This window comes from Paenibacillus hebaui, assembly GCF_051934385.1.
In the GTDB taxonomy this organism is placed as follows: Bacteria; Bacillota; Bacilli; order Paenibacillales; family Paenibacillaceae; genus Paenibacillus.
The window spans coordinates 3,748,646-3,806,316 of record NZ_CP196836.1 but is presented as its reverse complement, the minus strand read 5'-3'; the positions used below and the strand labels follow the sequence as shown (position 1 = coordinate 3,806,316).

Below are 57,671 nucleotides of genomic sequence, written 5' to 3'. Positions count from 1 at the left end.
TAATCAGAACGGATGCTTGTTGATTAATGTGAGTTTAGAACGACCACAAGACCAAATGGTAGAAGGTTTCGTAAGCAAACATGTAGAAAAGCTCAGAGAAGGTCTCGTTAGCGTAATGGAAGAAGGCCTTCAAACGAAGGAAATTTCTAAAGGCAGTTCAGCTGAGGAACTGGCAAGCCTTTTTTTGAGCAGTTATTATGGATTGCGTGTGCTGAATACTTCTATGAAAAATCGAGACCTTTCGAATCAAATAACCACTGGAGTAATTGAGACTATCTTTAGCACTTAGTGTGCTTTTTTTTAACTTATTTCTGTACCGAACATTACAAAATTAGGAGTGATTATATGCCATCAGTTATATATGTATTGGCTTTTGCAATTTTTTCAATGACAACATCTGAGTTTATGGTGGCTGGTATGATGCCTGAGTTAGCAGAGGCTTTTAGTGTATCCATATCCAGCATTGGTTTTCTAATAACTGCGTTTGCAGCGTCTATGGTTCTAGGAGGACCGATTTTAACAGCTATATTGCTTAAAATCCGTAGCAAACAAGCGATTCTCGTTCTTATAATTGTTTTTTTTATTGGTCAGACACTTGGCGCGCTTGCTTGGAACTACGAAATGATGATGGTTGCTCGGATTATTACAGGGACCGCATCTTCCGCAACCTTTGGCATTGCCATTTCGCTTTCTGCCTCGTTAGTTGGTTCTGAATTAAGAGGAAGAGCCGTATCAGTGGTTCTTGCAGGGCTAATGATTTCCATGGTTGTAGGGTTGCCCGTAACGACCTTCATTTCCCAAGAATTGGGATGGCGCGTCAGTTTTTGGGCGGTTGCATTGCTAGTATTTGTAGCAGGTATTATTATTTTATCGAAATTGCCTTCCTCTCCAGCACCTGGCGCTATCCAGTTTAAGAAAGAGTTGGAGCCATTTCGCAATCGCCATCTATGGGCGGCATATGCAACTAGTACACTTATCATCGGCGGTACTTTCGCTGGCTTTAGTTTTTTCACTCCCATATTTACGGACATATCTGGATTTTCTGAATCAAGCGTCCCTCTTTTACTTTCCCTATATGGCGGCGCTACTGTGATTGGAAATATTCTTATTGGACGCTATGCCGATCGTTTTACAATGAGGATACTTTTTGTGGGACTCATGATTTTATTCGCGGCTATGATGTTATTTGCAATTGGTGCCGAAACCAAATGGATTGCCATTATTGCTATTCTATTGATTGGCTTGACAGGGGTTTCATTGAATCCAGCCATGGCCACACGAGTGATGAAGACCGCAGGTAGCGGGACAATGATTAACACCGTCCATTCATCTTTTATTACTCTTGGGGTAGTCATTGGTTCCTCACTAGGAGGAGTAGCCATCAGTGGGGGTTATGGCCTTCACTCCCCTTTATGGATTGGCGCAATATTAGCCGCATTAGGCCTGCTATCCTTACTGCCCTATTTTAATTTACAGGTTACTGAAACGAAAAGGCAAAATTAGACTGTATTGTTGTAGATTTGTAAAAAAGATTGATTATTTGTATTAAAGTTTGATTATTTATTATAAAGATTTATTAAAATCACCTCTTATTACATAGAGGTGATTTTCTATTGGTTATTTATGTTAATGTCACTTTAGATTGTGAAAAGATGTACTTAAACTAACGAGGGCTTTACTTGAAGAAGAAGTCAAATAAAAAAGTCGGTTCCTTAATAAACTGTACCCTATGTAAAGGACATTTCTAAAAAAGACCTACATGGCCCGAAGAAGGTGATCTCTGTATTCTACAGGGGTCATCCTTTTTAAGTTCCATTGGTATCTGTAGTGGTTGTAGTAGGTCATATATGATTTAATTTCTCGTTTGACTTCTTCCAGTGTGGTGCAGTCCTTCAGCAATACTTCATCCTTAAAATGACCAAAGAACGACTCCTGCGGAGCGTTATCCCAGCAGTTCCCTCGTCTGGACATGGATTGTCCAAAGCCCATACGTTTCACTTTCTTCTGAAAATCCGGATGGGTATAGTGGGTACCTTGATCCGAATGAATGAACGCGTCTTTGGTCTTCTTCCATCTTCGATTCTTCTGTAAGTGAAGCAACGTATTTGTCGCGAGATCCATGGTAATTCGTTCCGACACATGGTAAGCCAGAATTTCATTGGTGGAGCTGTCCTTGATGGTGGACAGGTAGGCTCGTTTCCCTTTTCCATAAGTTAAGTAGGTAATATCGGTTAGAAGCACTTTGCCCGGCACGCCCTGTTTGAAGTTACGTTGTAACAAGTTAGGCACGGTCCGATGTTCGTGGGTCGCCTTCATCATTCGCTTGTACGGATTGGCCTTTCGAATAGGACATACGATACTATATTTCTTCATGATTCTTCGGATTCGCTTGAGGTTCCAGACGATTTGAAACTTTCCCTCCAGTGTCATCTTGATGGAGCGTGCACCTTTGTAGCGCTTTTTAAAATGGAAGGCCCGGCTGACGTGAACGCGCAACTCTTCATCGGCCTGTTCGCTCCGATGGCGTCTGTGGATGGCTGGAGCGCTAAAGTAGCGGTAGTAGCCGCTTTTAGAGACACCTGCGACCTCGCACAAAACACTCACCATCCGCCTTAGATGGTATTTCTGAATCACGAATCGAATCAATCTGTATCGAAGACCAGGCACTAGTTTTACTCGTGGTTCCACCCCCGTTCGGCCATCCGAATCTTTTTTAAGAGTTCATTCTCTGCTTGGAGCAAACGAATCTGCGCTTCGAGTCTCGCGTTCTTCTCATCCAAGGTTAATTCTCGCTTTAAAGGTCTTCCTGAATGCTTGCCTCTTGCATCGTGTAAACCTAAATCGCCCTGCTCTCTGTATCTGGCTCTCCACCGTTTGGCAGCGGCTTCGATGCGAGTCATTCCAACGATCTCCGCATCCAACCCACAGGACTCAAAAATGTCTCTGGGCGGCTTTCCTTGCTGATTCGATGCAATAAAGAGTTGCTTGAACTCGTCTGTATACGTAATCCCTTTGGTCGATACGGACTTTACATATGGGTTTTTTGAAAGTTGTTTCATTTCTCGATCTGTAAACATTTTTTTACTCATCAGCTTATCTCCATCCTCGTCTCGTTCGTGGCATACAACAAAAATACCCCATAGAGAGACTTTTTTCAAAGTGTCTACTCTATAGGGTACAGTTTATAACGTACAGGGAATTCGACTTTTTTATGTTTGAATTTGCTTAGCGTACAAAATTTCCGAAATGTTGGCGATACCCCTAAAATAACTCTCGATTCGTTGGTTTTCTTTCTATCCCTGGGAATACTGAATGGTGGATCGGCTACACTTAGTTGGACAATAAAAATAGGGGCTTGTAGAATAGATCTATCATATGAAGGAGCGGATCTCTACCATGTCCAAACTAATGTTTCCCGTTTAATCCTTTTTTGACAATGGGAAGTGACTCTCAATCTGGTCAATATCATCTTTTTCTAATTCCCACCCTAAGGCATCTAGATTATCAACGATGTGTTCCTTGTTCGCAGCTTTAGGGATCGAAACTAATCCTTGCTGTCTTAAAGCCCAGTTTAATGCAACTTGATATGCTGTTTTACCGTATTTGCCCCCTATTGTGTTCAGTATATTTCTTTCTTTTGAGCCCACTTCAGGAAAACCTTTCATACCAAATGTATGTATATGAGGAGCAAATCCAAATGGTGAATATCCCATAATTGTGATCCCATTCTCTTCTGCAAAGGGTAAAATCTGATTCTCTATGCTTCTATCGTTTAAATGGTAAGGTACTTGATTACATATTAAAGGAACAGTTCCTAAATGATATTGAGCTTCTTTCATTAATTGAATGCTAAAGTTACTCACCCCAATATATTTGACTAATCCCTTATTGACTAATTCAATCATAGCCCCCATTGTTTCTGAAACATCATGTTGTTGACTAGGCCAATGCTGTAAATACAAGTCAATGTGGCTTGTTTTTAAGCGTTCTAAACTTGCCTCTGCCGCTCTAAGGACTCCTTTGTAAGAACTATTTTTTGCAGAAACTTTAGTCACAAGAAAAACATCATTTCTAATATCATGGATGGCTTGACCAACAATTTTCTCTGCTCCTCCATTCCCATATTCTTCAGCAGTGTCAATCAGAGTAAGTCCATTCCTAATACCAAAACGCAACGCTTCTACTTCCTCTTTTTCTTCCTGCTTATCTTCACCATATTTCCAAGTTCCTTGGCCTATAACGGGAATGCTTACTTCCGTGTTACCTAGCTTACGATATAGCATCTACAAAACCTCCTGAGAATACTGAAAACTTATTCATATACCAACATTCTTTATTCATGTTAACTGCTTAGCTTAACGAAAAATGGAGCATCTACCGGAAAACTGCTCCTTGCTGTTTTGACTAACGTTTCCCGTTAGTTGAATAAACGAACTAGACACTCCTATGAAGCTTGACATTAAATTCTGTCGTTGTAGCAGTAACGTACTCCATATAATTCACAGAGCCGTTAAAGTTTAAATAAGCTTCATAACGCATGCGGATTCCAGGTAAAGTAATCAAATCCAGAACATTTTCCTTTGGAACCCACCTGCATTCGCTCGTTTCATTAGAAGTAGTTAACTCTCCCCCCACAGCTTTACACGCGAAATCAAACATGACCTTCGTAGGTACATTAGTCACTCCGTCATACCACTTATGGATTGCTGTATTCGAAACAACACTAATTAAATGACTAACCGTGGCGTCTATTCCACTTTCTTCTTTGATTTCACGAATCACGCCATCAATCAGGTTTTCTCCAACTTCAGTTATCCCACCAGGATACACCCAACCATCATCATGAGCTTTTACTAAAAGGATATTTCCATTTCCATCTTCTACAATTCCGCCTGCAGAAACAATATGTGTCGGGAACGACATTTTAAACCTCCAGATAAATAGATTTGTATATTTATTCCACATAATCCTCGTACTTTCCTGCCTCTGTGAATTTCTATGAGGTACTCTCGACACGATCCAACTAACCTGCCCGTTAGCTTAATGAATAGTGGGCGAAAATCGATTAGATACATGGCTAATCGGTAATCGGACTATGTTCTTGTCCATTTCGGCAATCGGTACAAGTTCTTGTCCTCGGCTCGGGACACGAACTTGTACCGATAAAATAAAAAAGCCGCTAAAATAGCGACTTTAGTGGGATTATGTTCTTGTCTCCCGCCATCAAAGTCAGTCAAAGTCAATACATGACAACTCTCTTCGACAAACTTACGCCGAAGATGTGCCCAGCATAGGCAAGATGTCTTCCCTGCTAGATTCGCATAGCCGGAGTAAGCATCGCTATGTAAGTATCCCTTGAACCCTTTCAGGAACGCTTGCGGGTACTTTGCCCCTCGTCTTGGTTGGTACTCAAAGATCCGTATGGGATGCACACTATGCTGCCCGCTGCTGTAGATCCACATGTAGGAGGGGGGCGTGTTCTTCCGTCCCTTCTCATTCATTACCTGCAAGGGTGTCTCATCCGCATGCAGATATCGCTCTTGTACAAGTAGCCGAGATCACCTTTGATAAATTTCACGTCATGAAGCTGGTGAATGAAGCCGTTGATGAAGTCCGGATCGCCGAGCAGAGGCAACCGCCGGCGTCGAAGCACATCAATCTGAAATAAAAAATGCCCAGAATGAACTTAATCAGTCTGGGCAATTGTTTGATACTTTTTTGAAAAAATTCGGATTTATATGCCGTAATTTGTTTTCAATCGGTCATTGATAGCAAAGGTACCTGAGTATGTCGAATAGATAATTTCATTTCCTGCAACGTTATCCTGGTTATAAATACCCCCAAGTGTCCAATTGACAGGCATGGCGTAAGTGTCCCAAGTGCCTGTGATTTCGTGGAAAATTTTAATACCGCCGACGATTCCCATATTCAATGCGATTTCGCTACCGGGTACACCGTCCAAATCGGAAATGCCCCCTGATATGAGAATCCAATTGGCGCCCACGTCATAATCTTTCATGATTCCTGTTTTATCATGCAGAAATCTAAGGTTTCCGTTAACGTTAAACACTAACTCTGCTCCGGCAACGCCGTCTGTATCTGCAATGCCTCCTTTTAAGAGCCACCAATTGCTGTTCATCGGGTAGCTGCTCGTTGTCTGTGACGCGTCGTGTACAATTTTTACGGTACCGCTTACATTAAAGATAAGATCAATCCCTGGAGCTCCATCCGTATCCGCTGCGCCCATTATAAACCAGTTGCTTGCAAGTGGGTATATACGGGAGCTGCCGTCGGATTCTTTAATTGTGATATTGGAGCCGCTATTGTAGACGGTTTCAATAGCTCCGTCGCCATCCGTATCCCAACCACCCATTACAATATCGGCTGCGTAACTCGTGGGCAAATACGCGAAGAACAGTAGTGTGGCCGTTACAAATAGACCCAGTAGCCTTTTTTTCATTTGATAATCCCTCCAATAGTAAATTTGTACCTACGAAGATAATACTTCTATTTATAAGATAGAAACCCCTTCTTTTAATGTAAAGTTTTACAAAAATTTACGACTAGCGTTGCATTAATTTTATCTGGATGTTCATAATCTTCTGTCTTTACATCGTCTCGCACCGGTCAAGGAGCCACAGGGGAAACTGGGTAATGTCGGTTACCCATTTCTGATTCGGTTTTTCCGCACGGAAGTCACGCTTCAAGCGGGTTCTCTGCTACACGCTGAGCAGGTGCATACGAACTGCTAGAGCGTCGTTTACGACGAATTAGGGATTGAATACCGAGCGTTTGCATCAGGCGGAGTACCTTCTTGTGGTTCATCCAAAATCCCTTGATCTTGCCAAAGGAACAACTGGAGCTGTCGATAACCATATTTGCCTTCATATCGTTGATACGTTTGAAGCACCTGTTTCTTCGCCTTTGCATCGCGATCAATTCGTTTACGTTTTGCATAGGCATAAAACCCACTCCGGGACACACCAAACACGCGGCAGAGTTTCTGGATATCACCGTATGCCGCTACCTTTTCCATGATCTGAAATCTCTCTTGTTTGCTTCCTCCTTCCAGGCTACCAAGCACTTTTTTAGCAACTCATTCTCCCGTTTCAGGTTTTGCACATAGCGGTCTTGATCCATGTATTCTTTTCGGCGACCACGCTGATCCATCAGTCCGAACTCGCCTTGTTCCCGATATTTTCGCATCCATCTCTTCATTCGTCCCGGGTCATGAATCCCCAAATGTTCATTAATCTTTCGGTAAGTCCACCCCTCAACAGTATGTAGACGAATGGCCTCTTTTTTAATCTTCTCCGAATACGTTTTAAACGTTTGCCCCTTTATCGCCATAAAAAATGCTCCCCCTAGAATTTTATCGGTTAAACTTAGGGGGTTTTCCAATGTCTATTCTAAGGGGTGCACTTCATCATTCAGAGGTTGTTTTGTATTTATTTATTCTTTGAAAAGTTAAAAATTGTAGACAGAGATTGATTCACTTTCAGAAGAAACGTTTATTTCAGCGTCAACTTTAAAGACATCACGCAACATTTTCTGTGTAATGACATCTCGAGGAATGCCAAAGTCATAAAGTTCTCCAGATTGAAGCACAATGATTTGATCTGAAATCATAGCTGCTTGATTAATATCATGTAGGACTAGGATGATTGTGATGCCTTGTTCGATATTTAGGCGTTTAATCAGTTCAATAATCTCAAGTTGGTGATGGATGTCTAGATAGGACGTAGGTTCATCTAATAACAAGATAGCAGGCTGTTGAGCTAGTGCCATTGCAATCCATGCCCTCTGGCGCTCCCCTCCAGACAAACTATCTACTGTTCTTTCTGCTAAGTCCACTAAGTGGGTAAGTGAGATGGCCTGATCTACTATTGCATGATCTTCTTGATTTAATCGTTTAAATTTCCTTTTATGTGGGAAACGGCCATATTCAATTAACTGTCTAACCGTAACCTCCGGATTGCTCTCATGTACTTGCATTAAAAAGGCTAGCTCTCTAGCAAATGCTTTTCTACTCCATGTATTGATTTCGCTATTCTTAAATAAAATTTCTCCATCCGTAGTCTGAATTTGCTTTCCAAGTGCCTTTAAAAGTGTACTTTTACCACAACCATTTGGTCCAAGAATACTGTGAATCCTTCCTGCTTCAAACTGAAGAGTTAAAGCCGAAATAACCTCATTATCATGATATCCAATATGAACATTTTTTGCTTCAAGTGTCATATCGTTCTCTTCTTTCGTAACAAATATAAGAAAAATGGAGCACCTATAACGCCCATAATTATACCCACTGGCAGCTCAATTGGTGCGAAGGCAACACGGCCAATAGTGTCAGATAAACACAGTACGGTCACTCCGAGCAACGCTGAAGCTGGCAGCAATATTCGATAATCATTTCCAACCATAAGCCTGGCAGCATGAGGAACGATTAATCCAACAAAACCAAGAAGACCGACAATACTTATTGCACTGGCAGCAAGCAGCGCGCTTATAGCAATAAACCATAAACGATAACCCTCCGTGTTTAATCCAAGTGATTTGGATTCAGCATCGCCCAGTAATAACACATTCATTCGTTGGGCACTTAGTAAAGCCAATACTAGCCCAATAATGCTATAAGGAATGATAATTTCTACATGCCCCCAACTCTTTGCAGAAAGGTTACCAACCATAAAGGAAATAGCTCCTTGTATACGATCACTATAAAATGTATACAGTGCTGAGACTCCAGAGTTTAAAAAAGCAGAGGTTGCAATTCCAGCGAGGATTATTCTCATAGGAGAAACTCCCTTGTCCCAAGCTAGCATATATATGAGCAAGGCTGAAGCCAAAGCTCCAATAAATGCAACAGGAACTAACAAATATGAAAAGGCAGGAAACATTAGCAACAGGGTTGTTCCGAATAAACCTGCACCAGAGGAAACACCGATAATATGGGGGTCAGCCATAGGGTTACGCATAACCCCTTGTAACAATGCACCCGAAATAGCTAAATTCATGCCCACAAACACGGCTACAAGTGTACGAGGTAGCCTAATATTCCATATTATTGCGTAATATTCGGAATCTGTGTTCCCCAGTAAAATACTTATAATCGACTGTATGTGCACAGAAACTGCTCCAAAACCTAAACTAATCAGAACACTTAGTATAGCCAAGATAAAAAAGAAACCAATGATGAATAGCTTCCAACTTATCTTTTTTTTAACCCCGTTATTACCATTCATAAAGATTACTTAAAAGTTCTACATACACTTCTAAATAGCTCCCTTCACTATTTTCTTGAGTGCAACAATAACCTAATTTAATTGACTTGAATACACTATGTCAGCCATATATTTATATGAATCGACTACATCCATACCAGGAGCCATTACAAATTTATCTTTGGGAAGAAAGTATATATGGTCGTTTGAGATAGCCGAAAGTGAATTCCAAGCCGGATTCGTTTTAAAATTGCTGTCAATCACCTTTTCAGCCTCCTCATCCGTAGTATGAGAAAGAATAAACAGATAATCGGGATCAATCATGACCATCTCTTCCATACTAAACGGGATATAACCGGCTATAACTTCTCCATCTAATGATTCTGCTACATTACGAAGCTTTAACTGATCAGCAATATCAACCGCTATTGTAGAACCCTGCTCAACAAATACGGCGTCGCCCATCACTGTCACTATGGCATAAGTAGGCATCTCTTTTTCTTCTGGAATCTGATCGATCACTTGATTGATTTCCGAGTTCATCTTTTGTATAAGTTCTTCAGCTTTTCTCTCATTGCCCGTAATTTTCCCCATCAAAGTCATATCCTGTCTCATGTCTTCAATGGATTGGGTGTTAAGGTTTGCGAAAGGAACATTAGCTTCTTTAAAAATTTCTCTTAGTGCACCATGGGTGAAACGCTGGCCAATCACTAAGTCAGGTTTTAATTCCAATACCTTTTCAATATTAGCCTCATGCATAAAGCCTACTTTCGGAACATGGATAGCCTCCTCAGGTGGATCAATGGTAAAAGCATTTGTTATACCGACTGCTTTGCCCCCGACTTGATAAAATGAGTGAAGAACTTGATCATTTAAGACAACAATATTTTGTGGTTTATTTTGGAGTGTGACAAGCTGCCCGTCAAAGTCTTCAAAAGATAGATAAGGTTCAGCTGATTGATTAATAGCAACGTCCTCTCTTTTGCCCTCTTGTTGCTGTGAAGTATTTTGACAACCACTTACAATTACCATCATAATTAAAGTAATAATTATAAATTTAAATCGATGCTTTATCATTTTTGTCCCCTTATTAGATCATTTTTCTTAAAGCCGTATTATCCTTGGTTTACAATTTAACTATGAATGGCTTGTCCGCCACTAGCTGCTTCATCTACGACGAAGCCTTCTTTCTCAAAGTATTTTAAGAAGCGCACGAATTTTATTCACACGTCACCCCTCTATATCAAATGAACTGCAGAAACAAGATTCTACATTTATAAGCATATCCTCAGATTTATAATAGCTGAATGGCTCTGCTGAGCTATTCGAGGGAGACAATATGGTTTAATTGTAAACAATCTGTGAACCTGTTTCTTATACCATTAAATAGCTCCCTCTATACATGATTTGAATAAAAAAGGCCCCCACAATGATGTATTCGATCATTGTGGGGGCATCTTTTAAATATCAGTTTAATTCAGATATGAGTATGAATAATACCGACTCACCTTATAATAGGAAAAGCCGCTATTACAGCGACTTTAATGGTATTTGCTTGTGTTCAAGGTGCTTACATATGCTGTAGACCCCAGTTTTGCAATTGCAATAAAATCGGGGTGAGACTATGTCCTTTATCTGTTAGTGAGTATTCGACACGAGGGGGCATTTCAGCATAAGCAACGCGGTTCACTAGCCCACCTTCTTCAAGCTCACGCAATTGACGCGTAAGTGTACGATGCGTCACCGTGGAGAGCAATTTTTGTAGTTCGTTAAACCGTATAATATCTTTATTCAATAACTGGTACAAAATCAGAATCTTCCACTTCCCGCCGATTGCATTAACTGCAAATTCGACCGGACAAGTACTGCAATTTTCCAGTGGTTCGATCTCCATAAGTTTACCTCCAATAGTATCACGAGAGATACCAGATATCCCAAATGTGCGTACTTACATAAAGTTTGTAAGTTGGTTATTATGAATATAACATTTAGTTCGATACTGAACAAATGAATGTAACTATAAGGAGCTGTTGTATATATGGAAACGATATTAGTCTATGGAGCGTCAGGGGTACAAGGTGGAGCGGTAGCAAGATTGTTAACTTCCAAAGGAGTAGCAGTTCGCACAATTACACGTCATGAGAAGAACGTAACGGCTTTGAAAGAACAAGGCATAGATGCATTTGTTGGCGATCTGTCTGTACTGGAAACTCTGAATGAAGTTAACAACGGTGTTGATAAAGTTTTCTTGAATATGCCAATCGAGTATGACACAGCATTAATGAAGCAACAGATTACGAATGCTGTTGAAGCTGCCCGACAAGCGAACGTAAAATTAATCGTTGTGAATTCCAATGGCTTTCTACCAGAACAGCCAACCGATACCCAAACGTTGGATGTTAAAAGAGAAATGATCGAGTACGTTCAAAACAGTGGTATTCCAACCATTTTGGTAAAACCCACACTCTATATGGAGAACTTCTTGATTCCGGGTCTAATCAATAATGGGATGCTTTTCTACCCTGTTCCAGCAGATAAACCAATCCCATGGATCAGTTCCGAAGACGCAGCGCAATATCATGATTATGCGTTAAGCCATCCTGAGCTGGCAGGACAAGTGCTGTTAGCTCCAGGTCCGGAAGCACTTACTGGTGCAGAACTGGGCGAGCGTTTTACACAAGCGTTGGGAAAAGATATAACCTTCAATTTCCTGAACTATGATGATTTTGAAGCAGCTCTCACGCCAGTAATGGGGGCAAAACAAGCAGCTGGTGTTGCGGGCTTCTATCGTTGGATCGGAGCCAATATTGATTCACTGAACTACTATGACGTGAAAGATCGCGTGGTTGTCCCTGATCTCCAACTGACCTCGCTGAAGGATTGGTTGCAACAACCGCATGTAAATACAATGTTTGGTTCTTAAGAGTAGATTCAGTAGCATCACTCTAGAATTCGTTGAAATAATGCCTTTATCTCTCAGGGGATGTGCTATAGTACATTCCCTGAGAGATTATTTTATCAGCCACCCTACTTTATGTTGTCTCAAGGCTATACTCCACGGCCCTTCCACTTGGCGTTTCCACCCTTAAAAACACTTCTTATCGGAGTGAGGCTTGATTAGATTTTCCTTTCCATAATACTGTAAGTCCTAAACCAATGATCAGAACTATTCCCGCAAAAAGGTAAGGGTAATGAATGTTAATATCAAATAGTATACCACCCAGTGCTGGACCAAAAAAATTCCCCAAGCTAGTGTAAGTAGAGTTCATACCTGCTACAAAACCTTGCTGTTTACCAGCAGTTTTAGATAAGAAGGTAGTTAGGGCGGGTCTTAACAAATCAAACGCTAAAAAAATAAAACAAGTTACAATTAAAACGGATGTGAAGCTAGTTACAACAGTAGATATGAAAGCTAAAACCGAAGCCATGATTAGGCAGAGCTGAATCACCATTTTTTCGCCTAATTTATTTACTAATTTCCCGAACAATAAAATTTGAATAATCACAGCTACAATTGAACTTATTGTGATAATGCTTGCGATATCCTTGGGAGTAAAGCCAAATTTCTCATCAGAAAACAAGCTGAATACCGTTTCGTAGGCAGATAAACCGAAAGCAAGGACAAAGACCATAATAAACGCTATTAAGTAGATTGGTTGAATTGATTTCTTTAAATCCTTAATGAAGCTAGATCCCTTTGTGTTTGACGATAGTTGTTCCATCTCTTCATGTGACAGAGGCTCTTTTAATATAAGTGAAGAGGAAATAGCAGCTAAGAGTGCCATAGCAGCGGCGAAGAAAAATGGCATCCTAATTCCATAATCGGCAATAAACCCACCCACACCTGGCCCAATAATAAATCCGGTGCTGATCGCAGCGGAGACGTATCCCATCGCCTTTGGTCTATCCTCTGTAGTAGTAATATCAGCCACGTATGCTGTTACAGCAGGCATGATAAAGGCAGCACTTATTCCTCCCAGTACCCTGGACAAATAAAGTATTGAAACATGTGTTCCTAGTCCAAAAATCAATTCTGATAAACTGAATACCAGTAAACCGATAACGATCATTTTTTTTCTTCCAAAACGATCAACCCATCTACCAGCAAAAGGCGAAATAACTAACTGGGATAAGGCATAAACTGCAACCAGATAGCCCATTGTACTTCCGGATAAATCCAACATGTCTTTGAAAGAAGGCATTACAGGAACAATTAATCCAATCCCGAGAAAGGCTGTGAAAATATTACTTAGTAAAATCACCATTATCATTTTTTGATCTTTTAGTGGCTTTTTCATCTGAATACTCCTCTTACTACTGAATTCATATGTCGAACAAATTTCCCTTTTTATACTAAAACCAAAGGGAGATGATTACAGTATAGTCGAGGAGATTAATAGACTCTTTTTATAAAGTAATTCACAATTGTGAGCTAACTTCAAATGATTAGATAACGCTAGATATAAGAGTTAAAATTTTTCACTGAGTTATTATTTCATCATAAGATATAGTCTATAAGCTTTTAGTCTATTTTTACATAGATGAAGTAAAGTGTTTCGGGCATTTTAATTGATTGATGAAAGTATTTAATATCAACATCTTATTTCTTGAAAATCCATTAATAAGTACTGTAATAAGGATCAAGTTGGGAGAGCGTAAAATATATTGTGTAAATAGAAAAAGGAAGACCTTTTCTAGTAGAATTGAGTTACCACACAACAATTCAGAGAGAGGTCTTCCCTATGAATCATTTTACAACAGATTTAGTTCAAGCTCTAGTCACCAAACAAGATATTACAGAAGTATTTCGCAATCATTTAGAGTCTGCCATGAACCACTTGCTCGAAACGGAGCTTACAGCGTTTCTGGATTATGAAAAATACGACCGTGCTGGCGTGAATTCAGGCAACTCTCGTAACGGATCGTACACTCGTACGCTTCATACCGAGTATGGCGACTTGCAGCTTAGTATGCCTCGGGATCGGAATGGAGTGTTCAAACAGCAGACGGTAGCGCCGTATAAACGTTCCAATGATTCTTTTCTTCAAAAAAAAGTCGCATATTTAGCGACTTTAAATGGACTATATTCTTGTTTCTCGACAAATCTATTCACTAAAGCAGTTTTCACGTTCTGTCTGACCCAGCCTTTGGAGCTACAAAACGGAATAAATACGATTGTTCATACGCAAATTGTAGTTGATCTTCTACCTGGTTGTACCACTTCTTCCCATGCGACAAATCAACAAAACCTGTTGGTAGCATGCGGCGAACACTCACCTGAAATCCCTCCTGTATGAAAGCTTGGGATATAGTATCCAGTGAATGATTTTGCATGGGTATAACCGCGTTGCTATTAATGCGTTCTCGTATCTTGGGTAGACTGGGATTACTCGTATAGTCCGCAAAGGTTGCATAATAGACTCCACCGGCTTTGAGGCAGGATTTGATCTTTGATGCATGTTCATCCAGATTCGGAATCAAGTATAAAACAGCTAGGCTAAAAGCAAAATCAAATCGATGTTGGAACTGTTCAGGCTGTCCGGTAGCATAAAATTCGAGCGGCAGCTCTCCCTTGCGCTGATTTGCAATCTCAACGGATTTGCGTGCCAGATCTGTTCCAATACCTTCTTTGTAAGGACGAAGTTCATAGAGGAGTCTCAAGAATCCACCCTGGTTACACCCGAAATCAAGAATACTTCTTCCCTCCAGATTCTCTTCCGGTATGAAGTTCAGCACTCTCTTCCAGTGTGGAACATGATCATCCTCCATCCCCTGATCCCCTTCTCCAGGATGATGCCACCATTCGTTATATAGCATGTCTTCGTTCAAAATTATAACCTCCTCATTTAAAATACATTTCCAAGTGTCTATTGAGTTTTGGCTGAACCACTCTGACTAGATAAAGCAATACACCCCACAACAATAATGATGCCACCGATTAGTGTCAGCATATCTGGAATCTCCCGCCAAAACATAAAACCAAAAAATCCATTCAGTACAAGACCGAAATAACTAACAACCTGAACTACGATGGCACTCTCATGCGTAAATGCCCGGGTCAGAAACACTTGTCCTAGCAGTGAAACTACACCAATGGCTACTAGGTACACCAATTGAATGAAGTCAGGAACGACAAATTGCTTCCACATAAAAGGTATCGACACCAGTGCAGATGTTGCCACAAAATAAAATACAATTTCATAGGATGGATGTGTTTTACTTAAATACCGAATGGAAATCCCCGCTGCTGCCGAAAAAACAGCACTTAATATTCCTACCAAAGCATAGACTGAATAGCTTGTATACTCATGAGGCTTAGTAAGCAATATGGCACCCAGAAAAATAAAGGGAAGTATACTTAGCATTCTGTTTGAAGGCCGTTCTTTTAGGAAAATAACGGATAGTACAATTACAAATACAGGAGACATCTGTGCGAGTATACTCGCATCCGTCAATGGAATCTTGGATAAGGTGAAGAAATAGGCCAGCATGTACAACCCGCCCAACACGCCTCTTAATGCCAGCATGGGAATTCCTTTTCTGGAAAAAGAAATCTGTCTGGAACGCATTAACACAAGGATCAGAATCGTTCCGATTAGGCCACGGAAGAATGCAATCTCGGCTGGTGGAATCGTTATACTAACCTTCTTTACAAGAACGTTCGTCACGCTGAATACCAAAGATGAGACCAGAGCTAACCAAACACCGTTTTTCATGAGAACCTCTTTCATCACAGCCTATATAAACACATCTATTGCTCCAGAACATATGCAGCTGACAACATGCACTGTGTATATTCATGTCGTTCAGGGGCACTAATTAACTCACTTGCAAAATGATCTATGATTTCTCCATCTTTCATGACGATAATTCGATTGCTCATCTGATGAACAACTGCAATATCATGGGAAATAAACAGGAAAGACATCTCAAGATCAGTCTGCAGTTGTTTCAACAACTGGAGAATATGAGCTTGTACAGTAACATCCAGACTAGAAGTGGGTTCATCACAGATGAGTAACTGTGGTTGAAGACTGATGCCTCTCGCTATCGCAATTCGCTGACGTTGTCCTCCGCTCAGTTCATGGGGGTAACGATCAAGATATTCCGGGCCGAGACCAACCATATCCATCAGCCTTGCCGCTGTTTCACGTCTGGCATGCCTTACATCTGCAAGAAAGGCGGGTTTAACTTCCGGAAAATTATCCAATGGTTCTAGTACGGAACGCCAGACAGGCAATCGATCATTCAGTGAGGCGTTGCTATCTTGAAATACAATCTGCATATGTTGTCTCATATTTCTGAGCAAACTCTTTTTTGCCTGTATAAGTGAAGTCCCATGCATCCGTATATCGCCATGATCCGGCTTCTCTAACACTAACAGCAGACGTGCAAGTGAGCTTTTGCCACTACCACTTTCACCAACAAGGCCCAGACACTCTCCTTTCTGTATGGTGAAGGAAACCTGCCGAACTGCATAAACAACATCCTTACCTTGTCGATATGTTTTGACCAGATTTTCAGCAATCAGTATAGGCTCCACAATCTGCTACCTCCCAAATTTTCTTTCTTATAGACGCTCGTTCTGCTTGTTAGGGATTGAGGGACAAGCTTTCAGCAAAGCTTGCGTATACAGATGATGGGGATCATCCCGAATCTGATCACGTCTGGCTAATTCCACAATGTTCCCTTTTTGCATAACCGCAATCCGATGCGAACGTTTGACTACCTGCCTCAATTCATGTGAAATTAACAGGATTGCACAGCCGACTTCACTTTGAATATCTTCCATTAAATTCATGATAGTTTGTCCTGTGATGCTATCCAATGCGGTGATCGGCTCATCTGCAATCAGCAATGCAGGCTTCAGCATTAATGCGGCAGCAAGCGCAATCCGCTGCAACTGTCCGCCGCTCAATTGGAAGGGATAGCTTCGAAATGATCGCTCTGCAGGGAGCTTCACACGATGCAGCCAGTCCATAGCCATTTCCTTCGCTTCCCTCCGCGTTGCACGGGTATGTGCTCGAATAACTTCCACCAGTTGATGACCCACTTTTATAAATGGCGTAAAGCTGCCTTGATAATCCTGAAACACGCATCCGATAGCTTTGCCACGGAGCGATTTCACATATTGGTTCGAAGCTTCTAGGAGATTTATTCCTTGAAAATAAATTTGACCATGAGTAACGGTAAGAGGTTTCGTCAAGAGGCCAGCAATGGCACTCGCTGTCACACTTTTACCACTTCCGCTTTCTCCGACAAGGGAAAATGTTTCTCCAGTACGAATATCGAATGAAATGTTTTTCGTAATGCGCTGTAAATTTCCTTTATCCAAGACACTAATTTCCAGCTGATTAACTCTAAGGACGGGCTGCATTTTTTGTAATTCCATCAATACTATACCCTCTCCTGTGTACGTTTTTTGTACGTTGTATTTCATTGACGATTGCGTACGTCCAGATGATCCCGAATTCCATCACTGATCAGATTACAGCTTAATACAACGATCAGAATACACATTCCCGGGTAAATCATCAGTTGTGGAGCAGCCTGAAAATACGATCTTCCCTCATTTAGCATGGCTCCCCACTCGGGAGCAGGAAGCTGTACACCCAGACCAAGAAACGAAAGCATGGATATCAACAGAATAAATCTGCCTATGTCCAGCGCAGCCATCACGGTGAGTGGAGACGTGACCTGTCGTATTAAATGACGGCTTAAAATGGTCCATGTCCCACTGCCTGCTACGATAGCTGCTCTGACATAATCTTTTTCCTTTTCCAGCAGTACAATACTCCGGACCATACGCGCATATGTAATCCATTTCACACATGCAACGGACAGCATGACATGTAGGAGACCAGGGCCGAGGAAACCAGCAACTGCAACGGCGAGGAGAAATTCGGGCACTGCCCCTATTCCGTCAACGAATCTCATAAGGACAGTGTCCAGGCGTCCGCTCCAATATCCGGATAACATCCCTATGGGTACGCCAATTAGGAGGACTGTTAGCAAGACTAGAAAGGATGTACTCATCGTGGTGCTGGTTCCTTCAATAATACGTGATAATATGCATCTTCCGAGGTGATCTGTACCCAGTGGGAACTGCGCACTGGGTGGCAGTAAACGATCCGACATACGGACCATCAAAGGATCGTTCGGCGATATCCAGGGTCCCATCAGAGCGATGACCAGAAAGAAAAGGATAAGTCCTACACCAATCCACATCATTGGATTGAATCGGATTTGCCGACTTACACGAGTTTCTGAAAACTTCTGAGGAGATGTCAATTTCACAAGTTCCTCCTCCTCACCGAGCGGATTCGGGGATCAAGCAGACTGTAACTGAGGTCTACCATTATATTGGCTGTCACAATAAATACACCTGTCAAAAGCACATATCCCTGAATCACTGGATAATTCCTTTGGGTAATCGCCTCCATGACCATGCTTCCCAAGCCCGGCCAGGCAAACAGCGTTTCTGTCACAATAGACCCTGCTAGCAGCGTACTAAGACTCATTCCAAAGATCGTTATGACTGGAAGTAATGCAGCGCGAAGAGCATGCCTGAGAATGACCCGCCACTCCGCGAGGCCCCTTGCTCGTGCGGCACGAACATACTCCTGTGATATAGCATCCAGCAATCCGGATCGAATCAGTCGGATGTATTCTGGAGCCATAACAAACCCTAAAGTGATTGATGGCAGGATCAGATGACGAACGTTACCATTTCCCATTGTAGGCAGCCAATTCAATTTGTAGGAAAAAGCATAGATAAACAACAATCCTAACCAAAAGCTGGGTATAGAAGCCCCAATGAGCGCGAACAAGCGACTAAGATAATCTGGCCATCTTCCTTTATATTTTGCGGCCATTATGCCAAGCGGTACAGATACAAGCAATAATACGATAATCGCACCGATCGTCAGGGAAACGGTAGCAGGAAGTCGATCCATCATCAGGTCCCAGACGGACCGATTGTTAACGAGTGACTTTCCAAGATCAAGTTGTATTACATTCAGAAGCCAGAAGCCATACTGATGCACCAAGGGTAGGTTCAATCCAAGTTGTTCTCGCACCTCCTCCCGATCAGATTGGGAGACTGCACCCTCACTGGCTTTCAGTATCGTGAGCACCGGATCGCCCGGTGCCATCTTCATCAGCAGAAATGTTATTATACTGAGCATCAAGAGCACAAAGATTAACTGAGTCATTCGTGAAAATAACTGCCAAAACATATTACTTCACATCCAGCGTGTGAGTAACAATATAGAACTCCTCTGCTCCAGGGTTCCAGCCCGTTACTCGCTGGTTCATTCCGACCAGAATATTAGGATTGATAATATAAGAATGAGGTATTGCTTTATTAATCACCTTGACGGCCTGTTGCGTGAGAGCGTTTCTCTTCTCCGTCTCTCCTGTTTTGTTCAGTTCAAGTAGAACAGGCTCAAGTCCTTCTATTTCAATATTGGCAGGATTATATGAACCTCCAGGTACATAAGCAGAATTTAGAAATGACCCGCCGTCTCCCCTAGGAGAAGTTAAATAACTAGCCGTGGAAATGTCCCAATCCGCATGATCTGCAATATATACTTCTGGATACTCGACAGAAACGATTTCAATAGTGATGCCCGCTTTAGCCGCTTCGGATTGAACTACCTGCGGGATCAGGGGAAGTTCGGGATTGACACTGGTAAAGGCAATGAGTTTCAATGTCAAAGGTTTACCATCCTTTTGCAATTTTCCATCTGTTCCTTTGGCATATCCAGCGCTTTGCAAGAGCTGAAGTGCGCCCGCTTCGTCCAGTTTCTGATATTCCTCTTTGTTGCCGAAAGGAAGAGACGCATTGAACGGTCCGTTGGCTGGTGACGCATGGCCAAGCATTATATCCTGAACGATTGCCTCCCGATCAATCAGCATATCCAACGCTTGTCGTACACGAATGTCACTAACGTTTGAACTGGCTGGATTATACGTGAAATAGTGTGTCCGCAAGCTCGTGACAGAGTTAACAGCCAGTTCAAGGTCCGATTCAATGGAAGCAAGCATCTCAGGAGCCAAATGAAACACAATGTCTGCTTGTTTGGATTGAAAAGCGAGTGTTCTGACATTGGCATCGGCATTAAACTTGAAAGTAACCTCATTTAATTGGGGCTTCCCATCCCAGTAATCGTCGAAACGTTCCAGTTGAATTTCACTGCCCGGTGTAAAGCGCGTGACCTTGAATGGCCCCGTTCCTACCGGGGCACTGTTAAATGCCTCTTTTCCCATACTTTCCTCCGCATCTACACTGATGATACTGGTGGTTGGATGTACAAGTTCAGTCGGAAAAGCAGGGTACGGTTCTTTAGTTGTAATCTGAAGCTGCTGTCCATTCGCCTCAATTGAATCAATTTTCAGTGCGGCGTCAAGTGCCTTGCTATCGGCAATGCCTCTCTCGAATGATGCTTTTACAGCTTCAGCATTCAGCGGCGTGCCATCCTGAAATTTGATTCCTTCCCGTATCGTGAAGGTCCATGTTCGGTCATCCATGGCTTTCCAGTCACTTGCGAGCCATGGGGAAACCTTCATCTTCTCATCAAGGCGCAGCAATGTTTCTGTTACACCAGCACGTAGCGCAATCCACGTATTGTGCGGATCAAGCGTGTCATTCGGAAGACTATGTATGATGGTGATATTTTTCGATGTAGCTTCCGTGGAAGTTCTTTCTTGGGCGGATGAACCGGCAGAAGTACTCCCCCCATTGCCTTGACCGCATCCGGACAGAACTATGGTCAGGCATAACATCAATATAAGACTGAACAAGACTGTTCTACGCTGAGGTCGAGCCCATAAATTCATAATTCGAAAACATCCTCTCTACTCATTAAATTTTGCGTTTGTATTACTTTAATAATGATTCCTGCTTCATCCAGTGCGTTGTCATTTACAACATCAAGGCGAAAATCGACCGTTTCTTGCTCCTCCATAAATTCTTCTATTTGGTTTTCAAAAGTTAGAATAAACGTCTTGGTTTGGGGCATTTGAATATGCAATGCCTGTCCGACACTGTACATCAACTTTAATTTTCTGTAATCTTCATAAGGAACACGGGGAATAACCCATTTCCTCTCTTGATTCAAGCTCACCTGTTGATAGGGTACAGCTGCGAATGGACGATATTGACCCTGTTCGCTCGGGGTGGAGAATGGGTCGATGAGGAGCGAAGCGTACCTGATATATAACAAGTACTCCTGATGGATTTCTTCGAGTTGAACGAATCCCTCAATTTCTGCTCTCGAGAGCGTTTGCTCTTGGACAGGATAATTGTCATCATTCATAAATTTCAGCAAGTTCACCGGCTTCGTCCCAAGCTTTACAACCACGCTGGAAATTTCCTTCCACAATCGCACCATACTACGTATTGCATCTGGTGTAATGGGCCCTTCCGGGTATAACTTGTACATATACTTGGTGGAGTGAGTAAGACTAAAGATTTCATTTAAAGAAAATGAATTCAAGAAAAACGGCGGATGGACATAAGTCGTAATACTTTTGCTCTCAGCCTCGATTGGATGGGATGTCAGTTCAGCTTCTATGCCCAGGCTCGCCATAAAACCCTGAAGTTCAAATAACATGTTGCTGTTGGCCTGACTGGAACCGATGTATATCTTCCTCTTCATTCCTTTAACAATGGATTTCAGCAGATTGGACACACCGGGGTCAAATTTTGTCGCCGCATAGTATGTGGAGAAGCTAATAACTTCTACACGATCTCGCGCCAAGCCCAGACTCTCCTGCACAAGGATGTTGGAGCCTATTCCCGGCGATATCAAAATGATTTGTTCAACCTGAAGCCGGTTAGCCAGCTTTAATTCACGAATGACCTCAACGTAGCTGTGGCTAGGAACACACAGAATGATAGTTTGCCAATCATCTTCAATGGTTTCGAATCCCGCATAAAAATGGTCCAATCGTGCTGCAGCTGACAGATGCTTAGAACGTTCAACCAGAACTTCTGTGCGTAACCAGAACGATTGATGTTCAAGTTCATTTTTAAGACGATTAGTGTGTATTCCCTTGCGATTGGCCAGGCCTATACGACGAGACCAACCTTGGGAGAGATCCACGGCAACATGAATTCCCGCTGGCCCTGCACCAACTATCAATACATTGCCGAGAGGTGCTGTTCCTTTCAGCTTTTTCACCCTTCTCACCTTCCTTGTACTAAACTGTGCTTCAGTTCAATGATCATCGTTTGATAGAAATCTTCTCCTGTTGAAATGTAAGTCCGTCGCCAGTCATCCGACAAGTCCTCTTCCAGCGGATAATTAAAAAGCGACTTCAGTCCGTTTCCATACCTCATCATGATTTGCGTTCTGGGTTGAATTGTCTCTTTTAGATCATTTAAAATCTCCAATTTGTTACTAACTAACGATGCAATAACAATATGTGTTGCTTCACCCACATAAGATAGTTCCTTTAGCGGCTTCCCAGAAAAAATAATTTTGTTGCCGAGTCCAGAAGTTTCTGCAACTCTTTTTCCCTTTTCAACGGCTTCCAAATCAATATCTAAGCATACTATTTCTGCATTTGTTTCTTGTGCTATGGTAAGTGCCGAAAGAGGAAATGCTCCTGAACCTACGAAAAGAACTTTCGAGGAATCACTAATCCGGAAAATCCGAAGCTCATTCCGGACAGATCTGGAGAGAGTTTCGATGTATTTACTTATATTCAGACGCTGTTCAATGGCAAGTCCTGATTGATACTTTTCCATTTCACACAGGGCCTGTACTGCTGTCTCACGAAGTTGCTTTACGTATAACTGGATCTCATCTTTGTTCCCCCACTTTAGCCACTGTTTATCATTTTCTTCGATCGTTATAAACTGACAAAGCGCATCAAGCTTCAGTTGTAATAGATCGAAACACTCCTCGTTTTCTTTGGCATAAATACTTAATTGTTTGATTTCGTATTCAAGAGATCTCAATGAAAGTAAGAAGGTATATTTGCTTTTCATTCCATTCCTCCGTTCAGAATTAAGCACTCTACCAAGTCTATTGCAGTTGGGCATATACTGAGATGCGCATAAATGATGACTTTGACATTTCTCATATTGTACATAACAAGATATCTTTTCCATATAGCTCAATCTAGCTATAGAGTTCAATGTTTTGTGTCTAAAGTGTGAGGTTACTTTTATGGGGATAAACGGAAAAAAGTGCGAATCCCAATAAACTTTTTTGTATGTAATTAAAGAAAAAGGAAAGCCACTTTAATTAAGTAGCCTTCCTATTTTGAATTAAAAACATCATCAATAATTTTGTCATCCAGCTTGGCATGCATATTTCAACCATTTCTCTTCGTGATCATTGATTTGCTAGGGAAGTCATGCTTCGTATTTGTTAACGTAATTATAGCTTCATTTTTTGAAGACGTAAGGAATTAAGTACAACTGAAACACTACTGAATGCCATCGCTGCACCAGCCAGCCAAGGAGCCAGAAGACCAATGGCAGCAATAGGAATACCTACTACGTTGTAAGCGAGTGCCCAAAAAAGATTTTGTTTAATATTTCGCATCGTTCTTTTACTTAATTCAATAGCGTCCGCAACACCGTTTAGATCTCCGCGCATGAGTGTAACATCTGCAGCCTCTACGGCAACGTCAGTGCCTGTTCCGATGGCCATGCCGATATTAGACACGGCTAGAGCGGGCGCATCGTTAATTCCATCCCCTACCATGGCTACAATCTGACCCATATGCTTTAATCTCTCTACTTCTGCAGCTTTTTCCTCCGGTTGAATGCCTGCGATGACTGTGGAGATTCCAACTTGATTTGCAACAGTACGAGCTGTGTGTACGTTGTCACCAGTCATTAACACCACTTCGATTCCCATCGCTTGAAGCCGGCTAACCGCTTGTGAAGATGTTTCCTTTACGGTATCCGCAACAGCAACCATTCCAGCCCATACATTGTCTACTGCCACGAGCATTACTGTTTTTCCTTGACCCTCCAATTCAGACATATGGGCCAATGCTTCTGGAGGAACCTGCACCTTAGCATCGGCTAGCAGTCGGCGTGTTCCAACGAGAATATCTTGGTTGTAACCACGTGCACGTACGCCAGATCCCGGAATATTCTCAAACTGTTCTGGCGTGAACATGATTTTGATATCTTTCTCTCTGATCCCCTCAATAATCGCTTGGGCGAGAGGATGTTCAGAGCTCGACTCAGCAATTCCAACCCGCTGCAACAGTTCGTTGGTTGACCAAGCCGGTGCAGACATTACATCGGTCATGACTGGTTTTCCGTGAGTGACTGTGCCTGTTTTATCGAGAATAACCGTCTGAATGTGTTGCGCAGTCTCCAGATGCTCCCCGCCTTTGAACAGAATACCGTATTCGGCCGCACGCCCCGAACCAGCCATTATGGATGTCGGTGTGGCTAAGCCCAGTGCGCATGGACAGGCAATCACCAAAACTGCAATCGCTCTCTCCAGAGCAGCGCTGAATCCTTCCGAGTTTCCGAAGATCAATGATAATAGAAAGGTTACAACAGCTATGCCTACGACCACAGGTACAAAAACCCCTGAAATTGAATCAGCAACGCGCTGGATCGGAGCTTTCGATCCTTGTGCCTGTTCCACGATATGGATAATCCGAGATAATGCGCTATCAGCACCTACCTGAGTTGCACGAATAACAAGACGTCCATTTTTGTTCAAGGTCGCGCCGGTTACACGATCGCCAAAATTCTTGTCCACAGGAAGACTTTCTCCAGTTAACATGGACTCGTCTACGGAGGAAGCTCCCTCCTCAACAATTCCATCCACAGGAATTTTTTCGCCAGGCTTTACGATGACGAGATCATTGGCGAGTACATATTCAGGAAGAAGTTCTGTCTCCTCACCGTTTCGGAGAACCCGAGCAGTTCTTGGAGCCAGTTGCATCAAACTTTTAATAGATTGCGCAGATCTTCCTTTAGCTAAAGCCTCCAGCCACTTACCGAGCAATATCAATGTAATCAACACCGCGCTGGTTTCGAAGTACAAATTAACAGGTCCTTGAGTGGTCGTATTAATAACATCCGCCACTGGGGCGCTTCCTCCATGGCTATGACCTGATGTACCGCCAGTACTCGTAAGCGATGTTAGATATAAACTATATAGGTAAGCTGAGCTAGTCCCCAGCGCGACAAGCACATCCATATTGGCACTTCGATTTTTCAAAGCTTTGTAAGCACCTTTATAAAATTGAGCTCCTAAATAGAACTGTATGGGCGTTGCAAGCAACCATTGGAACAGTGGATTCATAAATACATCAGGTACCCATATCCAAGATGTGAACGAGAAATGTGATACCATGGCCCATAACAAGGGAAAAGAAAGCACGGCTGACAAGATCATCTTCCATTTTTTTCGTTGAAGCTCCTGTTCTCTCATGGATAGAGCTTCTGCCTCTGTTGCTTTAATACGTGCTTCAAAACCCAGTTGCCTAATTTTATAGATGAGGTCGGAACCTTTCAACGTTCCTGCTACGAATTCTATATGCCCTGACTCCAGCGCCAGGTTTACATTCACACGCGTCACCCCTGGGAGACGACTGAGGCCTTTTTCGATGCGTGCTGAGCATGCTGCACAGGTCATGCCTGAAATGTTCAGGTCAACGGCAGTCGAAGCCGTTCCGAAGCCCAAGGTCTCTATTTTATTGCGAAGAGACTGAATATCTACTGAGGCGGGGTCATATGCTACTGTTGCTTCCTCTGTAGTTAGATTTACATTCGCCTGTTTCACACCGTTCAAGCGGGATAGTCCTTTCTCAATCCTGTTCGAGCATGCTGCACAGGTCATGCCTGTAATCTGAAGCGTCGTTTGGCGATGTCCTGCATCGTTTGCATTCGCTGGTTGCCGTGACGTGGGGGTGCTATCAATATTGTCCATAAATTTTGCCTCTCCTTATCTGAACGTTAGCCTTATATGAGATTCATATAGTTTTATTCTGGATGTCGTTTGGCCTCCGACACAAGCCCCTGTTCCAATGCGTAACGTGTAAGTTGAACCCGATTTTGTAACTGCAACTTTTGTAATATGTTTTTCAGATGGTTCTTAACTGTGTACTCCGAGATATCGCATTTACCTGCAATCTCTCTATTCGTCCATCCAGCTGCCACTCCGTATAAAATATCCAGCTCCCTAGTTGTAAGTTTTACAATGGGCTGCTTGTGTTCTATCACGTTGACTTCCTTCAGAATTTGATAAGCCACGTCCCTTGACAAGGGAGCTTCCTCGTTAATAATTGAATGCAAGTACTCTAGCCATGTCGAGGGCTCCAGATTTTTAAGCAAATAGCCTTGGGCTCCGCGTTTTAGAGCTTCCAGCAAATGAAGCATATCGTCCGACACGGTTATCATAACAATTTTCACATAAGGAAACGTAAGCTTGATTCTGCGAGTTGCCTCCAGTCCATCCAAGACGGGCATTTGAATATCCATTAAAATAAGGTCTGGAAGCCACTTTTCCATGAATTCGATTGCTTCTTGACCGTTGGAGACGATACCGATGACGTTAAAGTGATCATCCATTTCCAAAATCTCACGGATGGCTTCCCTTGCATGTGCGTGATCATCAACAACCAATACTCTTGTTGTTGTGGTTAATGTCATGTTAGAGCCCCCTTGTGAATCTCAACGACCGTCTCTCTATCCTCTCGATACATGTTCATGATCCATCCCATCTCATTGCAGCGTTCTTTCATAATGCGTAGACCGAACTTTCCTTTTTTAGCAAATGGATCGCCATCGAACCCTTTTCCGTTATCCTTTACAGTAACCTTCCAGCTATGGCTCATTCCTATCGCTGTAATTGATCCTGCTGTGGCAGAAGCATACTTGTTCATGTTGATGAGTGCCTCTCGAATGCAGGCTAGCAGTTCAACCTTTTCCTTTTCATCTAGCTGGTGGTCTTTTAATTCCCACTGAATATTGATTTGCGCACGGACGTCCTTGGCCATGACATGAACTTGCTCCACAAGTGGTGATGACATTGGCGCGGAGGATCGACTTACATCCCGATCGAGACGAAGATTTGTGATCGCTTGCCTTACATAGCGATTCACTTCATGAATCGTTTTGCGAATGGACAAAATGTTCTGTTCCTGCTGTTTCTCGTTGCTTCCCTTTTCGAGCTTTTCGGCCTTGACTGACAGTAGGAAAAGGGATTGGGCAATCCCGTCGTGAAGCTCACGTGCTAGCTGTTCGCGTGCTTCAAGCGCAGCTTTTTCGGAGCGTTCAGTTTCCAATTCTTTCTGTATTTTTTCTAAGATGCGAAATAATTGGGTTAACAATGTGATACTGACGACATACACTAGAACCGGCGTTAGCCAATTGCCTAAATCCATTGAGATGTAAGGCAAAAGGAATTGATGCCTGACATATTCCCATATGGCTACAGTGAAAGTTGGAATGAAAAGAATCATCCATTTGATTTGTTTATAGTACATAGGTTACTCCTCACAATCTATAATCCAATTTAACATAGCGGTTACTCGGGACTGCGGAACCTATAGCCGTATCCCCATAAAGTCTGAATGAACTCGTTTCCTTTCGAGTATTGGGCAAATAGCTTTTCGCGCAATCGTTTGATGTGAGTATCGATAGTACGTTGATCATAAATTTCTTTGTAAGATGACTTCCATACTTCGATAAGCAATTCTTCTCGGGAAAACGCTTTTTCCTGGTGTGTAGCGAGAAAATAGAGTAAATCGTATTCTTTTGGCGTCAGATGTACTTCATTATCTTGAACCAAAACACGCCGAGCGGAAGGTTGGATCAGAATCTCGTCAATAAGAAGCTCGTTGCTAGATGTGCTTTTAAAGTCATGCAAGCTGATTCCTTGTGTGCGAGCCACAATGCTTTGAATACGTAGCACAACTTCTCTAGGGCTGAACGGTTTGGAAACATAATCATCGGCGCCTGCCTTGAAACCTTCGATTCGATCTTTTTCTTTGGAATACTCAGACAACATGATGATCGGAATTTCATGATAGTTGTGCTTCATATATTTGCAGATCTCAACTCCACTCATATCGGGCAACGATAAATCAAGCAACATCAAATCGTAATTTCCATTGTTTAAATAACATCTCTGAATGGCTTGGCCTCCACTGGAGGCTTCGTCCACAACGAAACCCTCTTTCTCCAAATACCTTCTCATGAGCACTCGGATTCTAGTCTCATGGTCTACCATTAAAATGTTTTTGTGAATATTGGTCACGTGCTTCCCCTCCATTGCATGAACCACAGAACTTGATGTCACAGGTTTACAGAAAATCATAACTGCAGCTGTCCATTAACTGAATGGCTCTGTAGGGCTATCCGAAACATGTAATATCGTTCAAATGTAAACAAATCATGAACGTACCCTCATAACCAGCTCACAACAAGTCCTAAATATCTAAATGAAGAATAATTTAGGATCTGGTACAAAACTCTACGCATCTATCGTTGTTCTCGTGTATTGATTGTTCTTATTGATCAAAAAAAGGCCGAAAAGCGGCTTTCTGTGGATAACAGAAACCGTTTTTCGGCCTTTTACAAGTAATATAGATAATGCGATTAATTAGAGCATATCTCTACTCTTACCCTCTAACTTCTCTAGTTAAGTGTCACTTGATTTTCTTTGTCTGTTAATAACGTTTTTATTCATTAACTCAAAGTAGGAATTGACTTTAAATAAATAGGTTATGATTCGCTTGGGATGCTTGTCCAAGATAGTAACCGACACCACCAATTGTAACTTGATCTATTAATTCTTCACGCTGAATGCCCATTAAATCCATGGACATTTGGCAGGCTACCAACTCAGCCCCTTGTGCAATGACGGACTCTATCAATTCTTCTAAAGACGGAACGTTATTATTTTTCATCAGACCACGGATAATCTTTGGACCAACACCAAGCATATTCATTTTGGACATGCCAAGCTTCTTGCTGCCACGTGGCAGCATCATATCAAACATCCGGCCAATCATGGTTTTGGATACAGGCTGCGTCTGATGCTTCCGAATAACATTCAATCCCCAAAATGTGAAAAACATCGTTACCTTACGTCCACTTGCTGCAGCTCCATTTGCAATAATAAGAGAGGCAATGGCTTTATCCAGATCGCCGCTGAAGACAACCATCGTGCTAGCGGGATCATGGTGGCTAGGCGAATCGGAAATGGGTTGCACTGAATTCTTGGCAATGACAGCTTCAATAATTCCGCCTTTGATTCGTTCCAGGTGTAAGAGTGCGGATCCAGACATGGTTGCCCATGCTTTCACATCTTCATAGAATCCTGGATCGGAAGCTTTGACTCTCAGAGTCTCTCCATTCGATAGTTGATCCATCTTTTGCTTAACTTGTATAAGCGGACCAGGACAACTTAAACCGCATACGTTCAATTCATTATCGATGCGTTGTGGCTGTTCGGAAGTTGGTTTGATCGGCTCCGATTTAGGTGCTTCGATCATTGGTTTAATATCTTTCTTACCGCCATGATTATCTTGATTTGCTGAAGAAATTGGGGCAGGCTTAAACTGGGCTTGACGGTATGTTTTGTAGCCTCCACTCAAGTTTTTCACGTTGAAGCCATGCTGACGCAAAATTTGTGAAGCTGTATACCCACGCAGACCTACCTGGCAGTATACCCAGATGTCTTTTGAGATGTCTAATTCATTTAACCGCTGACGAAGCTCATCCACTGAAATATTGATCGAGCCTGGAATATTCCCATTGCGGTGCTCCAGCTCACTGCGTACATCCAGCAGTATTGACTGCTCCGGCTGACGCTCGGACAACTGATCGTAGGTGAATGTTTCAACACGCCCTGCCGTAATATTCTCTGCTGCATAGCCAGCCATATTCACAGGATCTTTTGCAGAAGAATAAGGTGGGGCGTAACTCAGTTCAAGCTCTGTTAGATCTCGGATGTGACCCCCAAAATGAATGGCTACGGCAATGTCATCAATCCGTTTATCCACTCCGTCATAACCAACGGCTTGCGCACCAAGAATTTTACCTTCCGGTGTAAACAGTAGTTTAAGAGTAATCGCGCTGGAACCAGGATAATACGATGCATGAGAGGCAGGATGTACGATTACAGTTCGATATTCCACGCCGAGACGCTTTAGTGTTTTCTCATTACTTCCTGTAGTAGCTCCTGTCATTCCAAATACTTTAATAATGGATGTCCCTTGTGTTCCTTTATAGATCGAACTTAGTCCGGCAATTCGATCAGCAACAATTCTTCCTTGTTTGTTGGCAGGTCCGGCAAGTGGAATAGCTGTCTTAGTACCATGAATGGTTTCAGTTACTTCGATAGCATCGCCAACAGCATAGATATGTGGCTCACTGCTTTCCAGGGCTTCATTTACAATGATATGTCCACGTGTGCCCAAGGAAACGCCACTACTTTTCAGAAAAGATGTATCCGGGGTTACCCCTATAGCAAGAATAACCAGGTCAGCTGTCAGAACATGACCATCAGCAAGCTCTACTCCAATGCCCTGCTCAAGGGAATGAAATCCCTGAACACGTTGGGAGAACAACAGGTTTACACCATTCTGTTCCATTTCCTGGGCCAAAGCTGCTGCCAGTTCAGTATCAAACGGCGTGAGTAGCTGCCCATTACCCTCGATTAACGTTACATCCAATCCGGCTTCTTTTAAGTTTTCTGCCATTTCAACACCAATAAATCCACCACCTATAACGATTGATGATTGGTTGTTAGATGAACTTACTTGTTCTTTGATACGATCAATATCAGGAATGCTACGTACCGTGTAAATCAGTGGATTGTCCTTACCCGGTAGATCGGGAACGATTGGTTTTGCACCTGGTGACAAAATTAACTCGTCATAGCTTTCTTCATATTGACCACGCTCCTGGCTCTGTACTCGAACCGTACGCTTTTGCGGATCAATAGCCATGACCTCGCTTCTTGTACGCACATCAATACGAAAGCGATCTGCCATACCTTTAGGGGTTTGTACCAGCAGACGCTCTCGATCATCAATCGAGCCACCAATATAATAAGGTAAGCCGCAATTGGCAAACGATATATAGGGTCCTTTCTCAAAGATAATAATTTCAGCATGTTCATCCAGACGGCGCAGACGTGCAGCCGCAGATGCACCCCCTGCTACACCGCCAACAATCAGTATTTTTTTGCTCATGATTCACAGTCTTCCTTTCCAAACAAAGTAGTTATAATCTGTTCAACCCGTTGATCGGCAAGTACATAATTCACTTCAAGACCATTCCGCTCTGTAGCGACAATACCGGCACTGCGAAGCTTCTGCAAGTGCTGAGATACGGTTGATTGGGGTAGATCCAGACATTCCTGCATATATGAAACATTACATTTCTTTTTTTGCATCAGTCCACGTACAATGCATAAACGAATTGGGTGAGATAAAGCTTTCAGCAGATTAGCGGGTTCGTCGAACTGTTTTAAAGTATTGATATCAAAAGCGGGAGTGTTCAAATGTATTCCTCCTAAATCATTATAACGTAATATTACGATATAATGATTTATATGTCAATATACTCTCTTATATTCAAATTCATCACGCAATTCTTCATTCTGAGAAAAAGGTATAAAACACTTTGTACGAGGAATTATACCTTTTTAGTTGTTACTTATAGAAAATTAAACACGTTTAGTCAGGTAGCAGCTATAGAGTTCTGGTTTTTTATTTCTTGTATAGATAGATGTAAAGTATAATTCCCATACTTAAGAATATCGTCCAGAAAAAGATTCAATTGCTCTTGAGAACTAGTTTTAATTTTTAAATGGTAACAGCCTTCTCCCGATACTCGGTGAACCTCTAATACCTCTCTTCGGACATTCATTAATCTTATAAACGAATGATGGTCTGCTGTTTTCATATAGAAAATGACAAAGGCTGTAAAGGTAAGTCCCATTTTCATTTCATCAACTATTACAGAATAACCTTTAATAACACCACTTTCCTCAAGTTTTTTTATACGATTTCCTACTGCTTGTCCAGTCATATGAATCTGTTCACCTAATTCTTTCCATTGAATACGTGCATTTTCAGATAGTAACCGAAGGATCTGAAAATCAATATTATCAAGTTCCATAATGTATTCCTTTCACCATGAATTTTTTTGGGATAAAAGTGTTTCGTTAACTTATCGAATAAAATTACAATTCGATTTATGATCATAGTGTAACAAAATAATCTATACGAGGTGGAGAATAATGAGCACAGCTCTAATTATTGTAGATATTCAAAATGACTATTTCCCAAATGGGAAGATGGAATTAAGCAATCCTGAAAAAGCAGCCTCTAATGCTGCAAAAGTCCTTGATTGGTTCAGACAAAACCACAAGGATAATATTTTCCATGTTCAGCATATCGCAAGTGACCCAGCGATAGGTTTCTTTCTTCCAGGTTCGGAAGGAGCAAAAATACATGAGGCTGTTCTACCATTAGAAAATGAAAGTGTTATTAAAAAACATTTCCCTAACAGCTTTTTAAAGACCGAATTACAAAGCAAACTTAAAGAGAAAGAAATAACCAAAGTAGTGGTTGTAGGTATGATGACACATATGTGTATTGATGCAACCGTTAGAGCTGCAGTGGATCTCGGCTATGAAACAACACTTATTGAAGATGCATGTGCAACGAGAGAACTATCCTATCAAAATAAGGTCGTACCAGCTGAGCAGGTCCATTATGCGTTTGTCGGCGCACTTAATGGCATGTATTGCGATGTAAAATCGACTGAAGATTTCCTGCAATAAGAAATTAACACGATTTGCAGAACACAATGGTTCAGATTAAAGTTGAAGGTGAAAAACTTCGAAACCAGTTGCATAATCAATTTATCGTAAAATAATAAAAGTAGAAAACATAAGGTCACTTCCACTTTGTCAAGCAAAGTGGGAGTGACCTTTCTCATATCGGACCTTAATCGTGCACCCTTTGTTTAAAGTATCTAAACTAGTTCGTCAGGACAATACAACACAGCAGTCACGGATACAACAAACCCATGACTGCTGAAAATCAAAATTATGAATTAGGCATCCAGATTCTGACCATTTGACTCAATAACCTTCTTGTACCATTCGAATGATTTTTTCTTGGAGCGTTTTAATGTTCCTTGACCGTCGTCGTCTCGGTCAACATAAATGAATCCATATCTTTTTTTCATTTCGCCGGTACTTGCGCTCACAATATCAATCGGTCCCCAGACAGTATACCCAAGTAAATCAACGCCATCGTAGTCGACAGCATCTCTCATCGCTTGAATATGCTCGCTTAGATAAGCAATTCGATAGTCATCGTCAACATATCCGCTCTCATCCGCTATATCTGCAGCACCGAGACCATTTTCTACGATGAATAAAGGTTTTTGATATCGATCATAAATGTTGTTCATCGTAATCCGCAACCCGAGTGGATCAATTTGCCAGCCCCAATCACTAGCTTTCAAGTAGGGGTTAGGCAAGCTTGGGAACAAATTGCCTCCAATCGTATCCGTTTGTGTAGGATCTGCGCTAACCACACTGGAAGAATAGTACGAAAATCCGATAAAATCAACTGTATGTTGTTTCAATAGTTCCAAATCTCCAGCTTCAATCGGAAGCTCAATCTTTTTCCGCTCCAAATCTTTTAGTGTATACGCAGGATATTCCCCTCTGACTTGTACGTCAATAAAGAAGTAACTCTGATTTTCTACTTGTTTGGCTTTCCAAATGTCTTTGGGGTCACATGTTCGTGGATACGGAGCGTTAGCAGCAAGCATGCAGCCCACTTGATTTTCCGGATCGACTTCATGGGCAATCTTCGTTGCCAAAGCACTCGCTACCAGTTCATGATGACTTGCTGTATATTTTACAGCCTCTGCGTTCTCATTTTCTTCAATGTACAGCCCGGCAGCCAAAAATGGAGCTTCCAATACCATGTTAATTTCATTAAAGGTAATCCAGTATTTTACCAACCCCTTGTAACGATTAAATATTACTGTGCATAATCTTTCGTAGAAGGTGACTAACTTTCTATTTCTCCAAGATCCATACTCTGTAACCAGGTGCATCGGAACATCAAAATGAGTAATTGTTACGAGAGGTTCGATGTTATACTTACGGCACTCTTTAAATAAATCTTCATAAAACTGAAGACCTTCTTCATTCGGTTCAGTTTCATCCCCTTTAGGGAAAATTCTGCTCCAGCCTATCGATAAACGATACACCTTGAATCCCATTTCAGCAAAAAGGGCAATGTCCTCTTTATAGTGATGATACATATCAATGGCTTCTTTGGCTGGATAATAATAATTGTCATCAAAGTCAAACATTTTGATTTTCCCCATTAACACGCTCTCTCGATCCTCACCTGTTGGGCTTAAATCTACGTTTGCAAGCCCCCTGCCATCCTTATCGTAGGCACCTTCGGTTTGATTGGCCGAGGTAGCTCCGCCCCATAGAAATCCTTCTCTAAATCCCATATTGATCGTCTCCTTCATATATTGTATAAACCTTCTTAGCGCAGACCTGTTAGCAAAAGATCGCCTGCATTCACTTTGGATTCTTTAGTTTCAATGATTTCCAGATAATTCTCCGTGTTCGTAACAATCATTGGCGTTTCTACGGAGTATCCTTCTTTCTCGATCTCGGCAATGTTAAATTCGACCAGTTTCTGTCCCTGTTGCACAATGTCCCCTTCTTGAACGAAGCTTTCAAAATGCTTTCCTTTCAATCGAACGGTGTTAAAACCAATGTGAATCAATACTTCCATTCCTTCATCCGAAATTATTCCAACGGCATGTTTGGTCGGGAAGAGCGTAACGATCCTTCCGGCAAAGGGGGCAAACAGTTCGCCTGTAGAAGGGCGAATCCCAATCCCTCGGCCTAATAGTTCTTGCGAGAAAGCTCCATCCTGCACGTCTTTAATCGGAATGATGTCCCCGTTCATCGGACTGAGCATCGTATGTTTTTTTCCAGTTTCAGACACCGATTTAGGTGGCTCTACAGACAATGTAGCAGAGTCAGCTTCCGTCTTATCATCCTTGAACATGACGAGTGTTAATGCAAACGAGACAACCATGGCAAACACTACACCAATGATGGCAATCATAATATTAGACGTGCCTGGTTCATTAGGGTCGAACATAGTCAAAAACTCAAATACACCCAATCCCCCGAAAGTAAACTCTCTAAGGTTGTACAGTCCGTAAAATCCGCCGGCAACGCCCGAAACGATACAGCTCATAATAAACAGCTTCTTGCGCGGTAAGATAATACCGTAAACGACGGGCTCAGTAATGCCAAACAATGCAGAAATGGCTGAAGGGAAGCCTAGAGCCTTAAGTTTTTTATCCTTAGTTTTGAAGATAATCGCGAGCACTATGGCTAATTGGGCAAAAGATGTTGCAAAAACGGATGCCATGATAGTGTCATATCCCATGCTCGTAATGTTGTTAATATATAAAGGGATGATTCCCCAATGCAGTCCGAACACGACAAGTACTTGCCATAAGAGCCCCAAAAGGAATCCTGCAAATAATGGACTTGCGTCTCGTACCACCAGTATGCCTTGTGCAATTAATTCAGACGCATAACTCGCAACAGGTCCGATCAATAAGAAGCCCAAGGATAAGGAAATCAGCACCGTGACCATCGGTACCATGAAAAATTTAATCACACTCGGAACTATCTTATCCAGCGTACGTTGAACTTTAGAAGCAAAGTAAACAACGATGATGATTGGGAGAACAGTGGATGTGTAGTTCATGCTAATCAATGGAACGCCGAACACATCCAGATAAACTGGAGAACTGAAGGCAGATCCGCTGAATAGCGTGTAAAGTGGCTCTCTAGATCCTGCCAAGGCATCCAACTGAATAGCGGGGTAACACATAGCTAAGCCAATGAGTATACCGATAAAAGGTTGTACTTTAAACTTGTTAGCAGATGTATATCCCAAAAATACAGGGAGGAACATAAACAAAGCATCCCCCATGGCATTAATGATCATATATGCCCCGCTATCCGTTGTATAAAGATGTAGTGTGCTGAACAACGTATTGAAGCCTTTCAGCATCCCCGCAGCTAATAGAATGCCGAGAATAGGTTGAAACAAGCTTGATATTACATCAATGAAAGCGTCCAGCGGCTTTTTCTTTTTAACAACTTTTTCGGTTGAAGAACTCGTATTGTTTGGATTCAGTTTAACTAGTGAGTTGACCTCCGAATAAACTTCTGAAACATGATTTCCAATAACGACTTGATACTGCCCACCTGAACGTACGACTGTTACTACTCCGTCCAGCTTTTTCATAACTTCATCATCGGGTATGGAATCGTCCTTCAGATGAAATCTTAACCTTGTAACGCAATGAGTGAGGTCACCAATGTTATCTGATCCCCCTACTTGACTCACAATCTCTTCCGCTAACTGTTGATATTTTCCCATTATGTTCTCCTCCATATTCTAGCTGAAACAGCATAGTGAAGGGTTTGGCCAACTTAATGTCACCATCCTGGCTTGCTTTTAAACCCTCACCTCCTTTCAAGGTTACGTTATGATCTTGTCTTATACACCACACGTTGAATGTGGACCGTCAAATACAGCTTTTCTTCACCCGTAAGGCTGTAATTGTAGTTGTTTTTGATGTAGGTTTCGATTTTCTCTACACAACGATACGCATTCTGATGTTTTCCTTTTATCACATCCAGAAGATCCTGATCGCTTTCATTCTCATGCAAATTTCCACTGATTAATCTTTGAGCAAAAAATTTCAGATGCGTAATAAATCGATAGAATGCTACGGATTGCTCATCGAATTCAATTTGAAAATAATATCTGACAATGTCGCTAATTTCTTGAATGATTTTGGTCACTCTGTAGATATCCTGACTTTCTTGGCGATCCTCCGCATTGACTATGTGCAAAGCAAGGAAACCAGCCTCGTCTTCCGGGAACTGAATATCAAAAGACTCCTTGATGAATTGAAGCGCCTTCAAACCAACCTTAAACTCATCTGCGTAAAACCGTTTAATATCCCAAAGTAATGCATTTTTGAGGGAGATCCCATCTTTGAAACGGCTTACGGTTGAGAAAATATGGTCGCTGAGCGATATATATACACTATCATTCAGTTTTTTGCCTAGCGTCATTTTTGCAAAATTTATGATTCTATCGGCAACATCGAAGTAATCTAAAGGGATTTCCGTCAGAAGTTCCTGAAATTTGATAAATGCCTCCTTGGTAGAAAGTGAGTAAATTTTATCAATGCTTTGCTCGTCAAGAGCATCGCCTATTCTCTTCTGGTAAGCAATCCCTTTACCCATGACAATGACTTCCTGACCCAATTTGTCTTGTGTAACCGCCACATTGTTGTTAAGGATCTTAAGAATAATCATCTCATCCCCCCTTAATACAAATAAAAAGACCCACCCGCACATCTCGAAATAAACGCTAAATATAAGCGCAAATTCACGATGTGCAAGCAGGTCTAGCTTGTAATTAAACAATCACTATCCTTAACTCGCATTCTCATTATAGCCGCGGCCGAAAGATTTAGCAATAACCGTTTTAATTTGTTCAACTGCTTGTTGTTGCCTTAAATCTGATGCACAGCCATTAATGAAACGTTTCATTGCATACATGGACACGGAGATGCCACGTTTCCCTTATTAATTGAAAGAAAACAACCTCTAACAGCATACAACTGCCGAAAGCCTCGACGTGCCAGAATTCTGGCAGCTTTTTTTCGCTGAATCCAGCTGCGGGAAAAGATGAATACTTCATCATGCGGCTCAATATGTTTGCTCCACAATACAGGCAGTCTGCCAACCGAGACATTTATTGAACCCGGAATATGACCAGTCCAATACTCGCTCGCGTCTCTAACATCCAGGATTTTCACCTTTCCCCAACGTTCTTGAGTGAGGTCCAAGTCCTCGATATTAATATAAGTAAGGGAACGCAGAGGCCATAGTTGAGTCAGTCCCCATATACCCGCCAGCCCCAATAAGATATAAATCAATGTCATCGTACTATCCCTTCCTCCACAAAATTGCAAGTCCTGAAACTTGCTTGAACTTTCTCCCAAGTTACGTGACAAGGCCAGACATCCTTCTTACCAAATGCGTTTCAATTCATGGAATCCATCGCTGTTTTCATCGTGTCGTACGTAATTGCACCTTGAAACTTTTGGCGGATAACCCCACTCGTATCAATCATATAGGTGGTCGGGTACGAGCGAATCGCAAATAGATCAGCTACCTTTGCCTTCTCATCTTTCAAAATAGGGAAGGTCACATTATATTTTCGAAGGAATGTTGACACATCCTCTATCGAATCTTCCGTATAACTCAAATTGATCCCTATGACGACAACGTTCTGATCTTTATACTCTTCATGAAATTTCTCGATATGTGGCATTTCGGCACGACACGGCGGGCACCAAGTGGCCCAGAAATTAAGTAAAACCCGTTTTCCCTTCAATTCAGTCAGCGACATTTCTTCGTTATCCAGGGATGCCAGCTTAAAATTTGGTGCAATTTTGCCCACCTGGATGCCTGTTTCTATTCCGTTGATACCGTTCGCGTTATCATGAAACTTCAATTCATTCTGTTCGCGCAGATGATCGTAGACTCCCCATACAACCAAGCCTGTCAGAAAAACGCCAACGAGCATATTACGAATATTTTTCACGAGCAGTAGTCCTCCATTAGAAACTGAAAAATGAGTACTTGGCAAGCAATGCACTTAATCGTTGGAAACTCCCGGTATACAGCATAACGCCCAGAGCCACCATGATGGCTCCGTTGAATACGCTCAGCACAGGAAGGACCCGATTGATGCGCTTAACGATCGATAGCGAAAATGTAACTAACAGCGAAATAAGCAAAAAAGGAATGCCTAAACCTAATGAATAAGCCGCTAAGAGACCGATCCCTTGATATAGGGATTCAGAAGAACCAGCAAAGATTAATATGGAGGACAGGGCGAGTCCCACACAAGGTGTCCAACCTACACCAAAGGCCAGCCCGAGAAAGAAGGAACCGAACCAGCCACCGTATTTCTTTTCGTTTTGCAATGGCTTGGAGTTCATCAAGAACTTGAGTTTCAGCAAACCCATCATCTGCAATCCGAATACGATAATTAAAATCCCGCCGAACTTCTCGATTAAATCCCTGCGCATAGAAATGAAATTCCCGATAGTGCTGGCAGAAGCCCCCATCAATACGAAAATAACGCCAAAACCAAGGATAAAACCGATCGATCGGAGGAATAATTGTTTCCGATTCGCCGCAATCCTTCCTGCTTCAACCATTGTATCCGAGATATGCGAAACATAAGCAGGTACAAGCGGGAAGACACAAGGGGAGAAAAACGAAAGCGCACCTGCTGTAAATGCTACTAAAAGCGTCACTTGTTCCAAATCATCACTCCTTCACGGATCAGATTCCCCCATGGAATAAAATCAATCGTGTTCGGTTCGCCTCTCCAGCATGATTTTAGTCAAAAAAGAGATGCATGCTGCACTAAGAAAAAACAGCTGTTCAGCGGCAATCCCGTAAACAACAATTTCATTGTTTCCGTACACAAAGGCGATCACTGTTCTGCCCACGCTGTACCATAAGACGGTTACTACCAATCCTAGAAAAGACAACATTCGTTTGTTGTTGAATTTGAATTGAGTGATGACCATAACCAAGCCGAGCAAGCCTAACGCTAAAGATCGAATTCCTCCTTGGAGAAGGATAAAATATAACAGGCCATACAAGGCTGATGAAGCCAGGTAGAACGTCAGCAAGAGGTCAGGGAACATAAAGAATGAAAGTTTCTTTCTCCACGTATGAATCATCAACACGATGCAGCCATACAAGGCAGCAATCCAGAGGCCGTTTGCTCCTCCGTTAAAGTAGATCAGGGACAACGGATCGTGAATGACTAGCTGAAAGTCCAAAATCAGCGGGCTGAATTTCCAAATAAAGAGACCTGCAATCAAAATGTTTGTCATGAGATGATCAATCGAAGTTCCTTCAACGTTTCGCATTACACGCAGACGCCATTTTAAGACAAAATAACCTGCAAGTACAGAAGCACTACCGATCAACATTTCCAGGCTAAAAGTGAAAGGACCCATTGTAATAGACTCCAAAGCGTATCTCCTATTCGAGTGCACAGCCGGCACAAGTAATCAAAGGGAAATGAATCAAGCTGGCTCCAAATCTGATGGGTGCCAGCTTGATTAAGTGTGACTTTTGCCCGGTGTTGTTCCCCAAGAGTTCAGATTCATTGGGTTTACATGGACTGGGTGTACAATTCGTATATCTGATCCAATTTATTCTTCAGTTCGTTAAAGCGAACAAATCGATCTGCTCTAACATATTCCTTCTGTTCTATGATCAGCAACATGATCGGAGCTGTGAAAATCAGATATTTCTCTGCTATGCTCTCTACATCGTGAATGTCGATATGCCCCAATTGAATCATAGGATATTCTTCTAATAGCATTCTGATCTTAGGGAGCAATGCATGACAAACACTACAATCCGTTTGAGATACATATAAAAAACTTAATTCATGTTCATCAACAAACCGTTCCACCATATCCAGCGAAGTTAATTCCATCATTTCTTTCATGTCTGTATCCTCACTGACGAACCTGCATTATGAATGAACGTCAATCCCAGTTTAGTTGGTTTTCCTCAATATATTGACTTACTACATCTGTATCAGATTCAATCTCTACTTTGCCTTCGACTTCAATCTGAACGCCTGCTTTTTTGAGCAGACTTCCTACTTCACACACCTGTTCCGCGCTAATCATGATTTTGCGCACAGACTGAATCTGCTCTTCCGTGGAATTCGCGGACAAAATAACCTGAGGAAGATGGACAATTCGAAATCCTTCTTCTTTGGAATTTACAGCCTCTGTGTTCATCACTATTCCAGTAACTGACAGTTGCTTCTGTTCCAACATATACACGAGTGTCATGATGTAACAAGTAGTGGCAGAGGAAACCAATAATTCTTTAGGATTGGCTCCTTCCCCACTCCCTCCCGAAGACTCGGGAATCGCGATATTCGTTTTAAGATAATCTGCCTTCAGTCTACCGCTACCTTTAGTGTCTTTATACCATACAGTGTTCAAATTAGATTTCATATCGGCCATGTCGATCCGCTCCTTTTATTATCCAGTCAGTTTCCCTCAGACGATGCGCTTTAAGGCATGGATGAATCCCGTATGCATCGCTTCGTGATACAGGGCTAAGTTACACACTTCCCCCATGCTATTTAATTGGAGAACAGGTCCCAATTTCAATGGTTCTGGCAGGGTTTCATCAGAATAAATCTCTACGTGTTGTTTGATGCGTACAACCTGATCCTGCAACTGCGCAAGTAATGTTGACAACGGAATGGGCTCACCTGTCCAGTCAGACGGTTTGGTACCGGGAGCGAACAAGCTGGTATACTCCTTAGGTAGGCCGGAAGTTTGGAGATTGTTGAAAATAAACATTTCAGCTACTGTAAGAATGTGCCCAACATTCCAACGTATCGTGTTACTGAATCCGACGGGTTGTTTGTCGGCGCTAGTTTCGGATACCGATTCCAATACTTTGTATAAATTTCCGCGAGTGATCTCTAACTGTTTGGCAAATTGTGAATAATCCATTGTATACCATCCTTCATTTTAGGTTTATAAAGTTGTAGTTATTAGTTCAAAACAGCGGCTATGTGTTCTTTTGTAATCGACCAATGAGAGGCAGTCCAAAATTTCTCTTTGTTCTTAACATAGATAATTTGAGGAGATTCATGTTTAACATCAAGATCCTGAGCAATTTGATTAGACACATGTCTCGATTCAATGACCTTAACAAGATAAAAATCAATGTCTTCAGTGTGGTTCTCTTTGATGTACTGTTCGTATTCCGCTAGTGCATTCGCACTCACTGGGCATGTAGTGCTATGCTTAAGTATTATCTTTCCGCGTTGATCCGACTGTTCCAATCCTTCTTTCCATTGGTCTAGTGTCGATATCTCTTTCCAGTTCAACAAAATCACTCCTTTGTACAATAATCAGATTATTAATGATTGGTTGCATAGTTAAATGGTTAACTAGAACAATAATATTTGATTAATTTTTATTTGTCAAGATGACCTTTCCTCATATAAAACCACTATTTTATAGTGTTTCGCCCTTCATTGATTTTTGTGAGTGATTGTTTTAATATTAAGCTTATCTAGAATACTAGTTAACCCAGAAAGTTGGATGGTTACATGGAACATTCTCGTTTGCCTTTTAAAACAGATCCCCAATCCCCACTGCCTATTAATGTGCAAATCAAAGAGCAAGTTAAATGGTTGATCAGTAAAGACTTTCTGAAAGCGGATGATGCTTTGCCTTCAACGAATGAATTGGCGGAGCAGCTCTCTGTTAATAGAAACACGATTCAGTGGATATATTCACAGCTGAAAGAAGAAGGGCTGCTGATCATGCAAAAAGGACGAGGAACTCGAATAGCCACTGAAGATCGGATTAAGGAATTCAAGCAGCAAAATCCTTACTTTTCATTCGTGGAGAAGACCGTAAAAGACGCATTTGAACAAGGTTTCAATATAGAAAGTGTCATGTTGTCAGGCTTTGCATATACTCAATTATTTGGAGCCAAACACGAGAAAAAAAAGCGTTATCTTTTTATTGAATGCAAAACTATGGCATGCCTCTTTTATTTGGACGAAATCCAGCGTCGTTCTTCCGCCGACATCCAAACGATTGATATCTCATCACCAGACGAAGTACTTTTTCACGCTTTACAAGAAGCTGATGTGGTAGTGACTGTGAACGAAATGACGGAAGTTGTGAAAAAGAAAGCTGGATCTTCAGAAATAAAAATGATATCTGTAAGCTCGACCCAAGATGTGACTCTGTTATTCGACATGCTGTTGCAATAAGTGCAAACGTATACGATTAGGTTTACTTTTTCTATGTACGAAATAAACGGAATATCCCTGAATCCGGTATGAGTTAATCCAACCCAGTGAATTCAGGGATATTCCGCGTGATCAGATGACTAATGCTGATGAATATTTGTGATCCTGTTAACTTTTCTTCCTTTATTGATGAAACTGTGGCAAATAAGCTTGGTGTACTTCAAGTAACTCATCCAGTAAGGCCTTTGCTATGTCACCACTTTGAACAAGCGGATTCATGGTGAATGCTTGTAATGCCGTAGCATAATCGCCTGTGACCGCCGCTTCTATAGTGAGTTCTTCCATTGCTTTCATAACTTGCAACAATCCTCGTTGTGCGGGAGGGAATGAGCCGAAATGGACAGGTTCTGCACCGTGAGAAGTAATCATGCTTGTAATTTCAATCGCACTCTCACTTGGTAGATCACTGATTGCCCCGTTGTTCCGAGTGCTTACAACCATTCGAGTTCCTTTATCGTTATAAATGGAATTGATGATCTCGCATGCAGCATCACTATAGTGCGCGCCACCTCTTTTTTCCAGCTCTTTCGGTTTGTAATCCAGCTTCGGATTCCTGTAAAGTTCAAAAAGGCTTTCTTCCAACTGTTTAACGACTTGACCACGGCTACCGACTGTGTTTACTTCTTCCAGCTCTTCCTGGATCATGGCATCCGTCATGTAGTAATAACGGTGGTATGGACAAGGAAGCATTCTCAATTGGAGAACCTGTTCGTGCAAAAATCTCATATTTTTGATATTCTCAACCATTTTATCCGCTTTGGCTTCCGGTCCGTACATTTTGTCGATTGCTTCAAGGGTAAGATCTTGTCCTGACTTATCATAAATCTTGTGCCAGTGCAGATGGTTAATGCCCGCAAATTTGAAGAATAGTTCCTCCTCCGGTTTTTCCAATACGGCTGATTCAATTTTGGTGGACATAATAGGAACATTGCACAGTCCGATCACTTTGTCCCACTTTCCGTAACGGAGAACCGCTTCGGTCACCATGCCTGCAGGATTGGTAAAGTTAATGAGCCATGCATCCGGACAGAGTTCTTTCATATCATTAACAATATCTAAAATTACCGGAATGGTTCGAAAAGCTTTAAACATGCCTCCTGCCCCATTTGTTTCTTGTCCAATCATTCCATATTTATTGGGAATGGTTTCGTCCTTGATACGGGCATCCATCAGCCCTACTCTAAGTTGTGTAGTTACAAAGTCAGCATCCTTTAATGCTTCCCGGCGATCTAGCGATAAATGAACTTCACAGTCGATCCCTGCGGCTTTTACCATGCGTTTAGCCATGGCACCAACGACCTCGAGTTTTTCCTTCCCCGCCTCGATGTCCACAAGCCATAATTCTTTGACAGGAAGTTCATGATGGCGTTTAATAAATCCTTCCATGAGTTCCGGTGTATAGCTGGAACCACCGCCGATTGTTACAATCTTTAATCCTTTTTTCATATCTTTACCTCCTGATGTAAGTGTTTTCTGAATCATAGTTGTATCGTAAATTGTGTAATGCATTACATGTCAAGCATCAATTCCACGATTTATTTTATAAGCTCATTGAGATGGCAAGAATACAACAAAGAGGTGGAATACATGGCAAATATCAGCGAGATCGCCCGTTTGGCGGGTGTATCTACTGCAACCATTTCACGTGTTATCAATAGGCACCCCCACGTAAGCGAATCAACCAGAAAGAAAGTAATTGAAATTATGGAACAACTGGATTATGTACCTAACGGCAATGCAATATCTCTAAAAAAGGGCGCTACCTGTTTGATTGGAATTGTCGCAGTCGCTTTCAATCCGCTATTTATCAGATTCATACAGGCCTTTACTCAGCCTGCCGAGAAACAGGGATTCAACATCACTCTGTTCATTACGAATGGTCAGGTAGAGAAAGAACTGGTGGCACTCGAAATGCTGAAACGGAAACAACTGGACGCGATAGTATGCGTGCTCCGAAGCAATGAGTGGAACGTTATCGAATCCTATACCAAATATGGCCCGATCGTCACATGGCAGCGTCTTGAAAACAGTAGTATCCCCTCTGTGTTTATGGATCAATACGAAGCATATGGGATTGGACTCGAACACTTATACCTCAAAGGCTATAGAAAGATACTTAGTGTATATCCCATATCTAACGGACTTAACACAAAAGAGCGCATGAGAGCATACGCTGACTTTATTGCCAAATATAAATTGACGGTAGAATTCCCGAATTTTCAGGATAAGATTTATGTGCGAGACGGAGAAGAACTTGCAAGATGGTGGATTGCACAAACAAACAGACCAGATGCTATTTTCTGTGCTAATGATGAGGTTGCAGCCGGATTTATTACTCAACTACGGAGAACCAAATTTTCGGTTCCAGGGGACGTTGGAATCATCGGATTTGATAACACCGAGGTCGCTCATTTACTCGATTTGACGACAATTCATTATCCAGTTGATCAGCAAGCAGAGAATGCTTTCACTATTATACAAAACATGCTTGATACCACTGCCAAAGAGTTAATCCCTCTGAAATATACTTTAATTGAACGACAATCAACATGACTATTACAATATTATCACCCCACATTTTTATATGAAATGATCTGGAGTTTAATTGGACCTTTTCTGTTGATTATCCTTCGGCGGAGACCTTTCTTAAGATCGGACCAATTGTTTTTGAGCTTGTTTATATGGTCCTCGCTTGGTCGTTTCTATGTAGAAGGTGTGCGTACAGGTAGCCTTTCTTTTCCCGGTCCGCAGTGGCTTGCCACATTTCTGAAAGCCATATGGAATCCAATGGAGTTTTTGGGTTCTCCCAGAAAGACATACGAAAAACCACTAAATCGGCAGTACGATTTAGTGGTCACACAGAAGTTGAAAATTCAGTCACCCGAGCTGATTGTAGTTAATTAACCTATGCAGATGTACTGCGAGGTATGCCAACTCTTCGTTTGGCACAGCTTTTCCGTAAACTTGCTCAATATACTCTCGGATCTTAAATGCACCTGACATGGCCTCAGGATGCAAGCTAGCGATATGCTCGAATAGAACGTGGCTCTCATCATTCAACATCTGACCTGAATAAAATCGTTCCACAAAAAATTTGATATGGGTGATAAACCGACTGTAATGAACATTATCATCGTCCATCTCAATATTAAACGTATACTTAGCCAGATTAACAATGCTTCCGATCATCTTGGCAAATTTCATTCCGTCGGAAGAATCACTGTGCTCCCCTTGAGCATTAATTAAATGAAAAGCAATATTAGCTGCTTCCTCAACAGGCAGATCCGTTTGCAGAGTTTGATTCATCAGCTGAAGTGCAAACACGCCCACTTTGTATTCTTTGGGATAATACGTTTTGATCTCCCAGTATACCCGATTCGTAATATTGATGTTTTTCTTATGCCTTTCCACTGCAAAACTCAAATGGTCCATCAGCATAAAATAAACACTTGCGTTAAGTTTAACTGAAAGCTCATTCTCCGCATACGTTACGATCTTTTGTGTCAGTTCCACAAACACTGGAGAAATGGTATCCAGAAGACCAAGAAACTCTTTGACTTTAATGTTTTCGACGGGTATGAAAATTTGATCGGCTTGATGCTCCTCAATCACAGTCCCCATTTTCCTTCCGTATCCAATGCCTTTGCCTAGAAGGATAAATTCATTTTTTTGCTGATCCTCTGCTAAAACCACATTTGAATTCAATACTTTTTTTATCTTTTTCATTTGATCACCTCTTCCATTTCACTAATCTAAAGGGAATTTAAACGATTTAGATAGCAATCTACACAAAGAACAAGGCGATTACGAACAATATCATTAATCGAGATCGCTACCATTCGACTGAATCACTTGCTGATACCAAAAGAACGAGTCTTTCCTGATTCGTCGGAATGTCCCATTTCCATAATCATCCACATCCACGTAAATTAGTCCGTATCTTTTCTTCATTTCACCCGTGCTCGCCGAGATAATATCGATCGGTGACCACATGGTATACCCCATTACAGGAATACCGTCGATCTCAATGGCCTTTTTCATCTGCTCTATATGTTGGCGTAAATAATCGATTCGATACGAATCATGGATACTCCGGTCTTCCTCGACCTTATCGACCGCGCCCATTCCATTCTCCACTATCATCAGCGGAATTTGATAGCGGTCATATAGTAGATTTAACGAATACCGAAGTCCCATCGGATTGATAGTCCATCCCCATTCTGTTGTTGGCAGATAAGGGTTTTTGTATCCTGTTTTCACGCCATTTAGTCCTTTAAACTCTGTACTGGTTTCCTTCCCGACGACATGTGTTAAGTAATAACTGTACGACAGAAAATCAACTTTTCCTTTCAATAATTGTTCCAAATCATCTTCCAGAATAGGCAAAACAATCCCCTGACGTTCAAATTCCTTTAACTTGTATGCCGGATAATAACCTCGACATTGTACATCGCAATAAAACAACATCTTCTGCATGAAATCAGCATTAGCTTGCATATCTTCGGGATCGCAACTGTTGGGATACGAAAAGTGTCCGGCATACATCATTCCGACTTTATTTTCCGGATCAATCGTATGCGCAAGCTGAACAGCCTTAGCGCTAGCTAGAAATTGATGATAGGCTGCAGTCATTCTTGTCTGCTCATCATCCGAATTAATCCCCCCAGCCATCCAGGCCTTAGTTGACATAACATTAATCTCATTAAATGTAATCCAGTACTTTACCTTTCCTTTATAGCGATTAAAAATAACTTGACAGTAGTTTAAATAAAAGTCAACTACCTTGCGATTTTCCCATGAACCATATTCCAACAATCCGAGGGGTGTTTCGAAATGGGATATTGTAACCAATGGCTCAATCCCGTATGCTCTGCATGTGTCGAATATTTGATCGTAATATTCTAATCCTGCCTCGTTTGGAATTTCTTCGTCTCCATTAGGGAAAATACGTGTCCAATTAATGGACAGGCGGTAACATTTAAATCCCATCTCTGCAAACAAAGCAAGATCTTCCTTAAACCGATTGTAGTGATCAATACCTACATGACTCGGATAGTATTCGCCTTCCATAATACTTTCAGTAATTTTTCTGGGAGAATCCAAATCCCCTGAAGTCATTACATCAGCCGTACTTAACCCTTTACCGTCTTTTAAAAATGCTCCTTCACACTGGTTGGCGGCTGTTGCTCCGCCCCATAAGAAATTATTAGGAAACCCCTGATTCATTATGACTTTCTCCTCCATTTATATAGTAGTTATAAACATTAAAGGATCATTACCTTTACGGTCGCCCTCGGCATATTGGACATTGTAGCCCTCTCTACTTGTAACGACAGTTATCAATACTGGATCATAGCCCGCTTCGACAATTCCCTCGATGTCAAACTTGACCAGTACATCCCCTGCCTTCACTTGGTCTCCGATTTTGACTTGAGACTCAAAAAACTTTCCTTTTAGTTTAACTGTGTCAACACCGATGTGGAAAAGCAACTCACTTCCGTTAGCTGTTTCCATCGCTACTGCATGTTGAGTACGGAATACCATTTTTATAGTCCCGTCCGTTGGGGCATAGAGTTCGCCTTTCGAAGGAATGACGGCTATCCCTTCGCCCATCGATTTGGTTGAAAACACATCATCTTTTACTTCTGTAAGAGGAATAATTTCCCCTTGAACAGGCTGTTTGATGGCAACTACTTCTTTGCTTCTAACCACCGTATTCATGCTCTTCGTTGATTCTTTGTTATCCACGGCATTCGATTCACCTGGTTGCTGAGCATCGTCTTTCCACAAAAATAACGTAAGCACAAAAGAGATAACATAAGAAATAACCAAACCCAAGATCGCGTATACAAAATTCATTTTGTTGCTTGGATCAATAAACATCGAGATGCTTGCCAAGCTTGGACTCACTACCGTACTACCAGCTACTCCAAGCAATCCAAGACTCAATCCGCCAATCAAACTGGAGATAACAATACTTGTGAGTACACGCTTTCGTTGTAGCGTAACTCCGTATAGGGCTGGCTCCGCAATACCAAACATAGCGGAAATAGCAGATGACACAGCGACCCCTCTTAGTCTCGTATCCTTAGTGCGAATCGCCACGGCAAAACTTGCCGCGCTTTCAGCCATATTATGTGCGAATAAAGCAGGCAGCAGGAGAAGTTCCTTTCCAGAGGCAGCTATGGCGGAAATAACGTATGGCGTCAGTGCTTTATGCATACCAGTAGCAATCATAAACGGAAGGAGTGCTGCCAAAATGCCGACGGCAACCCAGCCGAAATTAGAAAATAAAAAGAGTATGGCGACTGTTAAATACGTTCCCAAATGAAAACCAAGTGGACCTAAAACACCCAGAGTCACAGGAACCGTTAGAAGCAAGGACATCATCGGCACGAAAAAGACACGGATCGGCTTAGGTGACACTTTAAAGAAAAATCTTTCCATAAAGGCATAGAATATAACGCCTAAGATTGATGGAAAAACTTGCGAGGCATAATTTACATTAGTTAAAGGAATAGAAAGGAAACTAGCCCCACTCCCTAAATTCGCAATCATGTCAGGGAACAGCAGAACACTCATAGCAGCTGCTGCAACCACATGATTAACTTTTAGTTTTGCAGCCGCAGTAAGCGCCACCAAAATAGGCAAGAAATAAAAGACTGCACCGCTAATGGAAGTTAAGACGACATACGTTGAACCTTTCGGATCGATCAACCCAATGACGGATAATAATAACAGCATGGATTTTAGTATCCCTGCTCCAGCCATGGCTGGAATCAAAGGTTGGAACACGCTAACAAAAAAATCAAGAATCATTGATCCGATATTCTTTTTCTCCCGTTTGGAATCGTTTGACCTGGCATCAGCCTCGTTTCCTGTCCCACCCTCAAAATTTCCTGCTTTCACCAGTTCATCATAAACTTCAACGACATTATTACCTACGACAACTTGAAATTGACCTTTATTAACGACATCAAGTACGCCTGGCACTTTCTTGATCGCCTCAACATTTGCCTGACGATCATCCTTCAGAGTAAATCGCAATCGTGTTGCACAATGCCCTAAATGAGCTACATTTTTTTTCCCACCTACATAATTCAGAATGTCTTTTGCCGTTTTTTCATAATTCATTCTCGTTCCCCCTCGGTGGATCTGTGCGTTTATTGTTCGGCCATACAATAAACAAAAACAAAAAAGACAGGTATCCTCTAAAAATTAGATAGCACTTCAAAGTGTTACCTAATCTTTATGGATCCTGCCTGCTTTACCAGTGACATGTCCGGTTATTTTTTTTGTTTATTGTATTATAACCGGGCGGTAATCAAAATACAAGCGGTTTCATTGAGCATACGATTCTATATATTTAAGCGTATTTCCTAGATCCGATCTTTGACCAAATATACGGTTCTAAATACCCCTTATCTTCATCATCGTAGAAAGGGTCTAGTTTAGTTCACCAGGAGTGCTTCATTACATATCTGTTCAGTCCTATCTGGATTGCAGGACCCGGAATATCTATCAAAATATAACGATACCGCATACTGCTGATAACAAGATTACTGCGAATGGATGGATCTTGTATTTAGTTACCGCGATGAGACTGCTGACACAAATGACAAGCATCCCGAAGGTTGACCAGCTAAACAATGGTTCCTTATGCCCTCCAATTCCAAAGTGGATCGCAGCATAAATGATAAGTCCTGTAATGATTGGACGCAGTCCATAAAACGAGGATCGGACCCAATGATTGTTTTGTACGCGGAGAAAAAAAGCTGCAAAAAGGATGACAATAACGAGAGAGGGCAAAATTATCCCAATAGTAGATATGATCCCACCTAAGATGCCCATTTGAGAGTAACCGATTAGAGTTGCAGTATTAGTAGCAATGGAACCTGGGGCCATCCCAGCTAAAGCAACAAAATCTTGAAACTGTTCTGGCTTAATCCATCCTTTTTCAGTCACTTCGCGTTGAATGAGAGTTATTACTGCATACCCCCCACCAAATGAAAGAGATCCAATTTTCAAAAATAAGATAAACAATTCCCACAACATGCGATCAACACCTTCAGATGTAATATTCAGGATAATTTAGTTCTGACTGATGACTTTCTTCTTCCTTCTCTGTTGGGGCTGAAAGACCAAGAGCACGTTTAATTGAAATAATAGTCACGCCCACAATTGGACCTCCAAGAATCAGGTATAAAGAGTGAAGCGATGTGAAAAGCAGTAGAAAGGTGCTTAGACCTGCAATAAACAATGTGGATGAATCCATTATGGATGTCTTACCCACTTTGAATGCGGCCACAATGATTAATGCAACAACTGCAGCATGAACTCCTTTTAGAGCTGCATTTACCTTGGAAACATCTTGAAACATCATGCCTAATATACTGAGACTTAGCACAATTAAAAAGGTCGGTAGTGTTATAGCAATAACGGAGATGATCGCACCGAGTATTCCTGCAAGCCTATATCCGACGAAAGCAGCTGAGTTTACAACTACGCCCCCAGGTGCGGATGCAGAAACGGATACCATATCCCCTACCTCATTAGGTTTTAGCCATGCTTTCTTATCCACAATTTCCCGCTCAATTGCTGTAATCATTGCATATCCTCCCCCGAAAGTTGAGGGGCCCAACTTGACAAAAACAACAAACAGTTGTGTGAGCATTTTAATGTATTCCTTTTGTTTTACACTCATATGGTACCTCCGTTACATAATACTCATACATATTCGATCTCTAATATTATAACACGTTAATTTCATTTTGGAATAAAGTAAATATCTCAAAAGCGTAAATTGTAATAATTACATCATTTTATATTATATAATTCAAAAATAGCTGAGGAAAATAACTAAGTTAAATTCATTACAGTATAAACTATATTATTCCTATAACATTAGCTGGAAAACCAGTCTTCCATCAGCTATACTAAATATATCCCGACTTATTCACTTGGAAATGGAGTAGAATATAATGTTGAATCATTCCCATTTTTCAATTAAGAAGCAAATTTATGATCGAATCGCTTTTCTTGGAACAGTCTCCAAAGCAGATTTGCTAGAATATTTCTCAATCACGAGTAGTAGCATGACTCGTATGCTCGAAGACATGCTAGCTCAAAAACTTATACTTGTCTCCGGACTTGGTACATCAACTGGAGGGCGTAAACCCATTCTCTTTCAAACAAACCCACATTATCGCTATCTTATGGGTTTGGAAATCTCACGCATCAGTTCCTCACTTGGCCTATTTGATCTACATCTCAACCGATTATCTGCTGTTCGTTGGGAGATGGACCATAGCCTCACGCCAGAGCGCTTAGTGGAACTGGTGGTGAACGAGTCAAATAAAATGCTACATCATCACCATATAGCTCATGAACAAATTCTGGGAATGGGGATCGGTGCAGTAGGCCCTTTGGATCCTAAAAAGGGTATTATATTAGAGCCAGAATATTTCCCTTCCGATTCTTGGAGTAATGTTCCTATATGCAAGTTGCTGGAAAAGGAACTTAATATCCCTACAAAACTCGATAACGGCGCAAACACTGCCTTGCTTGCAGAGCATTGGGCGCTCCGAAATGAAGCTTGTGAGCATATGCTGTATGTTCATGCCGGAGTGAACATACGATCGTCGATTATGTCTGGAGGTCAGATTTTGCGTGGTGCTGCTGACACTGAAGGAGCGATCGGCCAAATGATCATTCAAACAGGAGGGCGTAGACTCAGTGACAAGGGGAATTATGGATCTTTAGAGGCATATGTATCTGTTCCTTCACTTGAAGAGCGTGTACAGTCTCAACTTAAAATAGGACGCGAAAGCTCGCTTTCGATCATCCCACCTGAATGTGTTAATTTCCCTTCTCTTGTTAATGCTTTGAAAGAGGAAGATGCTCTGGTAAGAGAGCTGTTCATTGAAACAGCTTCCTATCTGGGAGTTGGGCTTGCCAATTTGATCAATACTGTTCATCCCGAATATGTCATTATGGGTGGAGCACTTATTAATGCGGACCCGATAGTATATCATACGGCAATACAGGTTGCCCGAAAAAATATATACCATTATCCTAAATACAACCCCATTTTTACCCCGGGTATTCTTAAAGAGGAAGGCGTGGTGACTGGAGCCGCACTCCAGATTCTGCAAAGTTGGGAGAAGTAAACAAACATTAAATAATGCGAAACTCTGTTCCCACCGCTCAGCGGTTAATACAGAGTTTTTTTGATTTTTTTTACATGCTAATGAGCCGACTTAATAAATCCTAAATAAACATGAGCCTTTATTTACTTTCTAATTGGAAATGAGTATACCGTGCAGGTCGAATGGCTTAACGCCAATCAACCCTATCTATGAATTTGCAGATGTTACCTGCTGGGGGCATTATCGAACGGAACAGAATAGCGCTATACCCCCACATTAATATCTCACAGCGCCCTGAGTGATCAATACCTCTAACGAGCAATAATACCTCTTATCGGATGTTATATCAGCGCCCATTTTCAAGCTTTCGTGCAACAGGCGGGTGCTTTCATGGTAGCAACAATGAACGTGAGAAATATTTTCCGGAGCGAAAATAAACTAACCTCCTTATGCAAAAATAGATCGGTTTCGGGTCAAGTTCAATTGATCCAAAACCGATCTTTTTTTGTTTTAAGCTATAGATGTGCAAAAACGGACGGCGGAAAGAAAAATAAACTCTTTCGTCCATAGTTTAGGATTATCTGGCTCATGGTTATTCTCCTTGCTTATTTAGTTGGGTATTTAACCGACTTGACTTGTATCATAAACATTTTCAATATTCAAAGCTGAACTCTATGAAGGTTTACTTATTCGAACTTGAATTTACTGTTTAAATTCAAACTCATGTCCTCATTTGATTACTCCGTTTCTTTTACTGTTTTCTTGAAATAATATATAGTCTATACTTGTTGTGTTGGGGATAAAATAAAATCAATCAAAGATATCTGATAATTACTTGATTAAAGAAAGGAATAAAAATGTTAGACAATACCGATCGTCGAATATTGGATGAATTATCCAATAACAGTCGAGTTACTATGAAAGAACTGGGCACAAAAATTCATATGACTGGACAAGCTACTGCGTCCAGAGTAGCAAAATTAGAAGACAATGGAGTTATTGAGGGATATACCATTAAAGTGAATCAAGCTAAACTAAGCTGCTATATACACGCTTTTATTACAATATTCACAAAAGAAACAAACCATCAATTTTATCTCTCTTTTATAAAGACACAAATGAACTATATAATAAATAACTATAGGATTAGTGGAGAGGGATGTTATATTTTGGAGTGCAGGTTTCCATCGAATGATTATCTTAATGATTTTCTAGTCGACTTAAATAAACATGCCAATTACAAACTTTCAACTGTTATTAATAAACTGGATATTTGAAAGTGTGCTTACTAATAGAAATTTTAGATTTTATCAACTTATACGTTACTCTCCTAGCTACATTTTATAATAATGATGAAAATGTACTTACTTCTCTGTTCTATAAAATGCCTAATGATACACTACTTCATATGAAAAATTGTATTTGTATTTCTATACTCCCCTAGTGTTTTATATAAATAGAATGCCCTCACAAATTTCGTTAGAGGCTTCAGTGAGTTTGAAAGAATCTGTAGCGTTACTATTTTTTTATGTAATTATTCTATATAAGTTGAACTAATCATTTACACAGAAACGGAGAGGACAGAAAAAACCTGAAAAAGCGAAGCGTTCGCCTTTATCAGCGGATTTTCCCCTTGAGAAAAGGGAATCAAAAAAATCTGGGGATAACAGCGATTGGAAGGTTATTCTGTCATCGGAGTGTACGTGTGAATATATCTTTAGTTCAACTTATATAGCACTTACATCGGATAAAAATCTCTTCAGTAATATCGATTTTCATACTTTTCGCTTGATTTATGAAAGTTTATAATTGGATTTCAGTAGTTCACATCGCTTTCGATGGAAGTTAAAAATTTGCCTCATAAGTAAGGACAGTCGCGACATACAGTATCCTCTAAGGAGTGGTAATATGAAAAATGAAATTGAAGCATTCGAAGGCCAATGTCCGGTCGAAGCAAGTGTTAATCTTATTGGAGGAAAATGGAAAATACTGGTTCTCTATCATTTAATCTCACATAAAGTCAAACGCTTTAATGAGCTTCAAAGAGCACTACCGAATATTACTCACCGAACATTGACCCGCCAGTTGCGCGAGCTTGAAGAAGACAATTTAATTAGCCGCAGAGTGTATCCCGAAGTCCCACCAAAAGTCGAATATATGTTGACAGAGTTGGGTGAGAGTCTAGTACCCATTTTGATCGAATTGCAGAACTGGGGAACTGACTATTTAAGAAAAACGGTGAATGAAACTGAAAAGCCAGCGGAGAATGAAGAAAGTTTTCTGAGCTCGGTGGAATTAACACAGTAATATATTGGGGATTAAAGCGTTATCAGTTAATTTATACAGTAACCTTCAGTTTAAACACTTGAACAGCTTTCAGTGATTAGATATTAAGATTCATGATGATTCCAGGAAGAAGCAGGTCTTAATGAATCCTGCTTCTTCCTGGAATTATTGTTATTTCATAGATGACTGAATTAACTTTCTTCAAGTCACTTTTGATCAAATAACTCATCCACAACGCGTTTTAAAATTTCATAAGAATGAATTTCCTTTTTGGATTCGTAAATATTTGATATCACAATGAGTTCATCTACCTGATAAGTCTGCTGAAATTCAATTAAATCAAGCCGAAGAGTGTCTGCATCACCTAGGAGTGTATACCCTAGTCGATGATAGATAATTTCCAGCTCAGCTTGAGATAAAGATTGAAGGAAGTTTTCAGTTGGCGGAATAAGCTGACTTAAATTATTTGTATAAATATCGATATATACTTGCAAATGACTCGCAGAAATCAGTGTTGCCTCTTCCATTGAATCAGCTGCAATCACATTTATACAAGCCATCACATAAGGTTCCTGCAAATAAGCGGACGGTTGGAAGTTTTCTCGATAAATAGCGAGCCCTTCGGTCATCTCATGAGGTGAAAATTGAGCACCAAATGCATAAGGTAAACCAAGGCTAGCCGCGATTTTAGCTGAACCTGTTGAAGAGCCTAACACAAAAATTGGTACATTCGTTCCCATACCTGGATAAGCACGAACCTCCCCTTGGATGCTCTCATCTCCTACATATTGCAAGATATCTTTTACTTCTCGTTCAAAGAAAAATACACCATTATGGTTTGAACGCCGAATTACTTCAGCAGTCTTTTGATCCGTTCCTGGTGCACGCCCTAATGCTAGATCTACTCGATTTGGGTACAATGTTTCAAGTGTTCCAAATTGCTCAGCTACGACTAGTGGGGAATGATTGGGCAACATAATACCACCTGAACCTACACGAATATCCTCAGTATTTGCTAATATGTGTTGTACAATTGAAACGACGGCTGCACTTGCGTAAGCATCGTGATTATGGTGTTCTGCAAACCAAATCCGTTTATAACCCATTTTATCTACAGCTTTAGCTAAAGATACTGCGGAATCAATCCCTTCTTTCATTGTTTCTCCTTGTCTTAATGGAGCAACTGATAAAACAGATATATCAAATTTTTTCATGATTTCACCTCAAAAAATCTAGTTTTATACAAAATTAGAGAAAGATAATATTTTATATTGAATGTATAATCGCTCTCGATTGTGTACCAAATAAATGTATACTTTCTCAATCAATTGTTACATAGAGAAAACAAAGTAATTTCGCGCTTTTGCTTTATAGTTGAAAGTTTACATAAAAATAGAACTTGAATAGTGAACGAGATGTACTAACTAACGGTCAAACATACTCTATTACGAACTTTACTTCTAAACGTCCTGTTACTAAAATACTTACTACTTTCAAACATAAACTAAAACATCGAAAACACTTGAATTAATTTATGTATTAGCCTGAATTGCATTTGATATATCTTCCAGTGCCAACTGAAAGCCTGTTGATGAACTGTATTGGCTCAAAGAGATACTTTTTAAACTAAGGAGATCACAAATAAAATCCGGCTCTCGAAGCCGGATTTTATTTGTGATCTCCCTAAACGATTTGATACAGTGCAAGGATTTGCAGAATCTATTTCAGTATTTCTGAGTAGACTCCTTCCTACCCCTTTACTTAAAATCAATGCATGAATTTTTGAATGTATTGTTGGGTATACACAAGTCTCTCCGACGAAAACAATTCTTCTTTGGCAAAATGGTCAATGATTCTGCCCTGATGCAATACTATAATTCTATGAGATATGCGCTGCACTGTAGCCAGATCATGTGAAATAAACAAACAGGCAAATCCGATATTTTTTTGCAGTGTCATAAGCATATCGATCATCTGGGCCTGTGTAATCATATCCAGACTGGATGTGGGT

General features: G+C 41.3%; 55 protein-coding genes and 4 pseudogenes (2 of these 59 running past the window's edge). 12 read left to right on the top strand and 47 right to left on the bottom strand.

Annotation, left to right across the window (positions count from 1 at the left end; genetic code table 11):
• Together ACR32F_RS16645 and ACR32F_RS16640 are read left to right on the top strand one after the other, a co-directional pair.
• Window positions 1–289, top strand: partial view of a TetR/AcrR family transcriptional regulator gene (locus tag ACR32F_RS16645; protein ID WP_440108852.1) — the 3' portion only. The gene continues 305 nt to the left of window position 1, outside the view; the window shows 289 of its 594 coding nt (coding positions 306–594); the start codon falls outside the window, past its left edge; the stop codon is at window positions 287–289.
• A 56-nt stretch (window positions 290–345) separates the two neighbouring features.
• Window positions 346–1,503 (top strand): MFS transporter, encoded by a 1,158-nt coding sequence (locus ACR32F_RS16640; RefSeq protein ID WP_440108850.1) that lies wholly within the window; start codon window positions 346–348, stop codon window positions 1,501–1,503.
• 252 nt (window positions 1,504–1,755) lie between these two features.
• Here ACR32F_RS16640 and ACR32F_RS16635 read toward each other — a convergent pair.
• The 4 genes and pseudogenes from ACR32F_RS16635 to ACR32F_RS16620 form a co-directional block, all read right to left on the bottom strand.
• A protein-coding gene (locus tag ACR32F_RS16635; RefSeq protein WP_440108848.1) for an IS3 family transposase occupies window positions 1,756–3,089 on the bottom strand; the annotation gives its coding sequence in 2 pieces (ribosomal slippage) (window positions 1,756–2,685 and window positions 2,688–3,089; 1,332 coding nt in all).
• A 330-nt stretch (window positions 3,090–3,419) separates the two neighbouring features.
• Entirely contained in the window at window positions 3,420–4,283 is an 864-nt protein-coding gene (locus tag ACR32F_RS16630) for an aldo/keto reductase (RefSeq protein WP_440108846.1), read from the bottom strand.
• Window positions 4,284–4,434: 151 nt separating this feature from the next.
• Window positions 4,435–4,923: an NUDIX hydrolase gene (locus ACR32F_RS16625; protein WP_440108844.1), complete on the bottom strand. Its 489-nt coding sequence runs from the start codon at window positions 4,921–4,923 to the stop codon at window positions 4,435–4,437.
• Between the two features lie 335 nt (window positions 4,924–5,258).
• Window positions 5,259–5,549, bottom strand: a pseudogene (locus ACR32F_RS16620) (IS66 family transposase); the annotation flags it as partial.
• Between the two features lie 2 nt (window positions 5,550–5,551).
• Between ACR32F_RS16620 and ACR32F_RS16615 the strand changes: the two are divergent.
• A pseudogene (locus tag ACR32F_RS16615) lies at window positions 5,552–5,650 on the top strand (transposase); the annotation flags it as partial.
• 84 nt (window positions 5,651–5,734) lie between these two features.
• On the opposite strand, the gene ACR32F_RS16610 reads toward ACR32F_RS16615, so the two are convergent.
• The 7 genes from ACR32F_RS16610 to ACR32F_RS16580 all read right to left on the bottom strand — a co-directional run bounded on the left by ACR32F_RS16610 (window position 5,735) and on the right by ACR32F_RS16580 (window position 11,115).
• Window positions 5,735–6,460 carry a hypothetical protein gene (locus ACR32F_RS16610; protein WP_440108842.1) on the bottom strand — a complete coding sequence of 242 codons (726 nt, stop codon included), beginning with the start codon at window positions 6,458–6,460 and terminating at the stop codon, window positions 5,735–5,737.
• Window positions 6,461–6,760: 300 nt separating this feature from the next.
• Complete coding sequence (locus tag ACR32F_RS16605) at window positions 6,761–7,036, bottom strand: hypothetical protein (RefSeq protein WP_440108840.1); 276 nt, start codon at window positions 7,034–7,036, stop codon at window positions 6,761–6,763.
• On the bottom strand, window positions 7,024–7,350 hold the full coding sequence (locus ACR32F_RS16600) for a transposase (protein ID WP_440108838.1): 327 nt from the start codon (window positions 7,348–7,350) through the stop codon (window positions 7,024–7,026). The genes ACR32F_RS16605 and ACR32F_RS16600 overlap by 13 nt, the downstream gene beginning before the upstream one ends.
• A gap of 117 nt (window positions 7,351–7,467) precedes the next feature.
• On the bottom strand, window positions 7,468–8,238 hold the full coding sequence (locus tag ACR32F_RS16595; protein ID WP_440108836.1) for an ABC transporter ATP-binding protein: 771 nt from the start codon (window positions 8,236–8,238) through the stop codon (window positions 7,468–7,470).
• Window positions 8,235–9,242: a FecCD family ABC transporter permease gene (locus ACR32F_RS16590; protein WP_440108834.1), complete on the bottom strand. Its 1,008-nt coding sequence runs from the start codon at window positions 9,240–9,242 to the stop codon at window positions 8,235–8,237. The genes ACR32F_RS16595 and ACR32F_RS16590 overlap by 4 nt, the downstream gene beginning before the upstream one ends.
• Before the next feature lie 72 nt (window positions 9,243–9,314).
• Window positions 9,315–10,298 (bottom strand): ABC transporter substrate-binding protein, encoded by a 984-nt coding sequence (locus ACR32F_RS16585; RefSeq protein ID WP_440108832.1) that lies wholly within the window; start codon window positions 10,296–10,298, stop codon window positions 9,315–9,317.
• A 493-nt stretch (window positions 10,299–10,791) separates the two neighbouring features.
• Entirely contained in the window at window positions 10,792–11,115 is a 324-nt protein-coding gene (locus ACR32F_RS16580; protein WP_440108830.1) for a winged helix-turn-helix transcriptional regulator, read from the bottom strand.
• A gap of 144 nt (window positions 11,116–11,259) precedes the next feature.
• Between ACR32F_RS16580 and ACR32F_RS16575 the strand changes: the two genes are divergently transcribed.
• The gene (locus tag ACR32F_RS16575) at window positions 11,260–12,144 is read left to right on the top strand and encodes an SDR family oxidoreductase (RefSeq protein WP_440108828.1); all 885 of its coding nucleotides are present in this window, start codon (window positions 11,260–11,262) and stop codon (window positions 12,142–12,144) included.
• Between the two features lie 175 nt (window positions 12,145–12,319).
• Here ACR32F_RS16575 and ACR32F_RS16570 read toward each other — a convergent pair whose 3' ends face one another.
• Window positions 12,320–13,525, bottom strand: a complete 1,206-nt coding sequence (locus tag ACR32F_RS16570) for an MFS transporter (protein WP_440119906.1) — start codon at window positions 13,523–13,525, stop codon at window positions 12,320–12,322.
• 438 nt (window positions 13,526–13,963) lie between these two features.
• On the opposite strand from ACR32F_RS16570, the pseudogene ACR32F_RS16565 reads away from it, so the two are divergent.
• Window positions 13,964–14,260: pseudogene (locus ACR32F_RS16565) on the top strand (transposase); the annotation flags it as partial.
• Window positions 14,261–14,345: 85 nt separating this feature from the next.
• Here ACR32F_RS16565 and ACR32F_RS16560 read toward each other — a convergent pair.
• The 16 genes from ACR32F_RS16560 to ACR32F_RS16485 form a co-directional block, all read right to left on the bottom strand.
• Window positions 14,346–15,050: a class I SAM-dependent methyltransferase gene (locus ACR32F_RS16560; protein ID WP_440108826.1), complete on the bottom strand. Its 705-nt coding sequence runs from the start codon at window positions 15,048–15,050 to the stop codon at window positions 14,346–14,348.
• A gap of 38 nt (window positions 15,051–15,088) precedes the next feature.
• Window positions 15,089–15,937, bottom strand: coding sequence for a DMT family transporter (locus ACR32F_RS16555; RefSeq protein ID WP_440108824.1), 849 nt, complete (start codon window positions 15,935–15,937; stop codon window positions 15,089–15,091).
• Window positions 15,938–15,972: 35 nt separating this feature from the next.
• A complete protein-coding gene (locus ACR32F_RS16550; protein ID WP_440108822.1) occupies window positions 15,973–16,764 on the bottom strand; it encodes an ABC transporter ATP-binding protein in 792 nt (263 codons plus the stop codon).
• A 27-nt stretch (window positions 16,765–16,791) separates the two neighbouring features.
• Window positions 16,792–17,613: an ABC transporter ATP-binding protein gene (locus ACR32F_RS16545; RefSeq protein ID WP_440119905.1), complete on the bottom strand. Its 822-nt coding sequence runs from the start codon at window positions 17,611–17,613 to the stop codon at window positions 16,792–16,794.
• A 44-nt stretch (window positions 17,614–17,657) separates the two neighbouring features.
• Window positions 17,658–18,518, bottom strand: a complete 861-nt coding sequence (gene nikC / locus ACR32F_RS16540; RefSeq protein ID WP_440108820.1) for a nickel transporter permease — start codon at window positions 18,516–18,518, stop codon at window positions 17,658–17,660.
• The gene (gene nikB / locus ACR32F_RS16535) at window positions 18,515–19,459 is read right to left on the bottom strand and encodes a nickel ABC transporter permease (protein WP_440108818.1); all 945 of its coding nucleotides are present in this window, start codon (window positions 19,457–19,459) and stop codon (window positions 18,515–18,517) included. Before nikB ends, nikC begins: the two co-directional genes overlap by 4 nt.
• A 1-nt stretch (window position 19,460) precedes the next feature.
• On the bottom strand, window positions 19,461–21,062 hold the full coding sequence (gene nikA, locus ACR32F_RS16530; RefSeq protein ID WP_440108816.1) for a nickel ABC transporter substrate-binding protein: 1,602 nt from the start codon (window positions 21,060–21,062) through the stop codon (window positions 19,461–19,463).
• Complete coding sequence (locus ACR32F_RS16525) at window positions 21,059–22,408, bottom strand: opine metallophore biosynthesis dehydrogenase (RefSeq protein ID WP_440108814.1); 1,350 nt, start codon at window positions 22,406–22,408, stop codon at window positions 21,059–21,061. The genes nikA and ACR32F_RS16525 overlap by 4 nt, the downstream gene beginning before the upstream one ends.
• A 5-nt stretch (window positions 22,409–22,413) precedes the next feature.
• On the bottom strand, window positions 22,414–23,220 hold the full coding sequence (locus tag ACR32F_RS16520; protein ID WP_440108812.1) for a nicotianamine synthase family protein: 807 nt from the start codon (window positions 23,218–23,220) through the stop codon (window positions 22,414–22,416).
• 394 nt (window positions 23,221–23,614) lie between these two features.
• Complete coding sequence (locus tag ACR32F_RS16515; protein ID WP_440108810.1) at window positions 23,615–26,143, bottom strand: heavy metal translocating P-type ATPase; 2,529 nt, start codon at window positions 26,141–26,143, stop codon at window positions 23,615–23,617.
• Between the two features lie 53 nt (window positions 26,144–26,196).
• Window positions 26,197–26,865, bottom strand: a complete 669-nt coding sequence (locus ACR32F_RS16510; protein WP_440108807.1) for a response regulator — start codon at window positions 26,863–26,865, stop codon at window positions 26,197–26,199.
• Complete coding sequence (locus ACR32F_RS16505; RefSeq protein ID WP_149096421.1) at window positions 26,862–27,701, bottom strand: histidine kinase; 840 nt, start codon at window positions 27,699–27,701, stop codon at window positions 26,862–26,864. Before ACR32F_RS16505 ends, ACR32F_RS16510 begins: the two co-directional genes overlap by 4 nt.
• A gap of 41 nt (window positions 27,702–27,742) precedes the next feature.
• On the bottom strand, window positions 27,743–28,474 hold the full coding sequence (locus tag ACR32F_RS16500; protein ID WP_440108805.1) for a response regulator transcription factor: 732 nt from the start codon (window positions 28,472–28,474) through the stop codon (window positions 27,743–27,745).
• A gap of 454 nt (window positions 28,475–28,928) precedes the next feature.
• Window positions 28,929–31,418: an FAD-dependent oxidoreductase gene (locus ACR32F_RS16495; protein WP_440108802.1), complete on the bottom strand. Its 2,490-nt coding sequence runs from the start codon at window positions 31,416–31,418 to the stop codon at window positions 28,929–28,931.
• The gene (locus tag ACR32F_RS16490) at window positions 31,415–31,729 is read right to left on the bottom strand and encodes an ArsR/SmtB family transcription factor (protein WP_440108800.1); all 315 of its coding nucleotides are present in this window, start codon (window positions 31,727–31,729) and stop codon (window positions 31,415–31,417) included. The genes ACR32F_RS16495 and ACR32F_RS16490 overlap by 4 nt, the downstream gene beginning before the upstream one ends.
• 179 nt (window positions 31,730–31,908) lie before the next feature.
• Window positions 31,909–32,349 (bottom strand): Lrp/AsnC family transcriptional regulator, encoded by a 441-nt coding sequence (locus ACR32F_RS16485; protein ID WP_440108797.1) that lies wholly within the window; start codon window positions 32,347–32,349, stop codon window positions 31,909–31,911.
• Window positions 32,350–32,470: 121 nt separating this feature from the next.
• On the opposite strand from ACR32F_RS16485, the gene ACR32F_RS16480 reads away from it, so the two are divergent.
• Window positions 32,471–33,016 carry a cysteine hydrolase family protein gene (locus tag ACR32F_RS16480; protein ID WP_440108795.1) on the top strand — a complete coding sequence of 182 codons (546 nt, stop codon included), beginning with the start codon at window positions 32,471–32,473 and terminating at the stop codon, window positions 33,014–33,016.
• A gap of 275 nt (window positions 33,017–33,291) precedes the next feature.
• On the opposite strand, the gene ACR32F_RS16475 is transcribed toward ACR32F_RS16480, so the two are convergent.
• The 11 genes from ACR32F_RS16475 to ytxJ all read right to left on the bottom strand — a co-directional run bounded on the left by ACR32F_RS16475 (window position 33,292) and on the right by ytxJ (window position 42,287).
• A complete protein-coding gene (locus ACR32F_RS16475; protein WP_440108793.1) occupies window positions 33,292–34,722 on the bottom strand; it encodes a 6-phospho-beta-glucosidase in 1,431 nt (476 codons plus the stop codon).
• A gap of 35 nt (window positions 34,723–34,757) precedes the next feature.
• Complete coding sequence (locus ACR32F_RS16470; protein WP_440108791.1) at window positions 34,758–36,689, bottom strand: beta-glucoside-specific PTS transporter subunit IIABC; 1,932 nt, start codon at window positions 36,687–36,689, stop codon at window positions 34,758–34,760.
• A gap of 107 nt (window positions 36,690–36,796) precedes the next feature.
• Complete coding sequence (gene licT, locus ACR32F_RS16465) at window positions 36,797–37,750, bottom strand: BglG family transcription antiterminator LicT (RefSeq protein ID WP_440108789.1); 954 nt, start codon at window positions 37,748–37,750, stop codon at window positions 36,797–36,799.
• 122 nt (window positions 37,751–37,872) lie between these two features.
• Window positions 37,873–38,271 carry a rhodanese-like domain-containing protein gene (locus tag ACR32F_RS16460; protein ID WP_440108788.1) on the bottom strand — a complete coding sequence of 133 codons (399 nt, stop codon included), beginning with the start codon at window positions 38,269–38,271 and terminating at the stop codon, window positions 37,873–37,875.
• A gap of 101 nt (window positions 38,272–38,372) precedes the next feature.
• The gene (locus ACR32F_RS16455) at window positions 38,373–38,936 is read right to left on the bottom strand and encodes a TlpA family protein disulfide reductase (RefSeq protein ID WP_440108786.1); all 564 of its coding nucleotides are present in this window, start codon (window positions 38,934–38,936) and stop codon (window positions 38,373–38,375) included.
• 16 nt (window positions 38,937–38,952) lie between these two features.
• Window positions 38,953–39,657 carry a cytochrome c biogenesis CcdA family protein gene (locus ACR32F_RS16450; RefSeq protein WP_440119903.1) on the bottom strand — a complete coding sequence of 235 codons (705 nt, stop codon included), beginning with the start codon at window positions 39,655–39,657 and terminating at the stop codon, window positions 38,953–38,955.
• Window positions 39,658–39,708: 51 nt separating this feature from the next.
• Window positions 39,709–40,389, bottom strand: a complete 681-nt coding sequence (locus ACR32F_RS16445; RefSeq protein WP_440108784.1) for a hypothetical protein — start codon at window positions 40,387–40,389, stop codon at window positions 39,709–39,711.
• A gap of 143 nt (window positions 40,390–40,532) precedes the next feature.
• The gene (locus ACR32F_RS16440; RefSeq protein ID WP_440108782.1) at window positions 40,533–40,874 is read right to left on the bottom strand and encodes a thioredoxin family protein; all 342 of its coding nucleotides are present in this window, start codon (window positions 40,872–40,874) and stop codon (window positions 40,533–40,535) included.
• Between the two features lie 40 nt (window positions 40,875–40,914).
• The gene (locus ACR32F_RS16435) at window positions 40,915–41,406 is read right to left on the bottom strand and encodes an OsmC family protein (protein WP_440108780.1); all 492 of its coding nucleotides are present in this window, start codon (window positions 41,404–41,406) and stop codon (window positions 40,915–40,917) included.
• Window positions 41,407–41,442: 36 nt separating this feature from the next.
• Window positions 41,443–41,907, bottom strand: coding sequence for a DinB family protein (locus tag ACR32F_RS16430; RefSeq protein ID WP_440108778.1), 465 nt, complete (start codon window positions 41,905–41,907; stop codon window positions 41,443–41,445).
• Between the two features lie 41 nt (window positions 41,908–41,948).
• Window positions 41,949–42,287, bottom strand: coding sequence for a bacillithiol system redox-active protein YtxJ (gene ytxJ / locus ACR32F_RS16425; RefSeq protein ID WP_440108776.1), 339 nt, complete (start codon window positions 42,285–42,287; stop codon window positions 41,949–41,951).
• A gap of 225 nt (window positions 42,288–42,512) precedes the next feature.
• On the opposite strand from ytxJ, the gene ACR32F_RS16420 reads away from it, so the two are divergent.
• Entirely contained in the window at window positions 42,513–43,187 is a 675-nt protein-coding gene (locus tag ACR32F_RS16420; RefSeq protein ID WP_440108774.1) for a GntR family transcriptional regulator, read from the top strand.
• A gap of 162 nt (window positions 43,188–43,349) precedes the next feature.
• Here the strand turns inward: ACR32F_RS16420 and ACR32F_RS16415 are convergent, their stop codons facing one another.
• Entirely contained in the window at window positions 43,350–44,672 is a 1,323-nt protein-coding gene (locus ACR32F_RS16415) for a 6-phospho-beta-glucosidase (RefSeq protein ID WP_149096437.1), read from the bottom strand.
• Between the two features lie 141 nt (window positions 44,673–44,813).
• On the opposite strand from ACR32F_RS16415, the gene ACR32F_RS16410 reads away from it, so the two are divergent.
• Window positions 44,814–45,779, top strand: a complete 966-nt coding sequence (locus ACR32F_RS16410; RefSeq protein WP_440108772.1) for a LacI family DNA-binding transcriptional regulator — start codon at window positions 44,814–44,816, stop codon at window positions 45,777–45,779.
• Between the two features lie 24 nt (window positions 45,780–45,803).
• Window positions 45,804–46,130, top strand: a pseudogene (locus ACR32F_RS16405) (prolipoprotein diacylglyceryl transferase family protein); the annotation flags it as partial.
• Here ACR32F_RS16405 and ACR32F_RS16400 read toward each other — a convergent pair.
• The 5 genes from ACR32F_RS16400 to ACR32F_RS16380 all read right to left on the bottom strand — a co-directional run bounded on the left by ACR32F_RS16400 (window position 46,104) and on the right by ACR32F_RS16380 (window position 51,930).
• Window positions 46,104–46,952, bottom strand: a complete 849-nt coding sequence (locus tag ACR32F_RS16400; RefSeq protein WP_440108769.1) for a BglG family transcription antiterminator — start codon at window positions 46,950–46,952, stop codon at window positions 46,104–46,106. The pseudogene ACR32F_RS16405 and the gene ACR32F_RS16400 sit on opposite strands and share 27 nt — an antisense overlap.
• Window positions 46,953–47,045: 93 nt before the next feature.
• Window positions 47,046–48,452: a glycoside hydrolase family 1 protein gene (locus ACR32F_RS16395; RefSeq protein ID WP_440108767.1), complete on the bottom strand. Its 1,407-nt coding sequence runs from the start codon at window positions 48,450–48,452 to the stop codon at window positions 47,046–47,048.
• Between the two features lie 18 nt (window positions 48,453–48,470).
• Window positions 48,471–50,360: a beta-glucoside-specific PTS transporter subunit IIABC gene (locus ACR32F_RS16390; RefSeq protein ID WP_440108765.1), complete on the bottom strand. Its 1,890-nt coding sequence runs from the start codon at window positions 50,358–50,360 to the stop codon at window positions 48,471–48,473.
• A 387-nt stretch (window positions 50,361–50,747) separates the two neighbouring features.
• A complete protein-coding gene (locus ACR32F_RS16385) occupies window positions 50,748–51,281 on the bottom strand; it encodes a chromate transporter (RefSeq protein WP_440108763.1) in 534 nt (177 codons plus the stop codon).
• 13 nt (window positions 51,282–51,294) lie between these two features.
• Window positions 51,295–51,930, bottom strand: a complete 636-nt coding sequence (locus ACR32F_RS16380; RefSeq protein ID WP_440108761.1) for a chromate transporter — start codon at window positions 51,928–51,930, stop codon at window positions 51,295–51,297.
• A gap of 277 nt (window positions 51,931–52,207) precedes the next feature.
• On the opposite strand from ACR32F_RS16380, the gene ACR32F_RS16375 reads away from it, so the two are divergent.
• The 3 genes from ACR32F_RS16375 (at window position 52,208) to ACR32F_RS16365 (ending at window position 55,681) form a co-directional block, all read left to right on the top strand.
• Window positions 52,208–53,395 (top strand): ROK family protein, encoded by a 1,188-nt coding sequence (locus ACR32F_RS16375; RefSeq protein WP_440108759.1) that lies wholly within the window; start codon window positions 52,208–52,210, stop codon window positions 53,393–53,395.
• A gap of 836 nt (window positions 53,396–54,231) precedes the next feature.
• Window positions 54,232–54,651 carry an Lrp/AsnC family transcriptional regulator gene (locus tag ACR32F_RS16370; protein WP_046234539.1) on the top strand — a complete coding sequence of 140 codons (420 nt, stop codon included), beginning with the start codon at window positions 54,232–54,234 and terminating at the stop codon, window positions 54,649–54,651.
• A 631-nt stretch (window positions 54,652–55,282) separates the two neighbouring features.
• Entirely contained in the window at window positions 55,283–55,681 is a 399-nt protein-coding gene (locus ACR32F_RS16365) for a winged helix-turn-helix transcriptional regulator (protein WP_440108755.1), read from the top strand.
• 185 nt (window positions 55,682–55,866) lie between these two features.
• Here the strand turns inward: ACR32F_RS16365 and ACR32F_RS16360 are convergent, their stop codons facing one another.
• Window positions 55,867–56,874, bottom strand: a complete 1,008-nt coding sequence (locus ACR32F_RS16360; RefSeq protein ID WP_440108753.1) for an LLM class flavin-dependent oxidoreductase — start codon at window positions 56,872–56,874, stop codon at window positions 55,867–55,869.
• A gap of 553 nt (window positions 56,875–57,427) precedes the next feature.
• Window positions 57,428–57,671, bottom strand: the final stretch of a protein-coding gene (locus tag ACR32F_RS16355) for an ABC transporter ATP-binding protein (protein ID WP_440108751.1). It continues 539 nt past the right edge of the window; the window shows 244 of its 783 coding nt (coding positions 540–783); its start codon lies beyond the right edge, outside the window; the stop codon is at window positions 57,428–57,430.

Excerpts from the sequence above, each read along its gene's own strand:
- ACR32F_RS16640 (WP_440108850.1), top strand. The coding sequence starts at position 346 with ATGCCATCAGTTATATATGTATTGGCTTTTGCAATTTTTTCAATGACA.
- ACR32F_RS16630 (WP_440108846.1), bottom strand. The coding sequence starts at position 4,283 with ATGCTATATCGTAAGCTAGGTAACACGGAAGTAAGCATTCCCGTTATA.
- ACR32F_RS16625 (WP_440108844.1), bottom strand. The coding sequence starts at position 4,923 with ATGTCGTTCCCGACACATATTGTTTCTGCAGGCGGAATTGTAGAAGAT.
- ACR32F_RS16610 (WP_440108842.1), bottom strand. The coding sequence starts at position 6,460 with ATGAAAAAAAGGCTACTGGGTCTATTTGTAACGGCCACACTACTGTTC.
- ACR32F_RS16605 (WP_440108840.1), bottom strand. The coding sequence starts at position 7,036 with ATGGAAAAGGTAGCGGCATACGGTGATATCCAGAAACTCTGCCGCGTG.
- ACR32F_RS16600 (WP_440108838.1), bottom strand. The coding sequence starts at position 7,350 with ATGGCGATAAAGGGGCAAACGTTTAAAACGTATTCGGAGAAGATTAAA.
- ACR32F_RS16595 (WP_440108836.1), bottom strand. The coding sequence starts at position 8,238 with ATGACACTTGAAGCAAAAAATGTTCATATTGGATATCATGATAATGAG.
- ACR32F_RS16590 (WP_440108834.1), bottom strand. The coding sequence starts at position 9,242 with ATGAATGGTAATAACGGGGTTAAAAAAAAGATAAGTTGGAAGCTATTC.
- ACR32F_RS16585 (WP_440108832.1), bottom strand. The coding sequence starts at position 10,298 with ATGATAAAGCATCGATTTAAATTTATAATTATTACTTTAATTATGATG.
- ACR32F_RS16580 (WP_440108830.1), bottom strand. The coding sequence starts at position 11,115 with ATGGAGATCGAACCACTGGAAAATTGCAGTACTTGTCCGGTCGAATTT.
- ACR32F_RS16575 (WP_440108828.1), top strand. The coding sequence starts at position 11,260 with ATGGAAACGATATTAGTCTATGGAGCGTCAGGGGTACAAGGTGGAGCG.
- ACR32F_RS16555 (WP_440108824.1), bottom strand. The coding sequence starts at position 15,937 with ATGAAAAACGGTGTTTGGTTAGCTCTGGTCTCATCTTTGGTATTCAGC.
- ACR32F_RS16545 (WP_440119905.1), bottom strand. The coding sequence starts at position 17,613 with ATGGAATTACAAAAAATGCAGCCCGTCCTTAGAGTTAATCAGCTGGAA.
- nikB (WP_440108818.1), bottom strand. The coding sequence starts at position 19,459 with ATGTTTTGGCAGTTATTTTCACGAATGACTCAGTTAATCTTTGTGCTC.
- nikA (WP_440108816.1), bottom strand. The coding sequence starts at position 21,062 with ATGAATTTATGGGCTCGACCTCAGCGTAGAACAGTCTTGTTCAGTCTT.
- ACR32F_RS16520 (WP_440108812.1), bottom strand. The coding sequence starts at position 23,220 with ATGAAAAGCAAATATACCTTCTTACTTTCATTGAGATCTCTTGAATAC.
- ACR32F_RS16515 (WP_440108810.1), bottom strand. The coding sequence starts at position 26,143 with ATGGACAATATTGATAGCACCCCCACGTCACGGCAACCAGCGAATGCA.
- ACR32F_RS16510 (WP_440108807.1), bottom strand. The coding sequence starts at position 26,865 with ATGACATTAACCACAACAACAAGAGTATTGGTTGTTGATGATCACGCA.
- ACR32F_RS16505 (WP_149096421.1), bottom strand. The coding sequence starts at position 27,701 with ATGTACTATAAACAAATCAAATGGATGATTCTTTTCATTCCAACTTTC.
- ACR32F_RS16495 (WP_440108802.1), bottom strand. The coding sequence starts at position 31,418 with ATGAGCAAAAAAATACTGATTGTTGGCGGTGTAGCAGGGGGTGCATCT.
- ACR32F_RS16485 (WP_440108797.1), bottom strand. The coding sequence starts at position 32,349 with ATGGAACTTGATAATATTGATTTTCAGATCCTTCGGTTACTATCTGAA.
- ACR32F_RS16480 (WP_440108795.1), top strand. The coding sequence starts at position 32,471 with ATGAGCACAGCTCTAATTATTGTAGATATTCAAAATGACTATTTCCCA.
- ACR32F_RS16475 (WP_440108793.1), bottom strand. The coding sequence starts at position 34,722 with ATGGGATTTAGAGAAGGATTTCTATGGGGCGGAGCTACCTCGGCCAAT.
- ACR32F_RS16470 (WP_440108791.1), bottom strand. The coding sequence starts at position 36,689 with ATGGGAAAATATCAACAGTTAGCGGAAGAGATTGTGAGTCAAGTAGGG.
- ACR32F_RS16460 (WP_440108788.1), bottom strand. The coding sequence starts at position 38,271 with ATGACATTGATTTATATCTTATTGGGGCTGGCGGGTATATGGGGACTG.
- ACR32F_RS16440 (WP_440108782.1), bottom strand. The coding sequence starts at position 40,874 with ATGAAAGAAATGATGGAATTAACTTCGCTGGATATGGTGGAACGGTTT.
- ACR32F_RS16435 (WP_440108780.1), bottom strand. The coding sequence starts at position 41,406 with ATGGCCGATATGAAATCTAATTTGAACACTGTATGGTATAAAGACACT.
- ACR32F_RS16430 (WP_440108778.1), bottom strand. The coding sequence starts at position 41,907 with ATGGATTATTCACAATTTGCCAAACAGTTAGAGATCACTCGCGGAAAT.
- ACR32F_RS16420 (WP_440108774.1), top strand. The coding sequence starts at position 42,513 with ATGGAACATTCTCGTTTGCCTTTTAAAACAGATCCCCAATCCCCACTG.
- ACR32F_RS16415 (WP_149096437.1), bottom strand. The coding sequence starts at position 44,672 with ATGAAAAAAGGATTAAAGATTGTAACAATCGGCGGTGGTTCCAGCTAT.
- ACR32F_RS16410 (WP_440108772.1), top strand. The coding sequence starts at position 44,814 with ATGGCAAATATCAGCGAGATCGCCCGTTTGGCGGGTGTATCTACTGCA.
- ACR32F_RS16400 (WP_440108769.1), bottom strand. The coding sequence starts at position 46,952 with ATGAAAAAGATAAAAAAAGTATTGAATTCAAATGTGGTTTTAGCAGAG.
- ACR32F_RS16395 (WP_440108767.1), bottom strand. The coding sequence starts at position 48,452 with ATGAATCAGGGGTTTCCTAATAATTTCTTATGGGGCGGAGCAACAGCC.
- ACR32F_RS16390 (WP_440108765.1), bottom strand. The coding sequence starts at position 50,360 with ATGAATTATGAAAAAACGGCAAAAGACATTCTGAATTATGTAGGTGGG.
- ACR32F_RS16385 (WP_440108763.1), bottom strand. The coding sequence starts at position 51,281 with ATGTTGTGGGAATTGTTTATCTTATTTTTGAAAATTGGATCTCTTTCA.
- ACR32F_RS16380 (WP_440108761.1), bottom strand. The coding sequence starts at position 51,930 with ATGAGTGTAAAACAAAAGGAATACATTAAAATGCTCACACAACTGTTT.
- ACR32F_RS16375 (WP_440108759.1), top strand. The coding sequence starts at position 52,208 with ATGTTGAATCATTCCCATTTTTCAATTAAGAAGCAAATTTATGATCGA.
- ACR32F_RS16370 (WP_046234539.1), top strand. The coding sequence starts at position 54,232 with ATGTTAGACAATACCGATCGTCGAATATTGGATGAATTATCCAATAAC.
- ACR32F_RS16365 (WP_440108755.1), top strand. The coding sequence starts at position 55,283 with ATGAAAAATGAAATTGAAGCATTCGAAGGCCAATGTCCGGTCGAAGCA.
- ACR32F_RS16360 (WP_440108753.1), bottom strand. The coding sequence starts at position 56,874 with ATGAAAAAATTTGATATATCTGTTTTATCAGTTGCTCCATTAAGACAA.